Source organism: Streptomyces sp. CB02959 (assembly GCF_002803155.1).
In the GTDB taxonomy this organism is placed as follows: domain Bacteria; phylum Actinomycetota; class Actinomycetes; order Streptomycetales; family Streptomycetaceae; genus Streptomyces.
In genome coordinates this window covers 173,014-228,051 of sequence record NZ_NNBP01000012.1, presented here as the reverse complement: position 1 = coordinate 228,051, position 55,038 = coordinate 173,014, and the positions used below count along the sequence as shown (strand labels likewise).

Below are 55,038 nucleotides of genomic sequence, written 5' to 3'. Positions count from 1 at the left end.
CGGCCGGGGCCGCCGCGGCGTTTCCCTCGGCGCTCTTCATCGCCTGCTCAAAGGCGCGGGTGAACGCGGTGACATACGAATCGAGGTGGCCCGGGTGCAGCAGGTCGCCCAACTGCCGGCCGTCGCGCCGCTTGTAGACGATCTCGGTCACGTGCCGGCGGCCCTTGGCGTCCTGGTGCTCACGGACGTACGGCTCGAACATCCCGGACGAGACGGCCCCGGCGCCGATGATCTCGATGAGCGGGCCGAACGCTGCGCCGTCCGCCTGAATCACGGACTGCACCGCGGCGACGGAGCCGAACCGGGCCTCGATGAGGGCCAGTCCGCGGAACGAGTAGACGAGGGGGACCTCGGTGTCGTCGGCGAGGGTGATGGTGGTGCCGGGGGCGAGCAGGTCAATGCCTGTGGTCATGGTGGTGTGTCCTTGGGTCAGTGCCGGGGTTCGGCCTGCGGGTGTTGCGTGCGGCCGGGCGGGCGGCGCGGGGACGACCCGCCCGGCAGGTCTCACGTGACGGCGATGGCTACGGCGGTTTCGTTGATCACCGCGTCCAGCCACTTGCCGGAGGAGATCAGCGGGTCGGCGTCCGCCTCGAACGACACGGTGCGGAAGTCCTCATCGGCGAACCCAACCTCGGGAAACTTGCTGAGGGTGCAGCAGTAGAGGACCCAGTGCAGGTCACCGCCGATGATGTCCACGCCGTTGGCAGGAGTGACCCCCTCCAACTTGAACGAGGGGAGGGTGCTGGAGCCGGTGAGCGAGTACGTCGAGGTCTGCGCCGGGGTGGTGCCCGTGCCGGTCGTCGTGCCGCCAGTGATGGCCGCCAGAGCCGCGAGCGACAACTTGGCGTGCTCGACCTTGACGGTGATGCCCGAGATAGCCGAGTTGGTCGCAAGCGGCCCGTTGTCGCCGCGGAGCTTCTTCGTCTCGATGTCGCCGCTGATCTCGAACGACTTGATACCCGGCACGTCGATGGGCACGTCGTACGTGGCGGCGCCGCCGGCGGGGTCCGCGGTGAGCCGGCTGATCTTGGCGTCCTGGACGCCGTACACCTTGGTGATCGGGGAGAGAGGCATTGCGGTTCCTTCCTGGTGCCGGGGTCCGGCCCACGTGGGTCTGCTACTCGACGGAGAGGTCTGCGGACGGCGCGGCCATGACCTGCCACGTCTCGTCCCGCGGCGGCGACTCGGGCGGCAGGTCGCCCGGTACGGTCTCCAGCGCGCTGCCGGGGACGAGCGCGGCGAGGGCGTCGTCCACCGTCCCGGCGTCCTGCTCGACGATCACGCCGTCGAGCAGGTAGAAGAGGTAGCCGGGCAGACCAGCGACGGGGAACACGCACACTCCACCGGTCTGCGTCTCCTGATCTGCGGAGATGCGGAGGATGGGCCGGCCGGTGCGGGGCGGGAGCCGGTTGCCGAGGCTGCGCACCACCTCGTCACGGTCGAGCGGGACGTAGATCGGGGGCATGCTCATGCGGGGATCACCTCGGCGGGTGTCAGGGTCCGCTGTACCTCGACGGTGATCGAGTGGCGGACCCGGTTGTCGGCGATGGGGAACCGGTCGATGTCCCGCACGCGCACGGCCGATACCGGGCTCGGCGCGGCGGGCAAGGTGCAGCCGTGCAGCGCGACGGCGAGCACCTCGGCGAGGCCGTATCGCTCGGCGTTGCGGGCGCGGGCCGCGCCGGTCGCGGCGCGGGCGTGCTGGATGAGGTCGACGGTGAGGGTCTCGGTGACGACGATCTCGGCCGCGGTGTCACCGAAGTCACCGCAGGCGCCGGTGTTGGTGGTGATGGCCTGCTGCTGGATGACGATGAACGGCGGGGCCTGCCCGTCGCGGGGGCCGTCGCGGAACGCGGGCACCCCGAACGCCAGGGATTCGAGGCGGGCCTTGATGGCGCCCTCGGTGGTCGCGGCCATCACCGCCCCCTGATCTGTTCGAGGTTGCGGCGGAAGAAGAACTCTGTGGCCTCGACCGCCGGCCGCAGGAACGGCTTTGCGGCGGTGCCGGGGTGGTTGACCTTGGCGACCGGGTGAGCAGCGCCGGGCCAGTAGAGCGCGCGGCCGTTCTTCGGCACGATCACGTGCGGGGCCGTCCCGTACTCCACCGCCGCGGCATAGTTCACGTTCGTGCCGACCTCGTACCCAGCACCGCGGCCACGGGTCGGCCGGGCGACGATGGACGACCGGAGCCGGCCGGTGTCGACCGGCGCCACCCGGCGGGCCTCGTTCTGCACGTCGGTGCCGGTCCGCTCGACCGCGCGCCGCACGTCGGCGGACATCCGGCCGAGGACCCGTCGTAGGCCCCGCTCGTAGGCGCGGGTGTTGATCCGCGCGGTCGCCGAGGTGTCGAAGTAGCGGCGGGCCATTACACGCCCCCGATGAGGGACGGGCCGTGGTTGAGGTGCCCGGCGAGAAGGGCGTCCACCTGCGTCGAGCCGGTCGACGCCGATGCGGCGACGGGTGTCGCCGACGGGCCGTCGGTGTGCTCGATGCGGACGTTGTTGCCCTCGTCGTCGACATCGAGGGTGGGGTCCTGCGCGGCGTCGGCGTCGGACGGCGCGGCCTGCGCCTGGATGTGCGCGGCGAGCAGCGCGCACGCCTGCACCACCACCGGCGGAACCGAGGCCGTGCCGAACTCGCCTTCCACACGCACCTGCTCGTGCTCGCCGAGCAGGCTGCCCCACCCGCCGGCCCACGACTCAGCACCGGCGATGAGGTCGTCCCACCCGCCCCACGTGAGGTGGACGGCGTCGATCTGCCCGAGCACGTCAGACGACGTGACGCGGTAGGCCGACGGCGGGAGGGACGGGGCGTCGTCGGCCCCGTCGGTGAGCGGGGTCACCGACGAGACCGACCGGACGCGACGCGGGAGCAGCACCAGGCCCCCGGGCGTCACGTCCCCCACCACCACCATGGAGAGGGGCTCGAAAGCCTGCCGGGTGTACGCGGTGATCCGCTCGGTGGCAGCCTCGATCCACGCGGTGACCTCTGGGTCGGTCCCGGTGCACCCCGCGGATCGGGCTTGCGCGACAGAGCAGTACACCGGCGGTCAGTCCTCGACGGTCTCGGCGGCGGCGAGTTCGCGCGCCGCGGACTCCGTGACGGTGGCGCCCTTGGCGACGATGAGTCGGGCGTGCCCGCCGGGGTGGGTGCGGACGACGGGGCCGTACGGCGCGGCCTGGTCGTCGAGCGCGCGGAACGCATCGTCGGGCGCGGTCTGGCCTACTTCCCACCCGCTGCCGGCGGCGTACTCCTGGGTGCGGACGGTGGCCTGCGGCCGGTCCTCGGTCTTGCGTGCGGCCACGGTGGGCCTCCTCACGGTGTCGTGACGGGCAGGGACGAGTCAGGAAGTGGCCGCGGCGAACGTCACCTTGGTGAAGGCGCGGGGGGTGTGCACGGCCAGGTTGGCGCGGCGCTCGGCGAGGATCACGAGCGTGTTCGCGAGGAAGAAGTCCGCGTGGCTGTCGGTCATGAGGATGGTGATCCCCTGCCGCTCCCACAGCGTGGCGCCGGTCCGGAACCCGCCGAGGAGCGCGGTGCCCTGCGCCATGGCGACGGTGGTCACGACGGTCAGGCCCCACAGACGCATCGCTGCGCCCGGCTCGGTGACGCTGGTGATGACGCGGAACTGCCCGTTCGCGTCCGTGTCCAACTCGATGTCCTGCCAGTCGAGCGGGTTCATCACCACGGCATCCGGCGGGTACAGCGCCAACTCGGCCTGCGTGCGGGCCTTGCGGACCGTGATCAGCTTCGCGTCGGTGCTGCCCACGCCCGGCTGATAGGCGCCGATCCCCGGCGTGGTGAGAATCCCCTGCATCTGCGTGGTGCCGGTGCCGGTGAGGATCTGCCGGTCGAGCTGGTACTCAAGGCCGTAGGTAAGCCGGCCGTTGATGTACCCCATCATCTGGCCGTCGTCGTCCGCGGCCTGGCGGGTGATGGGGACCCAGTGGGCGACCGTCTTGAGGCTGGTCGTGATGGTGTCCCACGAGAACGGGCCGGACTGCGGCTTCATGGTGCCTTCGGGCACGACCGTGGCCTTGTTCCACGTGCCGGTGCCCGCGACCGGGCCGGAGGTGTCGCGGACGTATTCGAGGGTGTTGCCGCTGCTGGTCTGCCGATCGAGGAGGTTCGCGACCAGCAGCGGGAAGTCCGGGTTGGTCGGAATCTGGCCCGGCTGGCGCTCCGGCCGGGTCGGTACGCCGTTGGTCGTGGTGACCGTTCCGGTGGGGGCGTCGCGGTGCTCAACGGAGAACTTGCCGACGGCGCCGTTGGCGCGGAAGTTGGCGAGGGCCTTGGACCGGATGAACGCCTCGGCCGCGGTGACCGGGTGCGGGGCGCCGTGGTCGTCGGGCTGGTGGCCGGGCTCGGTGCGTCGGGTCTGCGGACGCGGGTCCGGGTCGCTGGCCGGGAGCGCGGCGGCGCGCAGGGCTCGCAGGCGGGCGTCCCGCTGGTTGGCCTGGTCGATCTGCGCGGCGATCTGGTCGGCGCGCTGCATCAGCTCGTCGAGGTCCCCGTCATAGTCGGGGTCCTGGAGCAGGCGGACGATTTCGTCGCGCTGCTCTGTGAGGGTTGGGGCGCCGCCCTTGATGGGGTAGATCGGCCGTCCGTCGCGGCGGCGGCCGATGGGACGCACGCGGTTGCTCATGGCGGTCCTCTCGGTCCGTGGACGGCGCGCAGCCGCCCAGATGTCTGGGGGTCTGCGTCCGTCTGTCACGGCCGGTGGATCGCGCCCGGCATGCCCGTGGCGTTTACGTCCGGTACGGGCGGCCCGGATGCGCCGAGAGTAGAGCAGATGGCCGGCGCCGCGACGATGGGTGCCGCAAGTCGCGTCATGAGGACCGGTTACCTGAGCCGGCGCCGTGGTGGCGCCTGTGCAGCGTCCGTAGCGGCACAGTGTCGACGCCAGCACGAGCGAACTCGCTCGGAGGGTTGCTTGGCTAAAGGTTGTCTCGTAACGGTGGGGCGCAAGTGAGATGATCTCTCATGCCGTCAGTATGCTCGCGACCACTGACAACGCCCGCGGCGGCCCAGTAACGCCCATCTGGACCTGCCCCGGGGGGCGGTGACTACCGGCGGATGCTGGCTGTGCTGAGATTCCCGGAAGGAAACGGCTGACCCTGGGCGCCCGCCGAAGGCCCGGCCGACGCCGGGGCGGCGAAAAGGTTGGTGTGCGGGGCCGGCGGAACCGGGTAACGTCTTTGTCATGTTCTTCCAGGCGCCGATTTACGAGTGAGCGTGATGGGCCCCTGCTGACGTCCTTCGACGTCGCCGCCCGTCCCCCCGCCGATGAATCCGTAGATCACTTCACATCATTACCGGGAGAACCCGTGACCGTGAGCAAGAACATCAACAACCCCGTGGGCATGGGCGGCGGCCAGCGCAAGAAGCTGTCCCGCACCGAACGGCAGAACAACGGTCCGCACCGCAACCTCGATCGCCAGGGTGCAGCCGCCCAGAAGGCGGAGCTGGTGCGCAAGATGCGCGAGAAGGCAGGCGCAGCTGAGGGCGCCGGGCAGGCGGGCGACGACACCGCACAGAGCTGACGCACCGCCGCAGCAGGGCGGTACCGCACGGGGCAGGGCCCGGACCACGACTCGTGGTCCGGGCCCTGCTGCCGTACCTGGCGCGGCCGGTCCCGATCAGCTCTCGGCCGACCACCTGCGTCTCAGCCGACCACCCGGGGCAGCCGCAGATTCAGCAGCCCCGTCACCGCCACCACCCCGAGCTGCGCAAGGAGCGTCACCACCAGCGCGTTCCTCGTGCCCAGGGGCGACACCGCAGCTAGGGCCTGTCCGGCGGATCATTCTTCGGAGTCGAGGGCCCGGAGGTCGTAGAGGTAGGAGCGGTCGTTCTTGAAGCTGCGCCAGACGGTGGCCGGGGGCTCGGGTTCGTCAGCGCGGCTGTTGAGGGGGTAAGCGGTGACGAGGCCATCGGCGATCTCACAGTGCCAGCCGTCGGTCGGCGACCAGACACACCGCACGTTCCCGTCCGTTCGGCGGTAGGTGGGGCGGCCGTTGTGCTCGCCGTCGCGTTCGAAGTGGTAGCGGAGCCCGTCGATGTGGCGCACGAAAGTGAAGGATGCAAGTGCCGTCATGGCTTCGGCACTGTATGGGACGAACGCTGCTGGGGGCTAAGCAGTTCTGGGCGTAACCAGGTGCCGGGCACATCTCACGGGCGGAGCCAGAGCCGGATTGCGGCGACTGTGACGGTGCCGTGGAAGACGTAGGCCCTTTTGTCGTAGCGGGTGGCGACGGCTCGGGAGTTCTTGAGCCGGTTGATCGTCCGCTCGACCTCGTTGCGGCGTTTGTAGGTCTCGCTGTCGAAGCCGGTGGGCCGGCCGCCCTTGCTCCCGCGTCTTGTGCGGTTGGCCCGCTGATCCTTCGGCTCGGGGATGGTGTGCTTGATTTGGCGTCTTCGCAGGTAGCGGCGGTTGCGGCGTGAGCTGTATGCCCTGTCGCCGCCGAGGTGGTCAGGGCGGGTGCGGGGCCGTCCGCCCTGCGGTCGGGGAACGGCGATGCGTTCAAGGACCTCGATCATCTGCGGCGCGTCGCCCCACTGGCCGGGCGTGACCACGAAGGCAATGGGCCGGCACCCACCCTCGCCGGCGAGGTGGATTTTGCAGGTCAGACCGCCCCGGGACCGTCCTAGTCCTTCTAGGCGTTCCTGCGTCATCGAGGGACCCCCACCAACCGCAGTAGTGCCACCCGCCGCTGACGCTGGGCGAGACACTGCGCCTTGGCGGCCTGCCGTTCCTTCTCGGCTGCGGCTTGGCCGTTGGGGGAAGGCGGCGCCGGGGCCGAGATGTCCTCGTACAGTGCCCCGAGTGCGCTCCGTACGGTCTTCAGCTTGGAGCCGGGGACCGCGGCCATACGGGCGGTGATCTGGCTGACCTCGACGAGCCGGGCCGAGCGGATGGTCTCCACTACGGCGGCGCGGTCCTCGTCGCTCATCTCTGCGAGCTTCTCCCACGGCGGGAGGTCGGTCCGGACGAACCCGACGGACAGGTCCGGCGCGCTGCCCGACCGGGCCATGGTGCGCGCGTCCCGGCCGGCCGCGGTGTCGTCGTACCGGCCGGAGATGTAGAGACCGTCGTCCCGCTCCTCGGCGGTGAACGTGCCGACAGGCTGCATCGGGGAGTGCATGAAGAGCATGGCGTAGGAGCCCTTGAGCCCCTTGCGGAACACCCGCTGGCGGAACGTCGTCCCGTACGAGTCAACGACCCCGTACCGGCAGGCCAGCCCCTCGAACGTGCCGTCCCCCTGGTCGACCGCGCGTAGGTCGATGTCGACCGCCGCGCGGAACTCGATCTCCGTCATCGCTGCTGTCCTTCCTGCGCCCCGCGGGCGGCGTGCTCGGCGTACTGCTCGGCGACCGCTTCCATCAACGGCCGGTGGGCGGGCGACAGAGCTGGGGCGTACCGGTACGTCGCCACCCCGTCCGCTTCGCGGTCGAGGGCGTAGACGATCCGGCCCCGGGCCAGCACCAGCGTTCGGGGCAGGCTGCCGTCCGGGGTGCGCATTACCGCCCCGCTCTGCCCGTCGTACGGGCCGCGGCGCACCTCGCGCAGCGGGACTCCCGGCGGCCGGTAGGCGTCGCGGTACTGCTCGTGCTCGGCGGCCTGGAGCACGCACGGCACCTCGCCGCGGAGCAGGGTTGCGGCCATGTCAGTTCTCCTCGAACTCGTAGGTGAGGGCGCACCGGCACTGGATCGACTGGGACGCGGGCGCGGTCGGGTCCGCGGGCCACCGGCTCTTGGTGAGCGTGAACCGCTTATTCAGCGGCACCGACCGGCCGTTCTCCTCGCGGTGCGTCTCACGGGTGCGCTGGTCGTTGGTGGCGAGCCACGTCTTGCGGACGGCTCCGGCGTCGAGCGCGGCCAAGTGGGAGGCGGCGTTGTATCCGCCGACGGTCTCGGTCCGCGCGATCATCGTTGCCCGGAAGTCGCTGAGGTTCGTGAACACCTGCTGGATCCGGGCCCGCAGCTCTGGCACCGACTCGCCCTCGGCGACACCGTGCGCGAGGATCTGCGACCGAAGAACCTGCTCCGTCGTCGCCGTGACCCGGTCGGCGAGTTCGTCGATGCGGTCCCGCAGCGCGCCTGACACGGCCGGCTCGTCGAGGTCGAACGCCGAGGTGATCGACGCCCCGCCCCGGCGCCACGCCCGCTCGACGAACGGGCGCAGTACCTCGCGGGTCCGGCGCCGCCAGTAGGACCCGTCGAACAGGTCCCGCACCCGGACGCGCTGCTCCCACCCCTCCGGGCCGGTCGCTACGTCGAGGTCAGTCATCCGGTCCGCGGTCGTCTCCTCGGGGTCCGGCGGGGCGAGGCGGACGGTGTCCTCGCGGGCGAGCGCGCACGCCTGCTCTCGCACCTCGTCCAGCCACGCAGCAGACCGGACGGGCTTGCCCATGAGCCGGTCGAAATCCCGCAGGACGCGGGTCTGCTGCTCCCGCGCGAGGGACCGCACCGCGGCGCGGCCGGCGGTCTCCAACGCGTCGTACGCATCGGCCACCTCGGCAGGTGACGGCGATGACGGGGCGTCGTCGGCACGCGTCAACTCGGGCCGGATGGGCGCCGGTCGGGCGTCGCCCTGCGCCTGCCCCAGCAGACGGACGAGGGCCTGCTCGACCGCCAGGCCGAGCGCATCCTCGGCGACGGGCAGGCGGGAAAAGTCGACATCCCACGACCGGGCGGCGTCGGGGGCGGGCGCACCTTGGACGGGCGCCCACTGCGCGCGGTACGGGGTGAGGGTGTGGGCACCGATCCCTCCCGGTAGCGGCTCCTTGCCGAGTTCGGCGCGGGCCTCGTCGATCGTGAGGGTGTCCGAGTAAACCGAGGCCCGGGTCCTGTTGGCCACGGAGTCCTGCGCCTCTTGCAGCGCGGTCACGCCGGAGAGGTCCCACTCGGCGTCCTCGGCGTCGGACGGGAGGAGGACACGGTCGATCTCGCTGCCGATGATCTCCAGCTTGGGGACGATGGTGTCTGACCAAAGCGTCATCTTGGCCGCCGACCTGTTCTCGTACGTCGTGCCCGCACTCAGGTAGTCGTGCGGCACGCCGAACGCCAACATCACCTCGGCGGCATTGGCCATTCGCGATTCGAGGTAGTCCATCTCTTCCGCGGTGAAGCCAACGCGGACGTACTCGACGCCCTTGCCCTGCGATCCGGGCGGGGATCCCACCACCAGCGTTCTGCCGGTGTTGGCCGGTCCCTGCATGGATGAGCGCCAGGCGGCGCGGGTGGCGGCGAGGTTCCGCTCGTCCATGTCCCCGACGTACAGGACGCCGGTCGGTGCGGCGCCATTGGCGTAGCTGGAGCGCTGCCACTCCCGTGCGTAGGCGTCCATATCGACCGCGTGCCGGGCGGCCTTCCACGGGGCGAGGCACCCGAGCGGGTCGAACGGGTGCGGGTAGCGGAGCCACAGCATCTCGTCCGGCAGGACGGGCACCTGAACCCCGTCGAGCCGGCGGATCACGAACCCGACCAGATCAGCGGTCGTCGGCCGCTGCGCCAGGGGCTTGGAGACGATCACGTCTACTGGGTCGTACACCGGGTGCATCGCGGTGATCGGGCCGAGCCCGGTCTCGCCGCGGTCGAGCCAGACGAACGCCTGCCCTGCCAACTCGCTCTGTTGCAAGACCAGGGACTTGAACACCCTCGCGCTCATCAGGGGGTTCGGCCGCTTGTTGAAGAGCGCGGCCACAGGGTGCCCCGTAATCTCCGCGCCGTCCGGTCGCCGCACCACGAGCGGCACCGACGAGCCGTTGTCGGCGATGGCCGCCACGCACCGGTAGGCCACCGCGGAGTGCGCGTACCCGCGGGCCTCGGCGTCGAGGTCCAGGGTGAGCGACTGCTGTCCGCCGACGGATGCCACGGTGACGGGGCGGCGGTCCCGCAGGGTGTCGAGGCCGCCGCCGGGCGCGGCGCGCCGGCCGATGGCGGCGTCGAGCACGTCTCGGAATCGTCCCACTGGTGGCCTCCTATACGACCGCGGCGAGGTTGCCCGCCGAGGCGAGCATCAGATCGGTGAGGGCCCACACCATGGCGTCGAGCCGGTCGGGCGAGGACTCGCCCGGCACCCAGGTGGCGAGCTGCTCCTCAAGGCCAGGCAGGCCGTTGACGATGTGCGCGGCCTGCTGCTCGAACAGAGCGGCGACGGGCTCGGCGCGGGTGGCCTTGCCCCGGCTGGCAGTGACCGTACGGTAGTTGACCGTCGGGTCGACCTGCCGAACCACCGTGCCGATCCACTCCCCGCCGTTGTTCACCTCGGCGACGATCGCGTCCGCCCGGTGCGCGTGGTACGCCTGCACCGCTCGGCGGGCCGCCTCGATCGGCGGCATCCGGCCCGAGAGATCGTCGAGCACGTAACCGTGCTGCCGCACAGTGCCGTTGCGGTCCGGTACGTACTGCTGGGACAGGCCAGCCACGATGATGCCCATCTCGTCGGCCTCGTCGGTCGAGGTGGCCGCGGGGTCCACGGCAACGACCAGGCGGGCGGTGTCGGGCATCGCGCCCACACGGGTGGCGTCAAGCAGGCTCCACGACCAGAGCGCGCCCTCGACATCGGTGATGACCTCGCCGTCGAGTTCCTGTCGCTCCAGCCGGGTGCCGGCGTACTGCGCGATCAACTTGGTGCGCATCAGCTCGGGGAGGTGAGTCGCGTCGCGGGTCCGGCCGCGGGTGACGAGTACGTCGTCCCGCCCGATGAGGTCCCGGATTTCGCGGCGTGGCTTGGGCGTTGTCGATGCGATGTAGTGCGGGCGGAGCCCGAGCCGGAGACCCATCGCCGAGTGCGTGAGCGCGTCGCCAAGCCGACGCATCGCTGCCGCTTCCTCCAGCCACACCAAGCAGCGGTTACCGCCCGAGCGGAGACGCTCGATGTCGTCCGGGGAGTGCGCGCCGAACAACTTGGCCTCGGCGCCGCTTGGCCAGCGCACGTGTGTGCCGCCGACCGTGGTCCGCACCACCACCCGCGGGTCATGAGCCCGCAGGCCCGACGGCCCGTTGACCGCCGACTCGACCGCGTCACCCTGCGTCGGCGCGATGATGGAGAGCCGGTGTCCGCCGGGGATGCGGTCGTCGCACGGGGGCCCGTTGACGTGCTCGACGACGTACCGCGCGCACCCGTCGGTCTTGCCGGTGCCTCGGCCGCCGAGCTGCAACCACATCCCGTGCGTCTCGACCTCGGCTGGCGGGACCTGCCACTCGTACGGCGTCCACGCGTTCCACCGGTCGTGCCAGAGCCGGTCTGCGAGGCGGTCGCGCAGCGCGCGGAGCGCGGCCGGGCTCATCCGCTCCAGCCGCGCTCGCTGCTCCGCGGTGAGGGTCACCGGGCGGCCCGCTCGGCGATCTCGTCGGCGAGGGCCTCGACTTCGGCCGTGAGGGCGTCCGTCAGCTTGGCGTCGACCTTTACGGGGGCGTCGAGGCCGAGCAACCGCGCGTGCCGGTCCAACGCCTTGATGATGACCTCGGCGGCGCGGGCATCCCCGGTGATCGCCTTGGGCATGAGGCCGTCAAGCAGCGCCTCAAGGGTGGCGAGTTGCCGGCCGATCTCGATGTCTCGTTCAGCGGCGGCGGCCTCGGCGTACTTGCGCATGCCGCGCTTCCACGCCTCATAGGCCGTCTTGACGTTGATGTTCAGCTCGGCGGCGATGTCGCGGAACGGCATGCGGCGCCGGGTGTGCATGAGGAGGACCTCGTGCTCCCGCAGGGTCGCTATGTCCTCGTTGATCTTCGTTGCCATGCCCGGTCGCCTCCCTGGTCGGGAGGGTACGGAGTTTCCAGATCACGGAGCCGGGGGTGCCCCAAGTCGCCTGCCGGGCCGCTCCCTTGGCCGGGAGCGGCTGGCCGGTCGTCAGCAGGCGTCGAAGCGCCAGTGCCCGCCCTCGCGCGTCCATGGCTGGTCGTGCTGGTCGTACTGCGGTTCGCCGACGCCGTACGAGACCCGGGCCATGTCCCCCGAGAACTTGTCGATGGTGAACGTCTTGACGGTGCGGGCGCCGCTCGCCTTGTGGGCGCGGTCGAGCAGCATTCCAAGGCCAGGCTTGGTGATTTGCTCCCGGCACCGGGTGGAGATCAGGCTGTACGCCGTCGTCACGTCCGGTTTGAAGTAGGCGGCGGTGTAGGTGCGGACGGCCTTTTCGAGGTCGGCACGGGCCTGGTCCGCGGTGGCCGAGGGCGCGTGGTTGGTCGGTGTGGTGAGCACGGGCGGCTTCTTCGCCGTCTTGCCGTCGCCGGTGCTGCTGCACGCGGTGAGTGCGACGGGCAGCAGTGCGGCGAGTACCGCGGTGGTGGCGCGTGTGCGCATGGTCCCCCCTTGGACGCGTGCTGGTGGCCGCATCGTGGCACGCGCCAAGGCGAGGTGTGGGAGGAATGTGAAAGACCGTCATTCCCTACTGAGATACCCCAGGAGTCAGAGGTGTTGCAGGCGGCAAGACATCCGGAGGTAGCGCACTCGTATATGGTGGCGGCAGCCTCTTCTACCGCTGTACGGCGGTCTGTTGATTCCACGCCGCGAGGGCATGGCGTCAACACGACTGCCGTATAGCCGGCATGGAGGGGTTATGGATGATCAAGATCCTTGCGTGTGTCCTCGTCACGAACGACGACGACACCGGCGACAGGCCGCGATGGACTGGAGCTGGCTTGCGATCCGGCTCATCATGGAGGTCATCAAGATCTTCCGATGATGGCGTCGTCCAGAGCAAGGGCACGAAGGAAGAGGCCCGGCTAAGGATTAATTAGCCGGGCCCCAACTGCCCAACCTGGCCCGCCCTCTGGCCTGCACGCCAAGGGCGGGCCACTGCTTTAGGTGGGCAGAGTCCGCATTCGCCCAGCGGGGGCTGGTGTACACATTTGCTTGCTGGGGACTCTAGCAGCGAATCACAACTTCCAAATGCTCTGATGCTTGGAATGCATAGCGAAAGCCCAGGTCAGGGCACCTAGGCGCTCACCTTTTTGCGACACGAAAAAATCTACCTTTGGAGTCCGGCGCGAACCGGCTGCGCACATGCTGCGCTCGGTGTCGGCAGCGCGGGCGGGTACGTGGCGAGCACGGGCTCGCGCTGCTCGACCTCAGCCCTGATCTGGCCGCGGATGGTGGAGTCGCCCACCCGGCCGTGCCCGGCGGCGATGAGCGCATCCCGCATCGCGGCAGTGCCGGGCCGCGTGCCGCCGTCGTAGAGCGGGCGGATCGCTGCGCACCGACGGTCGCGGTAGGCGATCGCTGCCGTCTTTGCCGGCTCGGCGGGCGGGAGTTGCGGGGCAGGGGCCTGCTCCGGCGTCGGGGGCATTGCAGGCATGGCCGGGGTGGGGGCCTCGGCGCGCTCGACGACGGGGGCGTCCGCCGGGTCGGCGACGCTGCTCGACGGGGTGACGACGGGTGTCGCGGCGAGGTGCAGCAGGTGACCGAGGACGAGCGGCGGCACGCACGAGACGCTGATCACGAGCCACGCCGGAGCGTACGGGGTCGCCGACCAATGCCCGGTCACGAAGAGATGCGACACGGGTTGTGCAGCCATGGCTGCGCCGAGGGCCAGCCACGCGCCGACGATGGCCGAGAGGCGGCCTGGCGCGCCGGACGGGCGGCGTGATGCGACCACCGCGGCGATGCCGGCATAGGCGGCGAGGACGGATGCCATGCCCCAGGCGAGGTGGGTGTCCCACCCGGCGAGCACGCCGAGGTGGTGCTCGCCGGGGGCGCACATGACCATGACGATGACGGCGACGATGGGCCGGCCGGCGTCGGTGAACAGGGCGGCCCACCACGGGATAGCGGCGGGGGCGGGCCGCGCGGGGGCGTGGGCGGTGGTGCGGCGGGACAGGCGCCCGCCGAGGGCGATACGGCTACGCTGTGCGTTGGCCATGGAGACTCACCTCTCCTGGTCGGGCCCCCGGAGTGCAGCCACACGCCGGGGGCCGTTGTTGTCGGCGTCGTCGGCGCGCAGACGCGCGTCAGACGGTTGAGAGGGGTACTCCTCTCGCGCGTGAAGGGTACCCCTCTCGCCCCGCCGGGGCGGGCCGTACTCTCCGGTTTGGAGGTGGCCGAGGTGGCTGGTGAAGCGGACGCGGTGCGCGCGGCGGTGCGCGCCCTGGAGGGGATCGCCGACCCGATCGAGCGGGCGCGGGAGACTTCGGTCTTGCTCCGGGAGTGGCCGGCGCTGCACCGGGTCGTGCGCGAGGTCCGTCAACAGGCGGTGCTCGGCGCGCACGGTGAGGGGCGGACGTACGACGAGATCGGGGCCGAGATCGGTACGAGCGGCTACCGGGCGTCGCAGATCTCGCGCGGGAAGTAGACCGGCTGACGGCCGTTGACATGCGTCGTCGCCTTAGTGGGCGCACGGTGGGGGTATGGCCGAGCGTCCCCCCGTGGTGGTGCATCCGCCGTTGCCGTCCGGCGGCTGGCGGGTGACGATTCGGGGCGCGATCGTAGGGGTGGCGTACGGGCCGGCCGACCTGTTGGAGTTCCTGCGCCGGGCCGGGGTCGACCTGGACACGGTGGCCCTGGATGACCTCGCCTTGATTGAGTGGCGCGGGCCGGGCCCGGATGTGTGGACGCGATGACGCCCCGCCGGTCCGGGGACGGGCGGGGCGCTGCGGTGGGGTGGGGCTACTGGCCGCGCCAGTAGGCGAGGGCATCATTGACGATGTGGCCGTTTGCTCCGATCTCAGTCTGTTCAAACTGGCCATGCGAACAAAGGCATCTGATCCATCCTTGACACCATGCCTACCCCCTTAGAGCGTCAGCGGCCACAAGGGCGCCATACGCCGCACCTGTGGTCCGTGTGGATCGTCGCTCCCACCGCCCTGGCCGTTGTGGGAATGCTTGCTTACGGCCTGTACCAAGGCGCGGACACGCTCCTCACTGCGCAGAACCGGACGGGGAAGCCAGTCGACGTCAACGACGTCATCAAGACCACCGTTACCGTCCTCACTCTCGTGGGCGCCGTCCTCACCGGAATCTACGCCTACCGCAAGCAACTCCTCGCGGAGGGTGACGCACACCGGGCGGATGCAAGCCAGCTTGCCGACCGGTATTCGGCTGCGGCAGAGCAGCTAGGTCACGAGCAGGCCGCCGTTCGGCTTGCCGGCGTGTACGCGATGGCGCGGCTCGCAGATGACTGGCCCGAACAGCGGCAGGTGTGCATCGACGTGCTGTGTGCATACCTGCGCATGCCTTACGAGCCCGAACACACTGCAACTGGCTTCAAGACAGGCGAGCGGGAGGTTCGGCTTACCATCATCCGAACGATCAGCGACCACCTCCAAGACCCAACGGCACCAACGACGTGGTGCGGGCGCAATCTGAACTTCACCGGCGCCATCTTCGACGGCGGACACTTCAGCCGTGCACATTTCACTGAAGGCTTAGTCGACTTCGGTGGCGCGCAGTTCACCGGTGACACCGTCAACTTCTTGGATGCCAAGTTCATCGGCGGCACGGTCAGTTTCGTAGGCGCGCAGTTCACTGGCGACACCGTCGGCTTCCTCAATGCGCAGTTCATCGGCGGCTCGGTCACCTTCGGCGGCGCACAGTTTGTCGGCGACTGGGCCATGTTCAATCACGCGCAAGTCAACGACGGCGTCCTCCACTTCGGCGCCGCAAAGTTCATCGGCGGGATCGTCAGCTTCTCAGAGGCACAGTTCACCGGCGGCACAGTCAGCTTCGTCGGCGCGCAGGTCACCAACGCTACGGTCAGCTTCGGTGGCGTGCAGGTTGGGAGTAATGCCAACGTCCTTTGGGGCCCATTCCCTGTCATTTCACCGGGCACGTCTTGACTCACTCGGGCATGTGGGTCTCCGGTGCTCGGGCCCGGCCGCACGCTGCCGGCCGGGCCGGGCGGGTCAGCGGGAGTCGGCTGCCAGCGCCGGTTCGGTGCCGGCCCGCCGGTCGATGGCCTCGCACCAGGCGGCGGCGACCGCGGCGACCTGGATCAGCTCGGCGCGCAGCTTGGCCGGGTCCCGCTCGGCGTTCGCCTCGGCCAGCACGTCAGACCAAGTGCCGTACCCGGGGTCGAAAGCGTCCTGGCACCAGCGGCGCGCAGACTGAGCGGCGTCCTGCTGCTCCTTGTTGCCGGTGCCGTCAGGGTGGTTCTGCTCGCCCCAACGGGTGTCCTGCCGGGTGCGCTCGGCCGAGATAGCACCGAGGCACTCGGGCCGAGCTGCCGTCCCATGTAGCTGGCGACGGCCACGGTGAGAGCAGCGGTCAGGTCGGCCGTTCCCTCGGCCGTGCCGAGGCGGACGGAAGTTGCCTGGATGGTGCGGCCGATGAGGGCGGCGAGGAGCTGGAGTTCGGTGGGGTCCAGGGTGGTCATCGGCGGTTGGTCTCCTGATGTCGTCGGGTGGGGTGGGTGGTCTAGGAAGCGGCCTGTAGGCGGCGTGCCCGACGCGGCCTGAGCGGCACAACGGCCCCGCCCCGAGCGGCGGTCCGTGCCTTCCGCTGCTCCGCGGACTGCCGGGCCTGCGCCGCGAGGCACCCCGCACACGCCGGCTCCCCCAACAGGCGATGAATCCCGTAGCCGCGGACCGTCCCGCCCTTCTCGTGCTCGGCGGCCAGCCGGCCGCGCCGGGCCGCCTCGGTGCGCGCAGCCTGCGCCCCGAGGCACGTCTCGCACGTCTCCCCGTACGCCCGGTGTGCGGCGAGCGCCGGCCCGGTGCCGCAGGCGAGGCGGAGCCGGCCCTCATCGTCCACCCACCGGCCGGCGTCGTGCCGGAGCCGGCTGCGCTCCCTGACGGTGAGGCCGCCCCAGACGCCGAACCGCTCGTCGTTGGTGAGGGCGTAGTCGAGGCAGGCGGGGCGCAGCGGGCAGCCGAGGCAGACGGCCTTGGCGTCGTCCTGGCCGGCGGTGTCGGTGGCGTAGAAGTCGGCCCCGGCGAGGGCGCAGGCGGCCGTGGCGTCGCCGAGGAAGCCGGGGCGCAGTGGGGTGTTCATGGTCAGTCCTCCTCGGGGGCGGGGTGGTTGGCGGTGGGGGTGTTGGGGTGGCTGCCGGTGGTGGGGTTGCAGCCGGGTTGGTGGTCAGGCGGCGGGGGTTTCGGGTACTGCCTGGAGGTGGCGGTGGGGGTTGCCGGTGCCGCGTCCGTCGAGGCGGTCGAGTTCGGCTTCGAGGGCGGCGACGTGTTCGGCTGCTTCGAGGGGGGTTGTGGGGCGGCTGAGGGCGGTTGTGCGGACCTGTTGGGCGTGTCGGGGTCCGCCCCACTGTCCGGTGGGCAGTTCCTCGGCGAGGAGGTGCTCTATGGGTGTCATGAGGCGTTCCTCTCGGCTGCTCTGCGTTCGCACAGGGTGTGCGCGGTTCGGGTGGGGCGACCGAGGGTGTGGATGAGGGGGTGTCCGCAAAGGGAGCAGCGTGCGAAGTCGCGGCCGTAGTCGGCGTGCTGCTCGGTGGGGTGTGGTTCTTGGGGGAGTTCGGCTTGTGGTTCGGGAGCGTCCACTACCTGTGGTTGCTCACCTACCCCCGCCATGTCTTGGTGTAGTTCCTTGGCTATCCCTGGGTTGTTCGGGGGCGTGTCCCCCGAACCAAACGGGGGCGTGTCCCCCGAACTCAAAGGGGGGCGTGTCCCCCGTTCTTCTTCGGGATCGGGGGCAGTGAGTCCGGGGGCGTGTCCCCCGTTCTCTGGTTCGGGGGACACGCCCCCGTTCTTTGTCTCGCCCTCGACCCATGGCGGGGCCTTTCGCGGCTTGCGTTTCGTCGTCTCCAGTGAGGCGAGCGCGGCCGTCCAGTCCGGCCACGGGGACAGGATGAGGACGTACAGGGTCGCCCTGCCTCTGCGGGACTCTCCTTGGATGCTGACCACCCCGGCGGCGATTGCGGCCGTGAGGTAGCGGCGTACGTCTTTCTCGTCGGCCTTCACCGCGGCGGCGATGTCCTTGATGCGGATCGCCTTGCCGTCGCGGAAGCGGAGCCGGCCGGCGGTGTCCGCGGCGGCGCCGAGGGCGTAGAGCACGGTCACGAACGAGGCGGGGATGCCCTTGGGCATGACGGGTGCCCAGCGCCAGAACAGGGCGTTACGGAAAGCGTGCGGGACACTCCCGCCGGTCTGCCCTGCCTGCTCGTCTGTGCTCAACGTGATCTCCGTGTCGTGCGTAGTGCCCGGTGTGGCGGGGACGAGGGCCGGGGCGCGGTGGCCCCGGCCGGCGGCGGGTGGCTACCTGACGTACTCGTCGCGGCGCCGCTGCTCGCGGGTGCGCTCGTGAGCGCGGTATTCGTCCTCGCTGGGGTAGTTGGCGAACGCGTCGCCGATCACGGCTTCGGGGTCGCGGGGGCCGGGGCCTACCTCGTCGAGGGTTCCGTCCATTCGGCGGGCCCTCCACATGGCGCGCTTAGCTTCGAGGAGCGTCGCGGCCTCGCCGTCCGCGCGGGCGACCTCGCAGCCGGTGACGCGGACCTTTACCTGCGGCTCTTTCTCCTCGCCCTCGGCGTGGCCGGTGTATGACTTCGAGGTGAGTTCGACGATGGCGACCACGGTGGTGCCCGGCTTCTCGAACAGGCCCCGGCGCTGCTCGACGGTGAGACTGGCCTCGATGGCCGCGGTGGCGGCGTCGAGCTTGACCTCGGGGGCCTGCGCGGGGTTGAGCTTGGGCATCAGAGGGTGTCCTTTCGGTATGCGTCGGCCGCGTCGGCGGCCTGTTGGGCGAGGGCTTCCTCGGCGCAGGTCTTGTGTGCAGGCTTGCGCCGCGAGTCGCGGAGGCAGGTGTCGAATCCGCAGTAACGGCAGGGCTTGGGCTGGCTCGACCAGTGCGAGGAGTCCCGCCAGTCGAGGAGGACCGGGCCCGAAGTGGCCTTGGCCTTGGTGCCACGGCGGGCACGCGGGGTCATCGGGCCCACCGCGGCAACCCGGCAGGCCACTTGGCCTTGGCGAGGCGTGCCCGCTGCGCCTCGGGGAGGTCGAACAGCGGGGTGCCCACCCGGTCGTGGCCGGCGGCGCGGAGCCACCACGCGTCGCACTGATCGCCGCCCGGGTCGTCAGCGAACTGCACCCCGGCCGCGAGGTACGCGGCGTTGGCCATGCGCGCCTTGTCGGCCCGGCCGTGGTCGGCGGCGTAGCTCTTGAGCGTGGCCGGCACCACGAACGCGACCGGGACCTCGGCGTCGGCGAGTTCGCACCGGGCGATGCCCTGCACCATGCCGGTGGCGCCGGCCGCCATGGCGTTCCGCGGCAGGTCTTCCACCACAGCGAGGTGTACCGGGCCGTGGGTGGACAGCATCCGGCGGAGGTGGTCCCGGATGATGACGAGGCGGTGATCGCCGTCCTGTGAGCGGGTCTTGATGCGGTAGGTGGTGCCGTCGGGGAGGGCCACGCCGGTGCTGGTGAGGGAGAGGTCGAGTCCGAGAATGCGGGGCCGGGGCCCGGCCGCCGTGGTGGCGGCCGGGGCGGCGTCGAACAGGGGCGTGGTGGTCACTGGTCCCCCTTGGTGATGTGGCCGCAGCCGGCGCCGGTGCAGCGCCACCGGCCGTCCGGGGTGGGTTCGTGGCGGGTGGTCATGTGGCCGCACGCGGTGGTGTGGCAGGGCAGCCACCGGGAGCCGTCCGGATGGTGTGGAACGGGGCGGTGGTGGCGGCGTGGATCCGGCGGGTGCCGAGGTAGCGCGGCAGGATCAAGAGGCCGATGAACCCGAATCCGAGCAGGCCGCCGAGGACGATGGCGATCACTGGCCGCCTCCCGTCTGGTGCGGGATGACCGGCCATGCCGGCTCGACGTAGGCGTCCGGGTTGGCCTTCCGGAAGTACTCCTGGAGTCCGGCGGCCTGGTCCGCGGCCCATGCGGTCTGTGCCGTGTGCAGCTCGTCGAGGCTCATGGCGGCCAGCGCCGGGTACCGGGTGCCCTGCCGCCATGCGACTCGGCAGGCGGCGAGGGCGTCGGCGTCCGCGGAGTGCGCGCCGTCGAGCGGCACCGCGTAGTACTGGCACAGGGCGGTGAGGGTGCGCTTGCCGCGGCGGTAGCGGTCGACCTGCTTGTCAATGACGAACGGGTCGACGACACGGAACTGTCCGGGCCGGCCGGTAAGCGGCGTCATGCCGTATCGGCGGGCCTCGCGGTCGAGGACGGTGAAGTCGTAGCGGGCGTTCATCGCCACCAGCGGGGTACCGGCGGCCATCGCCACGGCGAGCGTGTCGAGGATCTGCTCGACCGCGGCCCGCAGGTCGACGCCCTCGGCGCGGGCGCGGGCGGTGGTGACGCCGTGGATGGCGGCGGCCTCGTCGGGGATCTCGTGGCCGTCCACGTCGGTGAGCCACGTCGTCGAGGCGGTGTCCTGCCCGCCGCCGCACTGCACCACGCAGGCGGTGACAATGCGGGCGGTGAGCGGGTCCGGGCCGGTGGTTTCGAGGTCGAACCCGGCGAGGCGGCCAAGGTGCCAACTCATGCGCCACCGCCGGTACGCTCGTTGTAGATCCGCAGGCCGAGAGACCCGAGGGATTCCGACTCGCCGTTCTCGTTCGTGACCTTGGCGCCCAACATCCGGGCGTTCTCGACCTCGTAGCCGATCTGCTGGATGCGGCCAGGGCTGGTCTTCGGGTTGAGTACTTCATCCCGGTACGACTCGGCGGTCCGGGCGGGCGCGTCCATGCCCCGCTCGATGTGGGAGGCGTCGGGGTCCTTGTCGTGCGTGGGTGTCAGGCCGCTCGTGAGGAGCAGCACCCGCAGCGCGACGGATTGGGCCTTGGCGGTGCCCTTGTCCGCGGAGTCGAGTGCCTCGCCCTGCGTCTGGAGGGTGAGGGTGTCGCCCTTGGGCCCGACGATGAGCCAGGTGACGCAGGCGGTGCACTCCCGCATCTTGCTGCCCTTGCTGGTGGTGGTGTCGCGGTAGGACGCCTCGACGTTCACCGGCAAGACGTTGATGCCGTGCTTCAGCGTCACGGGCCCGAAGGTGTTGACCACGGTGTCGACGCCACGGAAGTTGAAGCGGGTGCCGCCGCCGTTGTACAGCTCGCCCTTGGCGATGGCGCGGACCTCCCGGCGGACGCGGAGCCACGCGAGGTGGACGGGCACCATCTCGGGGTCGCCGTCGCCCGGCTCGTAGTCGGCCATGGGGTCAGGGGCCGGGGCGTACTCCGTCGTCTGGTCCGGCTCGGCGGCGGGCCCGGTGTCGTTGGTGGTGTCGGCGCGGCCGGCGGCCGCCGCGGCGCGTTCCTGCAAGGTGGTCATGCGTTGTGCTCCTCACGGATCACGCGGGGGATGTTGAGGCGGTGCGAGACGCGGTCCTCGACGCAATCCGCGTACGCCTCGGGCCAGCGCTCGGCTAGGCGGCGGGTGTCGCAGTGCTCGCGGCTGGTCTCGTCGAGGGACACGAATGTGCGGTCCAACACGGTCGCGGCGGTCGCGTCGCCGAGCCCGGCGAGGATCCGGGCCTTGGCCCGCTTCTTCCGGCTCTTGGCTTCGGCCTCGTTGTTGTGCGCGTCGAGGTAGTCGGCCACCGCGTCTTGCGTGTCGACATCGCGGGTGATGTCGAGCGCGCCGGAGCGGTCCGGGTGCAGCCGGTCGTAGAGGTCGAGCAGTACGTCCGGGTCCGCGTCGTCGGCGAGGACCGGCGGCCGGCGGGTGGAGATCTGCTGCCACGCACGGGCCCCGGCGGTGCGCAAGTCGCCGAGCAGATCGGCGTGATCAGCGACACGGACGACGTACTGCCGGTAGTCGTTGCCGCCGATGAGCACGGCGGCGTGCACGTGGTCGAACCCGCAGGTGTCGGCCTGCCACAGGGTTTGGACGAGCACGTCGTCCGCAACGCCCTGCCGGAACTGCGACGCCTTCATCTTGTCGCGGCACTTGATCTCTACGGCGCAGCGCTCCCGGCCGTCGGCCAAGGGGCACTCCAGCACGCGGCGATCGAGCGTGCACATCTGCCAGGGGCGCTCAGTGTTGGCGACCAGCCCGACACGGCGGATCACGCTGCGGTTCCGCCGGGCCCACTCGCGGGCCACAGTCTCTTCGAATGCCCTGCCCCAGAGGGCAGGTTCGGAGTCGTCGCCGTCCACCGGCAGGCCGCCGGTCTTGTCGTGGTAGACGGAAAGGGCGTTGCCGTACCGGCTGATACCGAGAATGGCGGCGATGTCGGAGGAGCCGAGGCCGCCGCGGCGGGCGGTGAGCCAGTCGGCGCGGTCGGCGGTGGCGGGGAGGATGAGGCGGCCGGTCGGCGTGATTCGCCGACCGGCGGCCGGGGCCGTAGCCCCGGCCTGCACGGTTTCAGGCATTCGCATCGCCGCCCTCGGCGACGATCACGGCGCGGGTGGACTCGCCCCGGGGGGTGTCCTTCCCGGCAACGTCGGCCATCCGACGCAGCAAGTCTGCTGCGTCCCCGCGGCCGGGGTCGCACTCGTAGTCCTGCGGAAGGGCGTTGATGGCGTCGGCGGCCTTCCGCAGCACCTCGGCGCGGTGCTCATCCATGACGTCCCGGCAGTGGCCCGTGCCGAGGAAGGCACGGACAGCGCCGCGGTCCACCTTCGACGCGAGGACCCGGGCGTCCCACACGGTCTGCTCGCGGGCCTTCTTCACCAGCCACGCGACCGTTTCGGTCTTGGCCTCGGCAAGCACCTCAGCGCGGTAAGCGTCGAGCTTCACGCGCAGTTCCGTGAGCGTTCCGAGCGGGTCCGTCTCGGCCCGGCCGTACTCGTCAATCAGATCGTCGCGGGCGCTCATGCGGCACCCGCCTCACGCTGCGACGGCACGGCCTTCGGAGCGGCCACCGCCCGGATCCGGTCGGCCAGCGCGAGGCACTGCCCGCCGTACACCGGGATCCGCGTGGACACCGCGTCGAGCAACTCCTCGACGAGCAGGGACTCGGGCCGGTGGCCGTCGTACGGCCGGTCCTCGTCCTGCTCGGCGAGGATCTCGGCGAGCGCGTCGGCGTGCTCGGTGACGAGGTCGAGGACGAGGGCCTCGACGAACGTCGAGATGTCGAGGGTCACGCCGGCCGGGATCGGCTCGACGGAGATACGGAACGGCCCAGATACGGCCGGGAGTTCAGCGGACATCGGTCCCTCCAAGGGCCAGTTCGAGGAGCCACAGCGCAAGGAACGCGAGGGCGACGAGGACGAGGACGATCACGGGATGTCACCCCCGGCGGCCCGCATGCGGGCGCGGTAGTCGCGGCGGCGGGCCTCGGCCTGCTCGGCGGTGAGCTGGGGCTCGTCGTCGTGAACGAGCCGCCAGCGGCCGGCCGCGCGGTCCCACTCGATGTGTTCGTCGGCGGCCGGGTTGCTGATGTGCCCATCCGGTTCGACGTGCACCGGGATGCCGGCAGCCACAAGGGCGTTGAGGGCGTCAGTGACTCGCTGCCACAACGACGCCGAGCCGGCCGCGCCGAGGGCGCACAAGGTCAGGCAGGGCCACTGCTCGTCGTCTTGCGTGCAGTGCTCGCTGTCCGGGTACTTGGCGTGCAGCACCCGCACAGCGGCGGTCTGCTGCTCCAGCTCGGCGACCCGGGCCCGCAGGCGCTCGGCCTCGGCCGCGGTCTCCGGCGACTGGAGCATCCCCGCGGCGTCCAACGCCATCGCGATACCCGCAGGCGTCCGGTGCGTCTGCATCGCACGGAAGATCAGGTCCGCCGCAGCCTTGATCAGGAGCGTGTTCACGCTGCTCCCTCGGCATCCGCCGGACCGTCACCCAGAGTCCAGGCGTGGACCGGTACGCCGTTCACGATCGTGTCCACGAAGGTGTACGGGGCCGGGTCGTCGTCACTGTGCGGGCGAGTCGTCGTCTCCGTGGTCAACTCACGAGCCAAGGCTTTGACGCCGTCCTCGCTGCGGTGGAAGTACAGCCGCACCGTGGGCTTCTCCGGTGCCCACGGGGAGCAGGTGACGGTCACCGTGTCCGGCGCCTGCGGGCAGATGCTGACGATGTGCTCGGCCGCCGACAGTGCGGCCATGTGCCCGCGGCGCTGGGCGTCAGCCACAGCGGCGGGGCGGATAAGGTTGATGCCCACGGGGAGCCTCATTTCTCTGGGAATGGAGTGGTGAGGTGAGCCGAAGGGGTCGCGCCGGGGTCCAGCCGGTAGCGGCCCCGACTCACGTCCGTCAGGAAGTGCGGCGGAGTGACCTGCGCGCCGGAAGCGGGCGCAGGGTCGCCAGGGGGTTCGAGGCGGCCGGTGCCGCCGAGGTGTCCGCGAGAGGCCCGGTGACTGGAGCCACGTGGAATGCGCGGACGATTTCCGCGAGGTGCTCCTCGGTGAACAGGACCTCACGGCCGATCTTGGTGTGAGGCAACGCCTTGATGTGACGCTGCAACCAGGTCTTTTGGACCCTGAGCGCGTCGGCGGCCTCGTCGTAGGTGAAGAGGCTCGGCGCGCTCATGCCAGCGCCCTAAGGCCAACTGGCGGGATTTCACCCTCGGGAACCGGCACGGACCGCCCGACTGGTGCGAAAAGGACGAGTACGTCCACTCCGATCACGTGGCACAGTGCGTGCGCGGTGTCGGCGGTGACGCACTCCCGGGCCCCGCTGTGGAGATCGCCGATCGTGCCCGTGGCACATCCCACCGCGTCCGCGAGATCGCGTATGGAGATTCGTTGGCCCGTACCCGTGCGTCGCATGAGGCGTCGCAGCAGGTCGGCGTCCAGGAGTCGGTAGCGGGAGTCACGCGGGACCAATGTCCACCTCCTTTGGCGGTTTGTCCATCCAGATGGACAGGCTGAGCATCCCATGCGGGTGGACGTCTTGTCCATCCAGATGGTCAGGCTTTCTATTTGGTCATTTCCGGGGTACGCCCTATGCGGGGTCGCCCTTTAGCGTGGACACTTTGTCCAGCGAGTGAGTCACCCTGTGCCTGTGACCAGGGAAAACGGAACCTGCGGCTCATCCGCATCATGGACACCGGACGCCCGGCTCGCCCCCAGGAGTGGCAGGATGACGACCATGGTCGAAGAGGATGATCGGCAGGCAGCGCGAACGCAGCTGTCCGATCTCGTGCGGGAGCGACGCGCAGAGCTGCGCATGAGCCTTCGTGCGGTAGAGGAGCATCCGCAGAATCGGGATGCCGACGAAAGGCCAATCATCAAGCGTGGCTGGCTCGACCGCCTGGAGAAGCGCCAGCCGGTGATTCCGCCACAGGTGCCAGAGCTGACGGCCCTTGCGTCGGCCCTCTCGCTTCCCCTGGGGCGACTCCAAGACGCTGCTGGTGCACAGTTCCTCGGCATCGACACCGTCTGGTCGACGTCCGGCGAGGCTCGCGCCCTGGTGCAGCACGCTGAGAATCTGACGCCCGCGCAGCGTGAGCAACTCGCCCGCCTGCTGGCCACATTCGAGCGCGGGGGCGCCTGAGTCAGGCCCACCTGTGGCCGTCGGTGTTACGGATAGTCATGTTCGCGCATAGGTGTGGTTGAAGGCTGTCCGAAATGACACCATGGTGATCCGCCTGAGGGGCGTAAGTCCACGGTAGCCTGCACGCCCGAACGTGCGTTCGGATGTATGTGCCTTGCGTCGAGTGGGGGTCCTATGACTCAGAGCAGAATGACAGCAGCACGTGTCGAATTCAGCGACGACCTGCCCGACGGAACCACCCTCCTCTTGGTTGAGCGAAGAGGCGAGGTCATATGGCTCGTGCGGCGTGGCCACATGACCCCCGAACTCCTCGACGCAATAAATGACCACCTCTGCCACTTCGTCCGGCATGGCCAGTGGATACAAAACTGGGGCGAACCCGGCGCCGGGGCCCTCCCCTACGCGCCCGCCTGCTAGACCACGCTGCGCAGCCTGCCCTGTGCTGGAATCGCCGGCCCGGACAGGGCGGCTTCAACCGCGGCCACGATCTCCCCGTCCAGAGATCGCACCAGATGCCCGTACCGGTCGACCGTCGTCTGGATCGACTCGTGCCCCAACCGGTTCTGGATCGCAGGGAGAGGGATGTTCGCGCCGATCAGCCACGAGACGTGCGTGTGCCGCAGATCATGAATCCGCGGACGCTTCGGTAGTCCCTTCTCAACGGCGCTCTTCACCGCCGGCATCCACTTCCGGTTGTAGAAATTCGCGTGCCGCCACGCCCCGCCCATGGCCGCCCGGAACACGAACCCCGCCGGCGGCTGGCCGACCACCAGGCGCCGCGCCATCTCCACCTGCGCGGGGGACAGGGCCAGCACGCGCCGCGCTTTCCGGGTCTTCGGCGGCCCGAGGTAGAACGCCGCCTCAGAACCCTTCTTCGCCTTCTTCCAGGCCCGTTGCACGGACACCGTGGGCCGGTCGGCGGTTAGGGCCAAGTCGCGCACCTGGAGGGCCGTAGCCTCGCCCCACCGCATCCCCGTGCTGACGAGCCAGTCGGCGAGGTCCCGGGCCGCGGGATCCTTGATCTCCGCAGCTATTCGCGCGTACTCGTCGTGCTCCAGGAAGCACATCTCCTCCTCGGTGTGGTCGTCCACCCGAGGCAGGCTGGTGCCCTTGCAGCAGTTCGTAGTCCGTAGCTGCGGCTCGGCCTCGACCGCGGCCTGAACGATGCACCACAAGAGGCCGTGGCGGTTCGCGATCGACTTCGGGTCGGCGGGCCGCCGCGCCCACTTCTCGGCGTCCCCCTCGTCCGGCGCCCCCTTCTCCTCGGCCCGTACCCAGTCCTGAATGTCATCGGCCGTGAGGTTGCAGATGGTCGCCGGAGTCACGACGCCGGCCCGGGTGGTGTGCTGGAGAAGGGACAGGTGGATCCGGATGTCTCGGTGGTAGTCCTCGCGGGTGCGCTCGTCGATGCCCGTCAGCCGGTCGACGTAGCGGGTCGCCCAGTCGACGAAAGGGATGTCGTCGGGGTCGGTGTCCGGCTCGACGAATCCGCGGCCCTTGATCCAGCCCGGGGGCCACTCCTGGCCGTGCGCGTCCACGAGCTTCCGGAACTGATCTGCCTGCTCCGGCTCGGCGAACGACTCCGTCTCGTTGGTCCCGCCGCGTCCCCCTTGGACCCAACGGACCTGGAAGATCGAGGAACCGTCCTTGCGGGTCCGCTCTCTGATGGTCGCCATGGGCCGAGAGTAGGGGCGTTTCTGGGGGTGCGTTAGGCCCGCGTTTGGCCGGGAAATGAAAGAGATCGGCCCCTGACCTGTTTTCCCAGGTCAGGGGCCGATCCTTTTGGGTGAGTAACGGGACTCGAACCCGCGACATCCTGGACCACAACCAGGTGCTCTACCAGCTGAGCTATACCCACCAAGACCGGTGCTGTGTGGTTCCTTTTCCCCACCGGCTGAGAAAAAGTGTACAGGCTCCGGAGGGGTGCTCGCTCCCAGGTTTCGCGTCCCTGGGAGCGAGCTGCGTCACTGTGCCGCCGGCGCCGGTTCGGCGGGCAGCTTGTGCTTGGCCGCGATGGCCCTCGCGGTCTCCGTGTCCGGCCCCGGCTGCGGCACGAACACGGCCTCCCGGTAGTAGCGCAGCTCCGCGATGGATTCGCGGATGTCCGCCAGTGCCCGGTGGTTGCCGTTCTTGTCCGGACTGTTGAAGTACGCCCGCGGGAACCAGCGCCGGGCCAGTTCCTTCACGGACGACACATCGACGATCCGGTAGTGCAGGTAGCTCTCCAGCGTCGGCATGTCGCGCAGCAGGAAGCCGCGGTCGGTGCCGACGGAGTTTCCGCACAGCGGCGCCTTGCCCGGCTCCGGCACATGCTGCTTGATGTAGTCAAGCACCTGTGCCTCGGCCGCCTCCAGCGTCGTACCGGTGTCCAGCTCGGCCAGCAGCCCGGAGGTGGTGTGCATCTGCCGCACCACCTCCGGCATGGTGGTCAGCGCCTCGGCCGGGGGACGGATCACCACATCCACCCCGTCACCCAGCACGTTCAGCTCCGAGTCGGTGACCAGGGCGGCCACCTCGATAAGCGCGTCACTCGCCAGCGAGAGTCCGGTCATCTCGCAGTCGATCCACACCATGCGATCGTTCATACGTCTCACCCTACGGGGCGCTCCCGCTGACCGGGCAGTACGGGGCGACCGGCCCCCCGGCCGACCGGGGTCTCCGGCAGCCGCGCGGCGTAACCCTCCGACGGCGGCTTGGCCACGTCCGCCGCCTCGGCGGCCAGACCGTGCCCGCCCAGCGCGGCGGCGGAGAACCGCTCGCTGCCCAGCGCCGCCCGTTCACGCTCCGGACGCTCGGCCCGTTCCGGACGCAGCGCTGGTTCGGGCGCACCGTTCTGCGGCCGGCGGGCGCGGTAGGCCGCCCGATAGGCCGCGGGCGAGGCGCCCAGCTGCCGCCGGAAGTGGCCGCGCAGCGCGACCGGCGAGCGGAACCCGCAGCGCCCGGCGACCTCGTCCACCGAATAGTCGGAGGTCTCCAGCAGCCGCTGGGCCTGGAGGACCCGCTGGGTGATCAGCCACTGGAGCGGAGCGCTGCCCGTGAGGGAGCGGAACCGCCGGTCGAACGTGCGCCGGCTCATGTACGCGCGGGCCGCCAGCGTCTCCACGTCGAACTGCTCGTGGAGGTGCTCCAGCGCCCAGGCGACGACCTCGGCGAGCGGGTCGGCGCCGATCTCCTCCGGTAACGACCTGTCCAGGTAGCGCTGGTGCCCGAGGTCGGACGCGGTCCGCCGGGGCGGGACGACCAGGCGGCGGGCGAGCGCGTTGGCCGCGTCGGCGCCGTGGTCGGTGCGCACGATGTGGAGGCACAGGTCGATTCCGGCGGCGGTGCCGGCGGAGGTGAGGACGTCGCCGTCGTCGACGAAGAGCTCACGCGGGTCCACGTGGACGGACGGGTAGCGCTTGGCGAGCGTCGGCGCGTACATCCAGTGGGTGGTGGCCGGTCGGCCGTCGAGCAGTCCGGCCGCGGCGAGGACGAACGCCCCCGTGCACAGCCCGACGATCCTGGCCCCTTCCTCGTGCGCGCGACGCAGTGCGTCGAGCGCCGCGGGTGGCGGGGCCTGGGTGATGGAACGCCAGGCCGGTACGACGACCGTCCCGGCACGGGAGATCGCCTCCAGCCCGTAGGGGGCCGACAGTTCGAGCCCCCCGGTCGTGCGCAAAGGCGCGTCTTCGCCCGCGCACACAAGTAGCCGGTACCTCGGAACGCCTGCGTCTTGGCGGTCGATGCCGAAGACCGAGAGCGGAATGGAGCTCTCGAAAATGGGGCCGCCGCTGAAGAGGAGCACCGCGACTATTTCGCGGCGTCGTCGGGCGGCGAGCTTGCGGGCGGCATCTGGTGGTACGGCAGCGGAGTCCTGGCTCATGGCACTTAAGCCCCCCTCGGTCGTCTCGCCCTCTCGGTCTTGCACAGTTCCCCCGCCGTAGCTACCAAGATCGAATCTACTGTGTCCCGTGAGGATGGAGTGCCAAGTTCACCACCCGCTGGTATGTCGATATGGCAACTTGGCGCGAAGCATTCGATCACGAAGCGTTCCACTCGTCGGGCCTGCATGGGAAGTACGCGTCTCGGCTCTGCCCGTTCGCAGTAGGGCACAACCATGCCCGGCGGTCCTTTCCTCCCTGCTCACACCGGGGTTGAGGGGGGTCCGGGGCAAGGGGTGAGTACGGGCCGGAAGTTGGCTGAAAACGGTCGTGCGCAGACTTGCGGAGCCCTCAATCGGCCGGCGTACGCCCCCCGCTCAAGGGTCCGCCCCTTTGCGCTCCCGTCCCGGTATGCCCCGTTCTGCACCTCTGGTTGGGGGTGCCTCCAGCACGGGGGCGCGTGGTTGTCCACCCGGTTCGGCGCGACGGGCCCCGGCCGCGCCCGCGGGACCGGCGGCGGTGCCCGTTCGTGCCCGCCCGGAAGGCTCCGCCAGTGATCAAGGAGACGGGTGCCGGGGACGGCCGGGTGCGCCCGGGGGGACGGCGCCGCTCACCGGGTCGGGTGATCTACGGTGCGGTGCCGGCGTAGTGATGATCACCGCGGCCGGGTGGCGAGGGCGGCGCCGCCGACGCTCGGGGGGCGCCGCCGGGGGTACGTACGGGGGCAGGGCGGGGCATTGCCATCCGCGCCACGCTCCGGCATGCTCCGGGGAACGCTTGCGGCCCCGGACCGCCCCGTGAGGGCGCCCGGTGACCCGTGGGCGTTCTGGGCAGTGAAGGAGTAGCGCCGTACTCTTGGGGTATCGGCTTGGAAAGATGATTCCCAGTCGTGTTGTTCCTCTTTGAACTAAGGCTCCTGCTCCTTGATCGAGCCGCCCAGGTCAACTGCCGGATCAAGTCAATCGCCGCTCCCCGTTCGCCCCTCCGCAAGAGGACGTTCTCGCCGAGACACCCATGGCCGGTCACGAAACCCCTGAACCCGCGGACCGCAAGCAGGTCGCCGATCCGATGGCGGACCTCGAAGCGGTGGAACAGAAGCACCACTCCTGCGATCCCGCCTTCCGGCACGGCGTCGTGGTCGGCTTCGACGGCTCCACGTCGAGCGAGCGCGCGTTGGCGTATGCAATCGGTCTGGCGCGGCGCCACGGCTCCGGCCTGATCATCGTCCACGTGGCCAACCGGCTGCCGACGACGGTGTGGGCGGGCTGCGAACCTCCGGTCTTCGTGGACGTCCCCGATCACCGCACCGAGGTGCTCGGACTGGAGCTCGCGTGCGCCGACCACCTCACCGAGGTCCCCTGGATCCTCGTCGAGCGCGGCGGCGACATCTGCCACGAGCTGGAGGAGGTCGGCCGGGAGTACGAGGCCGACGCGATCGTGGTCGGCTCGACGCACGGACTCGTCGGCCGGATCTTCGGCTCGGTGGCCGGCCGGCTGGCCCGCCGCGCACAGCGCCCGGTCATGGTCATTCCCTGACGCCGGCGGAGATTCTGTCCCGGCCGGGACGAGGCTGAACTCCCTTGCGCACACCCCCCGTTGATCGACTCTCCTCGGCATGTCCACAGTTGAGGGGGCGTCATGGGGATTGTGGGCAACGGCAGTCCGGTGGCCGTCCGGAGGTTGGTTGTGCGCTTGTGACGGGTAGAAAACGGTCACGACGACGTGCTGCCGGCCGGGACGTGACGGATTCCGGGGCGGCGGCATCCCGCCGGCGTAATGGGCGACGCCGGCAAAGGGGAGGCGCCGGCTCCGCGTGCGTATGGTGGCACGCACGCGGAGCCAGCGCCTTTTTTCACGGACCTACTCGACCGTGACGGACTTGGCGAGGTTGCGGGGCTTGTCGATGTCCCGGCCCAGGGCCAACGCCGTGTGGTAGGCGAGGAGTTGGAGCGGGATGCCCATCAGGATCGGGTCCAGCTCGGGCTCGTTCTTCGGCACCACGATGGTGTGGTCGGCCTTCTCCTGCTTGTCGTGGGCGACGGCGAGGATCCGGCCGCTGCGGGCCTTGATCTCCTCCAGCGCGGCACGGTTCTTCTCCAGCAGGTCGTCGTCCGGCACGATCGCGACCGTCGGCATCGCCGGCTCGATCAGGGCCAGCGGGCCGTGCTTGAGCTCCGAGGCCGGGTACGCCTCGGCGTGGATGTACGAGACCTCCTTGAGCTTCAGCGACGCCTCGCGGGCCACCGGGTAGCCGCGCACCCGGCCGATGAACATCATCGACTTCGCGTCGGCGTACTGGGCCGAGAGCTCCTTGATCTCGTCCTCGCCCTTGAGGATCTCGTCAATCTGGCCGGGCAGCTTGCGCAGGCCCTCGATGATCCGCTTGCCGTCCGCGACCGACAGGTCCCGGATCCGGCCCAGGTGCAGGGCGAGCAGCGCGAAGGAGACCACCATGTTGGTGAAGCACTTGGTGGAGACCACGCAGACCTCGGGGCCGGCGTGCACGTAGATGCCGCCGTCGGTCTCCCGGGCGATGGCCGAGCCGACCACGTTGACCAGGCCGAGCACCCGGGCGCCCTTGCGCTTGAGCTCCTGGACGGCGGCCAGCACGTCGTAGGTCTCACCGGACTGGGAGACGGCGACGTAGAGGGTGTCGGGGTCCACGACCGGGTTGCGGTAGCGGAACTCGGAGGCCGGCTCGGCGTCCGAGGGGATGCGGGCCAGCTCCTCGATCATCTGGGCGCCGATCTGGCCGGCGTGGTACGAGGTGCCGCAGCCGAGGATCTTCACCCGGCGCACCGCGCGGGCCTCGCGGGCGTCGAGGTTGAGGCCGCCGAGGTGGACGGTGGAGAAGCGGTCGTCGATCCGGCCGCGCAGCGCCCGGTCCACCGCCTCCGCCTGCTCGGAGATCTCCTTGTGCATGTACGTGTCGTGGCCGCCCAGGTCGTACGACTCGGCCGCGTACTCGACGGTCTCCGGTGTCGCCGTCGTACGGGAGCCCTCGGTGGTGTACGTGCGGTAGTCGTCGGCCTTGAGGGTGGCCATCTCGCCGTCGTCGAGGGTGACGACCTGGCGGGTGTGCGAGACCAGCGCGGCGACGTCGGAGGAGACGAACATCTCGTGCTCGCCGATGCCCAGGACGACCGGGGAGCCGTTGCGGGCGACCACGATGCGGTCGGCGAAGTCGGCGTGCAGGACGGCGATGCCGTAGGTGCCCTCGACGTGGCGGAGCGCCTCGCGGACCTTCTCCTCCAGCGTCGGGGCGGTGGAGCGGCCGATGAGGTGGGCCAGCACCTCGGTGTCGGTCTCGGAGGCGAACGCGATGCCGTCGGCGGTCAGCCGGGCGCGCAGCTCGGCGGCGTTGTCGATGATGCCGTTGTGGACGACCGCGACCTTGCCCTCGGTGTCGAGGTGCGGGTGGGCGTTCTCGTCGGTGGGGGCGCCGTGGGTGGCCCAGCGGGTGTGCGCGATGCCGGTGGAGCCGGCGAAGCGCTTCGGCAGGCGGGACTCCAGTTCCCGGACCCGGCCCTTGGCCTTGGCGGTCTTCAGACCGCCGGGGGCCTTGCCGGTGCCCTTGGCGTGGATGGCGATGCCGGCCGAGTCGTAGCCGCGGTACTCCAGGCGCTGCAGGCCCTCAAGGAGCAGCGGCGCGACGTCGCGCTTGCCGATGTATCCGACGATCCCGCACATACGGTGACCCTTCTCGTTGGCGTTCATGGGTGCTCGGCCGTCGCCGGCCGGTCCGGGCTGTTCTCGGCTCCGAAGGCCGTCAGCCGTAGACCAGGCGCCGCAGCTGGCGCAGCGAGAGCGACGGTGGGGACACGGCGCGGTGCGGCAGCTCGTGTGCGATCCGCTCGAAGATCGCCTCGTTCCGCAGCCCCTGGGACTGCAGCTCGCGGTGTCTGCGGCGGACGAACCCCTCCGTGCTCTCGTCGAAGTACGCCAGCACGTCCAGCACCACCCGGGCCGCTTCGCCGCGCTGGAGCGGCGTGCTGCGGACCAGGTGGTCGATGAGGTCCTCGTGGGACGGACGGCGTTCGAGCACCCGTCGATATTGCGGGGCCGCGCGGAGAATCGCAAGAAATCTGCCCGATATCGGGCAGTGGACACCGAACGCGCCCGGAAACTGGTCTACACCTTGACCGGCAACCGGGCGCGCGGTACGCATGGTCACCGTCCGGTCGCTCCATGCCATGCAGAACGTGCGCCCCCGGGTGCGTCGCCCGCAGAACGCCCCGCAGAACGTGCCGCTGACGAAGCTCGCCGAAGGGACCGTCCATGAGACGACGCCGACTCCTGTTCTCGCTGCTGCTGGTCGCCGCGGCCGGCACGGTGACCGCCGCCGTGCCGCCGCAGGGCGCCGCGGCCCCCGCCGCCACCCCGCTGGACCGGGTGATCCCGGCGCCCGCCTCGGTCCGCCCGGCCGGCGACGCGTACACGATCGGCGAGCGCACCCGGATCCGGGTGCCCGGCGACTCCGGCGAGGCCCGGCAGATCGCCGGCTACCTGGCCGGGCTGCTGCGGCCGGCCACCGGCTTCGCGCTGCCGGTCACCACCCGCGGCGGCTCGGACGGCATCGTCTTCCGGCTCGGCGGCCGGGACACCCGCGGCCTCGGCGCGGAGGGCTACAAGCTGACCTCCGGCGGCCGCGCGGTCACCATCAGCGCCGCCCGCCCGGCCGGCCTCTTCCACGGCGTCCAGACCCTCCGCCAGCTGCTGCCGGCCGCCGTCGAGAAGAAGAGCCGGCAGCCCGGCCCGTGGCGGATCGCCGGCGGGACCATCTCCGACACCCCGCGCTACGCCTACCGGGGCGCGATGCTGGACGTCTCCCGGCACTTCTTCACCGTCGAGCAGGTCAAGCGGTACATCGACCAGCTCGCCCAGTACAAGATCAACAAGCTGCATCTGCACCTCTCCGACGACCAGGGCTGGCGGATCGCGATCGCCTCCTGGCCGCGACTGGCGACCTACGGCGGCAGCACCCAGGTCGGCGGCGGCCGCGGCGGCTACTACACCAAGGACGACTACCGCGAGATCGTCCGCTACGCCGCCGGGCGCTATCTGACCGTCATCCCCGAGATCGACATGCCCGGCCACACCAACGCCGCGCTCGCCTCGTACGCCGACCTCAACTGCAACGGCGAGGCGCCGCCGCTCTACACCGGCACCAAGGTCGGCTTCAGCTCGCTGTGCGTGCCCAAGAAGGCCACCTACGACTTCGTCGACGACGTCATCCGGGAGATCGCCGCGCTCACCCCCGGCCGCTACCTCCACATCGGCGGCGACGAGGCGCACTCCACCAGCCATGCGGACTACGTCGCCTTCATGGACAGGGTGCAGCCGGTGGTCGCCAAATACGGCAAGACCGTGGTCGGCTGGCACCAGCTGACCGGGGCGCACCCGGCCAAGGGGGCCATCGCCCAGTACTGGGGCTACGACAAGACGGGCGCGGAGGAGCGCGCGCAGGTCGCCGACGCCGCGAAGCACGGGACCGGGCTGGTGCTGTCGCCCGCCGACCGCGCCTACCTCGACATGAAGTACGACAAGGACACCCCGCTGGGCCTGAACTGGGCCGGCTATGTCGACGTCCGGCGCGCCTACGACTGGGACCCGGGGACGTACCTGGAGGGTGCGCCCGGCGCGGCGGTCCTGGGCGTCGAGGCGCCCCTGTGGTCGGAGACCCTGACGACCTCGGCGAACATCGAGTACATGGCCTTCCCGCGGCTGCCCGGGATCGCCGAACTGGGCTGGTCGCCGGCCCGGACGCACGGCTGGGACGGGTACCGGGCGCGGCTGGCCGCGCAGGGGCCGCGGTGGGACGCCCAGGGCATCGGCTACCACCGGGCGCCGGAGGTGGCGTGGCCGGCGCGGTGACGTCGGAGGGGTGACGTGGGCGGGGCCGTGACGTCCGCGGGGCGGTGACGTCGGAGCGGTGACGTGGGCGGGGCGGCGCCGGGAATAGCCTCCCGGCGCCGCCCCGTTGTGGCCCCACAGGGGGCGCCGCCGACCCCTACGGGATCTGTTCGCCCGTCCCGGAGGGGTGCGCCCCGTCGAGGGGGTGCGCCCCTAGAAGCCCAGCTCCCGGGCGATCAGCATCCGTTGGACCTCGCTGGTGCCCTCGCCGATCTCCAGGATCTTGGCGTCCCGCCACATCCGGGCGACCGGGTACTCGTTCATGAAGCCATAGCCGCCGTGGATCTGGGTGGCTTCGCGGGCGTTGTCCACCGCGATCTCGGAGGAGTACAGCTTGGCGAGCGCCGCCTGCTTCTTGAACGGTTCGCCGTGCACCAGCCGGGAGGCGGCGTCGCGCCAGGCCAGCCGGGAGGTGTGGGCGCGCATCTCCATGTCGGCCAGCTTGAACTGGATGGCCTGGTTGCTGCCGATCGGGCGGCCGAAGGCGTGCCGCTCCTTGGCGTACCGCACCGACTCGTCCACGCAGCCCTGGGCGAGGCCGGTGGCCAGTGCGGCGATGGCGATCCGGCCCTCGTCGAGGATCCGCAGGAACTGCGCGTAGCCCCGGCCCTCCTCGCCGAGGAGGTTGCCGGCCGGGACGCGGACGTCCGAGAAGGACAGCTCGCGGGTGTCCGAGGCGTTCCAGCCGACCTTGGAGTACGGGGCGGCGACCGTGAAGCCGGGGGTGCCGGACGGCACGATGATCGCGGAGATCTGCGGGGAGCCGTCGGCCTTGCGGCCGGTGACCGCGGTGACCGTCACCAGGCCGGTGATGTCCGTACCGGAGTTGGTGATGAAGCACTTGCTGCCGTTGATCACCCAGTCCCCGCCGTCGCGGACCGCGGTGGTCCGGGTGGCGCCGGCGTCCGAGCCGCCGTCCGGTTCGGTCAGGCCGAAGGCGCCGAGCAGCTCGCCGCTGCACAGCTTCGGCAGCCACTCCCGCTTCTGCTCCTCGGTGCCGAAGCGGTAGAGCGGCATCGCGCCGAGTGAGACGCCGGCCTCCAGGGTGATCGCCACCGAGGAGTCGACCCGGGCCAGCTCCTCCAGGGCGATGCCGAGCGCCAGGTAGTCGCCGCCCATCCCGCCGTACTCCTCGGGGAACGGCAGGCCGAACAGGCCCATCTGGCCCATCTGGCGGACGATGTCGTACGGGAAGGCGTGCTGCTCGTAGTACGCGCCGATCTCCGGTGCGACGACGTCGTGTGCGAACGCCTCGACCGTGCGCCGGAGTTCTTCCAGCTCGTCGGGCAGGCGGTGGTCCAGGGACATGGGTCACTCCTTGTGGGAGAGGGCACGGACGGTGCGCGAGGGGCTGGGGCGGCCGAGGACTCCGGCCAGCCAGGCGCTGGCCTCGGTCAGCCGCGCCAGGTCGACTCCGGTCTCGATGCCGAGGCCGTGCAGCATCCACACGAGGTCTTCGGTGGCGAGGTTGCCGGTGGCGCTCTTGGCGTACGGGCAGCCGCCCAGGCCGCCGGCGGAGGCGTCGACGGTGGTGACGCCGTGCTGCAGCGCGGCGAAGGTGTTGGCGAGGGCCTGCCCGTAGGTGTCGTGGAAGTGGACGCCCAGCAGGGAGGTGGGCACGCCGGCCTCGTTGAGCGCGGCGAGCAGGTGCTGGACGTGGCCGGGGGTGGCCACGCCGATGGTGTCGCCCAGGCTGAGTTCGTCGCAGCCCAGGTCGAGCAGGGCCCGGCAGACCCGGACGACCTGGGCGATCGGCACCGGGCCCTCCCAGGGGTCGCCGAAGCACATCGACAGGTAGCCGCGGACGTGGATCTTCTCGTCCCGGGCCCGCCGGACGACCGGCTCGAACATCGCCAGCGCCTCGTCGACCGTGCGGTTGAGGTTGGCCTTGGCGAACGACTCGGTGGCGCTGCCGAACACCGCGATCCGGCGGGCGCCCAGGGCCAGGGCGCGGGTCAGGCCCCGCTCGTTGGGCACCAGTACCGGCAGCTGCCGCGGGTCCAGGTCGCCCAGCATCGGGAACAGCGCTTCGGCGTCGGCGAGTTGGGGCACCCACTTGGGGTGCACGAAGCTGGTCGCCTCGACCACCGGCAGGCCGGCGGCGGCCAGCCGGTGGATGAACTCCGCCTTGACCTCGGTGGGGACGACCGCCTGCTCGTTCTGGAGGCCGTCGCGCGGGCCGACCTCGTGGATCCGCACGCGGGTGGGAAGCCCCTCGGCGGCCACCTCCATGGGGAGCCCGGTCGCGGGTGTGCCGTGCGTGGTCATGCCGTGGCCTCCTCGTCCGTGCCGGGGGCCGCCGTCCCGGCGTCCCCTGAGGTGCTGCCGGCGGCGTCCTCGTGGGGCGCGACGACGGCCAGCACCTGGTCCATGGCGACCGTGCTGCCGGGGGTGACGTCCAGTTCGGTGACCGTCCCGGCGTGCGGCGCGGAGATCACGTGCTCCATCTTCATCGCCTCCACCACCAGCAGGCCCTGCCCGGCGGCGACCTCGTCGCCGACGGCCACCTTGACGACGGTGACGGTGCCCGGCATCGGGGCGGCGAGGGTGTCCACCCCGTGCCCGCGGGCCGCCGCGCGCAGCGCCTCGGCCACCGGGTCGTGGTCGGCGACGTGCCAGGCGTCGCCGTCCCGGCCCAGCCAGTCGCCGCCGCGGTGGAAGGTGTGCCGGACGCCGTCGACGGTGAGCCGCACCGCGTCGGCGGTCACCTCGAAGCGCTCCGGGGCGGCGCCGGGCCGGACGTCGTACGCCACCGGGTCCTGCCCGGGGATCCGCAGCCAGTGGCGTACCGGGGCGGGTGTGCCGCCGAGCCGGAAGCCGGTCGGCGCGGCGAACGGGTCGCGCCAGCCGGCCGCGTCCGCCGCCGGCTCCAGGGCCGCCTGCCGGACCGCGGCGGCCGCCGCGTACACCTCGTCCGGCACCGCGTCGCCCACCAGGTCGGCCGCCACCCGCTCGACCAGCCCGGTGTCCAACTCGCCGGAGACCACGTCCGGGTGGGCCAGCAGGCGGCGCAGGAACCCGGCGTTGGTCGGCACGCCGAGGGTGACCGTGGCGGCCAGTGCGGCCCGCAGCTTCCGCAGGGCGCTCGCCCGGTCCGGGCCGTACGCGATGACCTTGGCGAGCATCGGGTCGTAGCGGCTGCCGACCTCGACGCCCTCGGCGAGGCCGGAGTCGGTGCGCACGCCGTCACCGTCGACCTCGCGCAGGGTGAGCACGGTGCCGCCGGTCGGCAGGAAGTCGCGGGACGGGTCCTCGGCGCAGATCCGGGCCTCTATGGCGTGCCCGGAGAAGGAGAGGTGCTCCTGGGCGTAGGGGAGGTGCTCCCCGGCGGCGATCCGCAGCTGCCATTCGACGAGGTCCAGCCCGCCCCCGGCGCCCGTCGGGTCGAAGGACACCGCCATCTCGGTGACCGGGTGCTCCACCTGGAGGCGGGTGTTCATCTCCATGAAGCAGTAGCCGGACGGGTCCTTGCCGGGGACGATGAACTCGACGGTGCCGGCGCCGCGGTAGCCGCACGAGCGGGCTGCCTGGACGGCCGCCGCGCCCATCGCGGCCCGGGTGGCCTCGTCGAGCAGGACCGAGGGGGCCTCCTCGATGATCTTCTGGTGGCGGCGCTGGAGGGAGCACTCGCGCTCGCCGAGGTGGAGGACGTTGCCGTGGCCGTCCGCCAGGACCTGGATCTCGATGTGCCGGGGCCGGTCGATCCAGCGCTCCACCAGCAGGGTGTCGTCCCCGAAGGACGAGCGGGCCTCGCGGCGGGCGGCGGCGATCTCGTCGGCGAGCCGGGCGGCCTCCCGGACCAGGCGCATGCCCTTGCCGCCGCCCCCGGCCGACGGCTTGAGGAGTACGGGCATGCCGATCTCCCGTGCCGCGGCGGCCAGTTGCGCGTCCGTGAGGCCGCTGCCGGACGAGCCGGGGACGACCGGGACGCCGGCCGCGCGGACCGTCTCCTTGGCCCGGATCTTGTCGCCCATCAGGTCGATGGCGTCCGCGGGCGGCCCGATGAACACCAGGCCGGCGTCGGTGCAGGCGCGGGCGAAGCCGGCGTTCTCGGCGAGGAAGCCGTAGCCGGGGTGGACGGCCTGGGCGCCGGTGCGGGCCGCGGCGGCCAGCAGGCGTTCCACGGACAGGTAGCTCTCGGCGGCCGGGGCCGGGCCGATCCGGACCGCGGTGTCGGCCTCGCGGACGTGCCGGGCGTCGGCGTCCGCGTCGCTGTACACCGCGACCGAGCGGATGCCGAGCGCGCGCAGCGTCCGGATGACGCGGACCGCGATCTCCCCGCGGTTGGCGACCAGGACGGTGTCGAACAGGCCGGTGTCGAAGGTGGTCATAGGTCCTCTCACATCCGGAAGACGCCGAAGCCCGGCGCTGCGCTGTCCCGTTGGGGAAGGGGGGCGTTGGCACAGGCCGTCAGGGCCAGGCCCAGCACCTGGCGGGTCTCCAGCGGGTCGATGACGCCGTCGTCCCACAGCCGGGCGGTCGCGTAGTAGGCGTTGCCCTGGGTCTCGTACTGCGCGCGGATCGGGTCCTTGAAGGCGGCCTCGTCCGCCGCGCTCCACTCCTCGCCGCGGGCTTCCAGCTGGTCGCGCTTGACGGTGGCGAGGACCGACGCGGCCTGCTCGCCGCCCATCACCGAGATCTTGGCGTTGGGCCACATCCACAGGAAGCGGGGGGAGTAGGCCCGGCCGCACATCGAGTAGTTGCCCGCTCCGTAGGAGCCGCCGATGACGACGGTCAGCTTGGGGACGCGGGTGCAGGCGACCGCGGTCACCATCTTCGCGCCGTGCTTGGCGATGCCGCCCGCCTCGTAGTCGCGGCCGACCATGAAGCCGGAGATGTTCTGGAGGAAGAGCAGCGGGATGCCGCGCTGGTCGCACAGCTCGATGAAGTGGGCGCCCTTCTGGGCGGATTCGGAGAACAGGATGCCGTTGTTGGCGACGATGCCCACCGGGTGCCCGTGCACCTGGGCGAAGCCGGTGACCAGGGTCGTGCCGTACTCGGCCTTGAACTCGGCGAAGCGGGACCCGTCGACGATCCGGGCGATCACCTCGCGGACGTCGTAGGGCGTGCGGGAGTCCACCGGCACCGCGCCGTAGAGCCCGGCGGGGTCGGCCTTGGGCTCCTCGACGGGCCGGACGGACCAGGGGAGCGGCGGGCGGTCGCCGAGGGTTGCGACGATGGTGCGGACGATCCGCAGGGCGTGCGCGTCGTCCTCGGCGAGGTGGTCGGTGACCCCGGAGGTGCGGGAGTGCACCTCGCCGCCGCCCAGTTCCTCGGCGCTGACCACCTCGCCGGTGGCGGCCTTCACCAGCGGGGGGCCGCCGAGGAAGATCGTGCCCTGGTTCCGCACGATCACCGCCTCGTCGCTCATCGCCGGGACGTAGGCGCCGCCGGCCGTGCAGGAGCCGAGGACCGCGGCGATCTGCGGGATGCGGGCGGCGGACATCCGCGCCTGGTTGTAGAAGATCCGCCCGAAGTGCTCGCGGTCGGGGAAGACGTCGTCCTGCATCGGCAGGAACGCGCCGCCGGAGTCGACCAGGTACAGGCACGGGAGGCGGTTCTCCAGTGCCACCTCCTGCGCGCGCAGGTGCTTCTTGACCGTCATCGGGTAGTACGTGCCGCCCTTGACGGTGGCGTCGTTGGCGACGATCACGGCCTCCCGGCCGCTGACCCGGCCGATGCCGGCGATCACCCCGGCGGCCGGCGCGGCCCCGTCGTACATCCCGTCCGCGGCCAGCGGTGCCAGCTCCAGGAACGGGGAGCCGGGGTCCAGCAGTGCGTCCACCCGGTCGCGGGGCAGCAGCTTGCCGCGGGCGGTGTGCCGCGCCCGCGCCTTCTCGCCGCCGCCCAGCCGGGCCGCGGCCAGCTTCGCGCGCAGTTGCCCGGTCAGTTCGCGGTGCGCGGCCTCGTTGGCCCGCCAGGCGTCGGACGCCGGGTCGTCGGTGCTGGCCAGCACCGGTGCCTGCTCGATGGCCTCCATCGCTATGGGCCCCCTCGCTCGGTCGGCTGCCCGCCGGGCGCCGCGGGGTGTGTCCCGGGGCCAGACGGGTTAATGGGCGTTAACCCCGTTTCCCACAGGTTAACGACCACTAACCCGCCTGTCTACAATCGACGGCATGAGTAATGCGCAGGCCCCCGCCCCGACCAGCCGCCGCGAGCAGATCCTCAAGGAGGCCGCCCGGCTCTTCGCGGAGCGCGGTTTCCACGGCGTCGGCGTGGACGAGATAGGGGCGGCCGTGGGCATCTCCGGGCCCGGGCTCTACCGGCACTTCGCCGGCAAGGACGCGATGCTCGCCGAGCTCCTCGTCGGGATCAGCGAGCGGCTGCTGGCCGGCGGCCGGATGCGGGTCGAGGAGGGCGGCGAGACCCCGGCGGCGGTGCTCGACGCGCTGATCGACGGGCATATCGACTTCGCGCTCGACGACCGGCCCCTGATCACCCTGCACGACCGTGAACTGGACCGCCTCCGGGAGGCCGACCGCAAGCGGGTCCGGCAGCTCCAGCGGCAGTACGTCGAGCTGTGGGTGGAGGTCGTCCGGCAGGTCCACGCCGAGTCGTCGGAGTCCGAGGTGCGGGCGGCCGTGCACGCGGTCTTCGGGCTGCTGAACTCCACCCCGCACCTGGGTCGGCCGGGCTCGCTCCCGGGGCGTACGGAGATGGCGCTGCTGCTGCACCGGCTGGCGCTGGGGGCGTTCGGGGCGGTGGACGCCGGGGTGCCGGAGGCGGTCGCGGACGGCGCGCGGGGTGTGGCGATGTCGCGCCGGGCGGACTGAGGGGCCGCTCCTTCCCCGCTCTGGACAGCTTTGGTGACCGGCGGGTAGCTTTCGCTGAGCAAACGCTTAGTGTGGTGGTGAAGGAGGCCAAGGGCATGCGTCGGACGGTGTTCAACGAGGATCACGAGGCGTTCCGCGAGACCATACGCGCCTTTATCGAGGCCGAGGTCGTGCCCGTGTACGACGAGTGGTGCGCCGCCGGCCAGGCGCCCCGCGACTTCTACTACAGGCTCGCCGAGCTGGGCGTCTTCGGTATCCGCGTCCCCGAGGAGTACGGCGGCGCCGGCATCGACTCGCACAAGTTCGAGGCCGTGATGTACGAGGAGACCGCCCGCGCCGGCGTCTCCTTCGGCGGCTCCGGGGTCCACGTGCTGCTCGGCCTGCCGTACATCGAGATGCTCGCCACCGAGGCGCAGAAGCAGCGCTACCTGCCCAAGTTCGTCTCCGGCGAGGAGATGTGGGCGCTGGCGATGACCGAGCCGGGCACCGGCTCCGACGTCGCCGGCATGAAGACCACCGCCAAGCTCTCCGCCGACGGCACCCACTACGTCCTCAACGGCTCCAAGACCTTCATCACCGGCGGCGTGCACGCCGACCGCGTCATCGTCTGCGCCCGCACCTCCGCGCCGCGCGAGGACGACCGCCGCTTCGGCATCTCCCTCTTCGCCGTCGACACCACGTCCGAGGGCTACTCCATCGGCCGCAAGCTCGACAAGCTCGGCCTGAAGGTCTCCGACACCGCCGAGCTGGCGTTCGTCGACGTCAAGGTGCCCGTCGAGGACCTGCTCGGCGAGGAGAACAAGGGCTTCTCCTACCTCGGCCGGAACCTGCCCTCCGAGCGCTGGGGCATCGCCTTCGGCGCCTACGCGCAGGCCAAGGCCGCCGTCCGGTTCGCCCAGCAGTACGTGCAGGAGCGCACCGTCTTCGGCAAGACCGTCGCCTCCTTCCAGAACACCAAGTTCGAACTGGCCGCCTGCCAGGCCGAGGTGGACGCCGCCGAGGCCGTCGCCGACCGCGCGCTGGAGGCCCTGGACGCCGGCGAGCTGACCCCGGCCGAGGCCGCCTCCACGAAGCTCTTCTGCACCGAGGTCGCCCACCGCGTCATCGACCGCTGCCTCCAACTGCACGGCGGCTACGGCTTCATGAACGAGTACCCGATCGCCCGCCTCTACGCCGACAACCGCGTCAACCGCATCTACGGCGGCACCAGCGAGGTCATGAAGTCCATCATCGCCAAGTCCATGGGTCTCTGAGGGCGCGAGGGTCCACGCACGTGAACGATGCACCGCAGTCGGACGCCCTGCACGCGCTGCTCGATCTGCTCGACCTGGAGCCGATCGAGCAGGACATCTTCCGCGGCCGGAGCCGGGCCTCGGTCGTCCCCCGGGTGTTCGGCGGCCAGGTCGCCGCGCAGGCCCTGGTCGCGGCCGGGCGCACGGTCCCCGCCGACCGGCCGCCGCACTCGCTGCACGCCTACTTCCTGCGCCCCGGCGACCCCGGCGCGCCCATCGTCTACACCGTCGACCGGATCCGCGACGGACGGTCCTTCACCACCCGGCGGGTGGTCGCCGTCCAGCACGGCAAGCCGATCTTCCACCTCACCGCGTCCTTCCACGCGTACGAGGAGGCGGCCCTGGAACACCAGGAGCCGATGCCGGCGGCGCCGGATCCGCTGACCCTGCCGACGCAGGCCGAAATGCTGCCGCGGTACGCCGACCGGTTCCGCGAACCGGACATGGTCCAGCGGCTGCTGGAGGCCCGGGACGCCGTCGACCTGCGCTACGTGGAGGAGCCGCCGTTCGGCAGCGCGGGCACCGCCCGGGCGCCCCGGTCGCAGGTGTGGTTCCGCACCGACGGCAAGTTGGACGGTCCAAAGGACCTGCCGCTGCTGCACATCTGCCTGGTGACGTACGTCTCGGACATGACCCTGCTGGACTCGGTGCTGCTGGCCCACGGGCGCGGCGGCTGGGCGGTGGGCGACGTCGTGGGGGCGAGCCTCGACCACGCGATGTGGTTCCACCGGCCGCTGCGGGCCGACGAGTGGCTGCTCTACGACCAGGAGTCGCCGACCGCGGGAGGCGGCCGGGGGCTGGGGACGGGCCGGATCTTCACGGCCGACGGGCGGTTGGCGGTCTCCGTGGTGCAGGAGGGCGTCGTGCGGGTGCCGCGGGAGGACTGAGGCCGGCGCGACCGTCGGCGGTGACGGCCGCCGGCCCCGGTCCCCCGGAGGCCCGCTGCGTCCGCGCGCTGGTGGTCAGCGCAGGTCAGCGCAGGTCAGCCGCCGCCAGCAGGTAGGTGGTGAGCGGGTCGTAGTGGCGGGGGCTCAGGACGTGGTCGTCCAGGGGGACGGTGACCTGGACGGTGCCCTCGGACTCGGCGAGGAAGAGCGCGGGGTCGTTGCAGTCCGCGAAGCCGATGGTGGGGATGCCGCGCCGGCCCGCGCAGCCGGCCCAGCCGTGGTCGGCCATGACCAGGTCCGGCTGGGGGCGGCCGGCGCGCTCCAGGCCGTCCAGGACGGCGGCCATCGGCTCCGGCGAGTGGGTGTGCCACAGCGTCGCGCCGCGCTCCAGCATCGCCACGTCGCCGAACTGGAAGACCATGCCGTCGTCGGCGTGCAGCCCGTCGGGGATGACCACGATCTCGCAGCCCCGGTCGCGCAGGGCCTGGGCGGTGGCGCGGTGCACGTCGAGCAGGCCGCCCGGGTGGCCGGTGGCGAACAGGACGCGCTGGCCGTCGGCGGCCGCCTTGCGCAGCACCGCGGCCGCGCGGTCCAGGGCGTCCACGGTCAGCTCGGGGTCGATGGTGTCCTGGCCCTGCCGGTGGTGCGGGTCGTCGCTGACGCCGCAGCGCTCCGCCATCACGGCCAGCACGTCCTGCTCGTCCGTCCAGCGGTCGCCCAGCTCCAGGCCGAACCAGTAGTGGCGGTCGCCGTTCGCGAGCCGGCGGTAGTGCAGGAGGTTGTTCTCGCGGGGGGTGGCGACCTGCCCGGCGATCCGGGTCCGTACGAGGTGGTCGATGAGTTCGGCACGCGAGGGGGCGGTAGCGGCTATCGGCATAGCGACATTGTGCCCTTACGGATCTCCGCGGGCCGGGCGTTCCACAGCGCGGACACCGGGCGGACACGGGCCGGACACGACCGGAGCGGCGCGGCGGACGGCGGCGGGCGCTGGACGAAATGTCGAACGCCGGTGGCCCGGAGATCGGAAATGTCCATGTCCCGGGTGCCGGGGCGGTCCTAATCTGCCCCCATGACCACCGCATCGCACGAGCCCGTGGGCCCCGTCGACTCCTCCCGTATTCCGCGCTACGCCGGGCCCGCGACCTTCGCGCGGCTGCCCCGCCTCGACGAGGTCGGCGGCCGGACCGATGTCGCCGTCGTCGGTGTCCCCTTCGACACCGGCGTCTCCTACCGCCCGGGCGCCCGCTTCGGCGGCAACGCGATCCGTGAGGCATCGCGGCTGCTGCGGCCGTACAACCCGGCGCAGGACGCCTCGCCGTTCGCGCTGGCGCAGGTCGCGGACGCCGGGGACATCGCGGCCAACCCGTTCAACATCAACGAGGCCGTGGAGACCATCGAGGCCGCCGCGGACGACATCCTCGGCTCCGGCGCCCGCATGATGACGCTCGGCGGCGACCACACCATCGCGCTGCCGCTGCTGCGCTCGGTCGCCAAGAAGCACGGCCCGGTGGCGCTGCTGCACTTCGACGCGCACCTGGACACCTGGGACACCTACTTCGGTGCCGAGTACACCCACGGGACCCCGTTCCGGCGGGCCGTCGAGGAGGGCATCCTCGACACCTCCGCGCTCTCCCACGTCGGCACCCGCGGTCCGCTCTACGGCAAGAAGGACCTCACCGACGACGAGAAGTTGGGCTTCGGCATCGTCACCTCGGCGGACGTCTACCGCCGCGGCGCCGACGAGATCGCCGACCAGCTGCGCCAGCGCATCGGTGACCGGCCGCTCTACATCTCCATCGACATCGACTGCCTCGACCCGGCCCACGCCCCGGGCACCGGCACGCCGGAGGCGGGCGGCATGACCTCCCGCGAGCTCCTGGAGATCCTGCGCGGGCTGGCGTCCTGCAACCTGGTGTCCGCCGATGTCGTCGAGGTCGCGCCGGCCTACGACCACGCGGAGATCACGGCCGTGGCCGCCTCGCACACCGCGTACGAGCTGACCACGATCATGTCGCGGCAGATCGCGGACGCACGCGGCTGATCGACCGCGGATCCACCGGAACCGCCGGCGAGCCCTGGGCCCGCCGGCGGTTCTCGTGCGTGCGGCGCGGGCCGCGGGCGGGGCGGTCAGGCCGGCCTGAGGCCGGGGAGGGTCCAGCCGCTGACGATCAGGTCGGACTCCATGGAGCCGGAGAGCACCGCCTGCCACGCGTGGCTGTCCTCGACGAGGGGGTCGACGCGGGCCGCCCACTCCCGGAGGGCGGACCTGGCGTCACGGTGCTCGGCGGTGGTGGCGAAGGCGCTGGTCTCGAAGGTCCGGTAGAGCCAGAGGAGCGCGAGGTACTGGGGGAGGCTGCCGGCGACGGCGAGTTCGAAGGACGCGCCGGACCGGCCGTCCTGGACGATCCGGCCGGTGGCGGCGTCGAGATACGCGCCGGAGCCGATCCAGGTGCCCAGGGGGTGGAAGGGGCCGGGGCCGGGGGAGGGAACGGCGGGCTCGGCCTGCCAGTCGGCGGTGGGCAGGCCGATCTCGTCGAGGGGCGGGACGGTCGCCAGGTAGAGGTGGCCGTTGATGACGGGGACGCCGGTCCCGGTCAGGCAGCGGCGGGTGGCCTCGTCCAGGCCGGGCGGCAGGGCGTCGGCGGGCAGGGTGCGGCAGGAGTCCGCACCGAAGGCCCGGGTGAGGGCCGCGCGGGAGGGGCCCGGCGGCGTGCCGAGTTCCGCCGGGAACTCCCAGGTGGCCGCCGTGGTGTGCGGGGCGATCAGCGGGGGCGCCCAGCGGGGCAGGGGGAGGTCCTCGTCGCCGCGGGGCGCCGGGTGGTGGACGTCGACGGCGAACAGCCCGCCGCGGCCCGCCAGGAGCCAGCGGTCGCCGTCCGCGGTGCAGCTGGCGGTGGCGCTGCGGGGGACGCGGAGGGGGGTGCGGTCGTCGAGGTCGAGGGCCGCTTCCCGGCCGCCCTCGAACCGGGTGCGTCCCTCGACGCTTTCGAGGTCGCCCTCCAGGTCGTAGAAGAGGTCGACGGTGGTGGGGGGCGCGAGCTCCGTGCCGTCCGCGATGCTCCACACGCGCTCGACGGCCTGGTCGTCGCCTTCGGGCAGGACGTAGGCGCCGTCCTGGTAGACCGGGAGCAGGCGTTGGCCGGCTACGGCGCCGATGCCGTCGAGGGCTCCGGGGAACAGGTGGTCCACCTTGCCGGTTTCGCCGGGGACGGGGCCGAAGACGCCGTAGGGGCGGTAGTGCGACCAGGCGGTGCGCCAGGGCAGCGGGACGCCGGCGTCGGCGAGGGCCGCCGCCCATGCCGTCTCGCCGCGGTTGGTGGCCGCCCAGTGGAGCCAGGAGAGCCATTCGCCCTGGTCCTCCGGGGCGATCCCCTCGGTTTCGAGGTAGTGGATGTCGGCGGCGACGCCCCCTTGGGGGACGCCCTCCGGGAAGTGGTGGGCGAGCGCCTGGAGCACGGAGTAGCGCGTGCAGTGGGCGAGGGCCGGTGCGTCGGCGAGCAGCGCGGGGAGTTCGGTGCCGGAGAGGGCGGCGTGCAGGGCGAGGGCCTGGGCGGCGTAGGCGTGGACCGGGTCGGAGGGCGGACGGGTGCTGATCCCGGTGCGCAACTCCCCGGCGAGGGCGCCCTGTTGGGCCGCCGTGCACGGGCGGGCGGTGCGGGCGAGGTGCTTGAGGCCGTCGGTGCGGAAGCCCACCGCACCCTCGCCGGACGCCTCCGCGGGGTGCCGGAGCAGGACCTCCGGAAGGCGCTCGGCGAGGTCGGACAGCTCCGCGGCGGTCGCCGGGACACCGAGCGCCCGGGCGAGGAACTCCCAGACCGCAAGGGGCACCGCGGGGGTCTCCGCCGCCGCCAGGGCCTGCAGCGCCGGATGCCCGGCGAGCAACCGGGCCACCGGTGCCGCGTGCGCCGGGTGCCCCTCCAGACGTACGTCCTTGGGGCGGGTCACGGCCACCCGTTCGTGCGCGCCGTCCACCTCCACCACGACCGACATCCGCCCGCCGCTCCGCAGGGCGATCTCGGCGGCGAGGTCCCCGCCCACCCGCGTGGGTTCGCGGGAACCGAACAGCGGCCCGGCCCACTGCGCGTTCTCCAGGACCACCAGGGAGTCGCCGGAGTGCTGCGCGAGGGCGTCGCGCAGCGGCTCGCGGTCGCGCGAGGGGTCCGTGCGGAGCCCGAGTCCGGCGAGTACGGCGGCCGCGACCCGGTCGGCGGTCAGGCCGCGGCAATCGACCGCGACGGCCGCCGGGAAGTGCTGCCGGAGGTCGGCCAGCAACCGCGACTTGCCGGCCCCGGCCTGTCCGGACACCTGGAGGACGACGCCCGACGGGCCGGCCTGCTCCAGCAGGCCGAGGGCGGTCCGAAGGGCCTCGCGGTGTTGCACGTTCCGAACTCCGATCCAGGGGCAGGGGTGGTGTGCGTATCTGGGCGGTGCGCGCAGCAGTTCAGCGGCGGTGCGTGTATCAGTACGAGGCTACCTTCATCCACACGCGGAGCATCTCGCCCCGGGCCCGGTCCATATCCTCCTTCCGCCGCAGAATCGACTCCTTCTGCGCTTCCTTGATCGCCGCATCGGCCTTCTCCTCGCCGACGCTCTCCCGAATGCGTGTCACCTCCTGCGGGGAAAGGCCGTTGTCGCGGTAGCCGACCCCGTAGTAGATCGTTGTCGCATTCGTCCGGTGCGGGAGATTTCCGCGCTCTTCCGGCGGGATGTCGTGGTACTTGGTGCGTTCCTGGTCCAAGGGGCGTTCGAATTCATGCGACAGGTAGTAGGAGCAGTTGGCCGAAGCCGGATCCGTCCCGGAGCCGCAGGGCTCGAACTCCGTGTACATCGTGGGCGTCTTGTACCCCTCGGGATTCTCCGCGTACATCTTCCGGTACGCCTCGCCGAGCACCGGCTCCGAATGCTCCTGGGGTTTTCCGAAACTGTTGGCGGGCACCGAGGAGTCGATGACGTAATGCGTCTCGGTGGTGCCGTCCGGCTTCGTCTTCTGCACTTCCAGGACCGCGTAGTTCTTTCCGGAGAAATCCGGACGCAGCCTGGAGGCGCCCGCCTGGACCTCCGGATCGGTGCTCTTCGACGGATTGCCCACCACATTCCGCCACAGCGCGTTGAATTTCCGCTGCTCCTTGGCGAGTTCCTTCGTGTTCGGCTCTTCCCCGCGTTCGATGACGTTCTGCCGTATGGCATAGGCGCGGGCCTGCGGCGCGGGGTCCACCGGGTCGCCGCTCTTGGGGTCGTGGCGGGAGTGGAGGTAGGAGCCGCCGGAGTTCTCCACGGCGTGCGCGTCGTGGAACTGGTGGCTCATGCGGGCGATGGCACCCACCGTGGCGAGCTGCTCCGACTGCTTCATCGCACCGAACCCCGGCAGCAGGTGTTCGAGCCGGTCCTTGGTGAGGGGGCCCTTCGCCGATTCGTCGATGGCGTGCAGCAGCGGCGGTTTGGGATCGCCTTCCTTCGCCGGCTCGGCCCAGCGGTTCAGATGGTCGACGACCGGTTCGAGATTCACCTGCCGGACGTCGTTGGTGCGGCGCAGCGTCGACTGGGAATCGTCCGACAGCATCGTGTAGTGCTCGTGGGCGCCGTCGCCGGGCTGCCGGTGCTCGTACGGCGTGCTTCCCTCGGCCCGATTGCCGCTGTAGGTCTCGCTCGCCACATGGCTGCTCCGCTGCCGCATCGCCTGGCGCTTCGCGGCCTTCTCCTCCGGGGAGTCGTCGAGCTTGTGCTTCCCCTTCTTCGGCTTCTCGTCCCCGGTCTTGCCGTCGCCCTTGCCGTCCTTGTCGCCCGGGTGCTGCGTGTTCTTGTCGTGCCCCGAGGGCTGGTGGCCCGAGGGGTCGGGCGGCGGGAGGGCGCCGGGGTTGCGGGGGACCGGCGGCTGGTGCGGGTGCTCCGTACCGGAGTGCGCCGATGACTGGTGCTCGGGGCCCTGCCCTTGGGGGTGGTGGTCCTGGGGGTGGCGGTCCTGGGGACGGTGGTCCGCCGTGGGGTCCGGAGCATGCTCCGGCTTCGTCTCGGGTGCGCCATGGTGCGGGTGCTCGGCGTTCGGAGCATGCCCGTCGGCCGGGTCGTGGTGGGTACCCGGTGCGCCCGCGGGGTGGTGCCCGCCGCCGTACTGCTGGTTGGGGGCGTGCTGGGGGTAGGGCGGGTGCTGTTGTGGGTGCTGCTGCGGGTGTTGTTGCTGGGGATGCGGCTGTTGGTGGGGCTGTTGCTGTTGCTGTGGGTGCGGCTGCTGCTGGGGGTGCTGTACGTGTGGCTGCTGGGGGTGTTGCTGTTGCGGCGCGTGCTGCTGCGGCACATGGGGTTGCGGCTGCTGGTGCGGTGCCGGCGCGTGCTGCTGCGGGTACGGCTGGTGTTGCTGGTTGGGGTGCTGCTGATACGGGTGCTGAGGCTGGCCCTGGTGCGGCTGTTGGTATGGCTGTTGGTACGGGTTGTGGGGCTGCTGGCCCTGGTGTGGCTGCTGGTACGGGTTGTGTGGCTGTTGGCCGTGGTGCGGCTGTTGGTAGGGGTTCTGCTGCTGGTGCTGCTGCTGGTACGGGTTGTGGGGCTGCTGGTAGGGGTTGTGCGGCTGAGGCTGGGCGTGTTGCGGCTGCTGCTGGTGCTGCGGGTTCTGGGCGTACGGGTTGTGCGGCTGCGGCTGCGGCTGCGGCTGGTGGTGCTGCGGGTACGGCTGCTGATGCGGTTGCTGCTGTACGTGCGGTTGCTGCTGTGGCTGCTGCTGGCCGTAGTGGGGCTGTGGTTGCTGCTGGGGGTGGGGCTGCTGCGGCTGTTGCTGGTTGTGCTGTGGTTGCTGGTTGTTCTGGGGGTGATGTTGCTGGGGTTGGTTCTGGTTCTGGCTCTGGTTCGGGTTCTGGTGTTGCTGTTGGGGCTGGCCCTGGTGGTGGTTCTGGGCGGCGGTGGGGTCGAAGGGCTTGCGGTCGCCGTCGAGGGTGAGGTGCCAGACGCCCTCGGCGTGGGTGTGGATGGGCTGGTGGCTGATCTGGCCGGTCTGGCTGTCCACCCAGACGACCTTGCCGTTGTGGTTGACCGCGTTGAAGACGTGGGCGCCGCCGCCGGTGCCGTCCGGGTTCTTCGGCCACGTCACCAGGACGGCCGAGGCCGAGCCGTGGCCCGCCTGCTGGAGCTCGTGGGCGATGTTGGTGTAGCTGTCGTGGGCGTTCTGGCCGGAGTTGCGGAAGTTGGTGCCCGCCCAGTTCTGGATGTTGTGGGTGCCGTCCCGTTCACCGCTGGCGCGGTCGAGGTTGCCGTGCGCGTCCGTGTCGTACGTACGCGGCGCGGAGACCTGCGGGTTCCCGTACCAGGACTCCATGAAGGAACGGGTGCAGTCGGCGCAGTTGTTGGACCGGCCGGGCACGGTCGGGCCGCCGTCGTTCTGGTACCTGGCCCACGGCTGGAACGGGTCGGCGTGGACCTGCGGGGAGCCGTCCGGGTTCCGCGGGAAGTGGTGCTCCAGCGCCTGCTGGTCGTGCGGGAACGGTGAATACAGGCCGCCCGGGTGGTGGTTGAGACCGGCCCGGACGTCGTGGAGGCTCGGCTGCTGATGGTGCGGCACCTGCTGCTGGTGCTGCTGCGGGTGCTGAGGCTGCTGGTGGTGGTCCTGCGGCTGCTGCTGGTTGTGGTGCTGTTGCTGTTGGTTCTGGTGGGGGTGCTGCTGGGGCGCCTGGTGCTGGGGCTGGTGTTGCTGGTTGGGGTGCTGCTGTTGGGGGTTGTGCGGCTGCTGGTTCTGCTGCTGCGGGTGGTGGCTCTGGAGCGTGGGTTGCTGAGGGTGGTGCGCCTGGTTCTGCTGTGGGTGCGGCTGCTGCGGGTGGTGGGGCTGAGGCTGGTGCTGCGGCGCAGGCTGCTGCTGGGGGTGGTGCGGCTGCTGGTGGTTCTGCTGCGGGTGCTGGGGGTTGGGGTTCTGCGGGTGCCCGGCGCTCGGTGAGTGCTCGGGGTTCTGCGAGTGCTCGGGAGACGGGGAGTCCGGACGGTTGGTCTCCGGATGGTTGGTCTCCGGGCGGTTGCTCTCCGGGTGCTGCGAGGGGTGGTTGTCCTCCGGGCGCGGGATGTCCGCGTGGGTGTTCTCCGGACGCGGGCGGTCGGCGTCCGGGTGGTGCGGAGCGTCGGGCCGCGGCGTTTCCGGGCGCTGGGCGTCGGGGTGGTGCTCCTGGGGACGGGGCGGGGCCGGAGCCTCGTCGGGGTGGTGGCCGTCGGCAGGGCGGTCCGGGTGCGGCTGGTCGGTGCGTGTCGGCCGCTGGTCCCCGTGCGGGGCATCCGGTCGCTGGTTCTCCCCCTGGGGGGCTTCCGGTCGCCGGTCCTGCGGAGGGTGGGCGTCCGCGGGCCGTGGGGCGTCCGGGTGGTGCGCGTCGGGGTGTTGGACGTTCGGGTGGCCGGCGTCCGGGCGGGGGCCGTCCAGGCGCGGGTTGTACGGCGGGCGTTCCGGGGCGCGGCGTTGGGTGGGGTCGTGGACGGCCTGGGTGCCGTCCGGGCGGCGGTTGGGGCCGGGGGCGGTGGCGTTGGAGCGGGGACCGTCCAGGCGCGGGTTGTACGCCGGGCGTTCCGGATTCCGCTGCTGGGTGACGTCACGGACCGCCTGGGAACCGTCCGGCCGGCGGTTGCTCTGGGCACCGCCGCCGCTGTCGGCGGTCGGGCGGGTGGGCGAGGCACTGGGGGCGCTCGAACCGGCCGCGGGCGCGCCGCCGCCGTGCGCGGGCATGGCGGTGGGCATCCCCGTCGAGGGGCCGGAGCCCTGCGGGCCCGACTGCGAAGGTCCGCCTGCCGTCGGCGAGTTGGGGCTGTTGGTGCCGGAGTCGGTGGCGCTGTGCTGGGTGGGCGGCGGCGCGGTCATGGTGTCGGCGGACTGGGTGCGCACGGTGGTGTCGTGGTCGCCGCCGACGGGGGACGTGGGGTCGCCCGGCGCCGGATCGCGGTGCTGGACGGACGGTTGGCCGCCCGAGTGCTGAACCGGTGCGCCCTGGGCGGGCACGCTCACGTGCGGTACGGACGGGCGGCCGCCCGTACCCCCGCCGCCCGACGACCCGGAGGAGTCTGAGGAACCGGACGAGGCTCCGCCGCCGGTGCCGCTACCGGCGCCGCCGTCGTGGGACGGGGCGGGGGAGGGGGACGGCTGCGGGCCGCCCGCTCCCTGGTCGCCGTGTGAACTCCCCTCGTGGACGGGGGAGTTGGCCGGGCTCGGGGCGGTGTGCTCCGGCGCCGGCTGGGTGCTGACGGAGTCGGCATGGCTCGGGGTCGTGCTGTGCTCGGGCGCCGGCTGGGTGCTGACGGGGTCCGGGGTGTGGTCCGGGGTGGGGTGGGTACCGACGGAATCCGGGCGGCCGGCGTCCGGGGTGGGGTGGGTGCTCACCCCGTCCTGGTGCGGCGCGTCGGGGGTGTGGTCGGCGGTCGGCTGGGTGCTGATCGACTCCGGGCGCGCGGAGTCGGGGGTGTGGTCGGCCGTGGGGTGGGTGCTCACCCCGTCGGGGTGTTCCGAGCTCGGGGCGTGGCCGGAGTCGGGGGAGTGGGACTCCCCGTACGGGTCGTGGCCGCCCTGGTAGCCCTCGTCGAAGGGGGAACGGTGTGCCGGGTCCGGGAGGGGTGGGGCGGCGGGCCTGGGGTGATCGCCCCCGGAGCCGGAACCGGAAGGGGAGTCGGAACGGGAGCCGGAATCGGAACGGGACTCGGAGCCGGTGCCCGAGTCGGCGTGTTCGGGGGTGGTGGACGGGCTGTCACCGGCGCGCGGGGCGTGGGACGGCCCACCGGAGCCCGCTCCGGAGCCGCCGCCTGCGCCGCCGTGCTCGCCGGAACCGCCGCCCGAGCCGGAGTACTCCCCCGATCCGCTGCCCGATCCACTGCCCGATCCGCTTCCGGAACCACCGTGTTCGCCGGAACCGGAACCAGAACCGGATCCAGACCCGGACCCACCGTGTTCGCCAGCCCCAGACCCAGGCCCAGCCCCAGACCCAGCCCCGGACCCACCGTGTTCGCCGCCCCCCGTGCCCGAGCCGCCCTCTCCGGAGCCGTGTTCCCCGCTGCCGTGTTCTCCGCTACTGCCGTGTTCCCCGCTACTACCGTGCTCCCCGCCGCTGCCGCCGTGTTCACCCCCGCCGTGCTCGCCCCCGTGGCCGGCCGCGTGGTCCAGCCCGGTGCGGGCGTGGTGGCCCGCCTTGCCGCCCAGCGCGTCGCGGAAGTTGGTGCCGAGGTTCTCGCCGGTGTTCTTGAGGGAGTCGGTGGCCGACTCGGCGCCGGTCTTGAGGCTGCGGTTGACGTCGAAGCCGTTCTGCGCGCCGAACGACATGTTGACGCCCTGGGCGATGGCGTCGGAGATCATCGCCTGCAGCGCGTCCATGGCCGGCTGCTTGACGGTGTTCACGATCGCCTCGATCAGGGCGTCCTTCGCCTCCTTGAGGATGCGGCGGACGATGAGGCGGGTGGCCTGGGTCGCCCCCGCGGCCCCGATTTCGGACAGTCCGAGGGTGAAGGGGGCGGCCGCCTGCGCCGCGATGATCTCTGCCGCGAGGATCGCCAACTGGGCGATCACCGCGACTTTCATCCCGATGATCACCCCCGATCCGGCGTCCATCGCGAAGGCGATCAGCTCGGCGGCCTCGCGGGCGTCGTCGAGGTAGCCGTTGCCGCCGTCGGAGAACTTGTCCCAGGTCTTGCTGAAGCCGTCGATGCTGTCGCCGGTGTTCGCGGACAGGACGTTGCCGGCCGCGGTGACGCCTTCGGACTGGAGTTGCTCCACCGTGCGGGCGAACTCCCGCCACTGGTCGCCGGACTCGATCATCTTGTCCTCGTCGCCCGTCGGCCAGTCGTAGCCGAGCATCTGAAGGACCCACTCCAGCCAGTCCGGCAGCATGATTGACATTGGGAATCCCCCGTAGGACGGCGAAGCGGCGATCGCGAAGAAGTGGAAGACGGGTACCCGGGACGCCGGCGGGTGCGCGGGGCGGCCGGGCGTTGCGGTACGGAGTGGTGAGGTGCGGAGTGCGGGAGTCCGGGGCGCGGGGGACGGTCAGGTGGTCCCCGGGCCGCGGGAAGGGCGCTCAGGCCGAGGCGTTGGGGGCCTTGAAGTTGCTGATCATCTGGGTCTCGG

General features: G+C 71.4%; 56 protein-coding genes, 1 tRNA gene and 1 pseudogene (2 of these 58 cut by a window edge). 11 read left to right on the top strand and 47 right to left on the bottom strand.

Annotated features, from left to right (window positions below; genetic code table 11):
- From CG747_RS21035 to CG747_RS21000, 8 genes are all read right to left on the bottom strand, one after another.
- Window positions 1-412: the 5' portion of a hypothetical protein gene (locus CG747_RS21035; protein ID WP_100603321.1), read on the bottom strand. Its footprint begins 98 nt before the window's first position; the window shows 412 of its 510 coding nt (coding positions 1-412); the start codon lies at window positions 410-412; its stop codon lies off the left edge, out of view.
- A 92-nt stretch (window positions 413-504) separates the two neighbouring features.
- Window positions 505-1,074, bottom strand: coding sequence for a phage tail protein (locus CG747_RS21030; protein ID WP_100603320.1), 570 nt, complete (start codon window positions 1,072-1,074; stop codon window positions 505-507).
- Between the two features lie 43 nt (window positions 1,075-1,117).
- Window positions 1,118-1,471 carry a hypothetical protein gene (locus CG747_RS21025; protein ID WP_146022118.1) on the bottom strand — a complete coding sequence of 118 codons (354 nt, stop codon included), beginning with the start codon at window positions 1,469-1,471 and terminating at the stop codon, window positions 1,118-1,120.
- Window positions 1,468-1,917 carry a hypothetical protein gene (locus CG747_RS21020; protein WP_100603318.1) on the bottom strand — a complete coding sequence of 150 codons (450 nt, stop codon included), beginning with the start codon at window positions 1,915-1,917 and terminating at the stop codon, window positions 1,468-1,470. The genes CG747_RS21025 and CG747_RS21020 overlap by 4 nt, the downstream gene beginning before the upstream one ends.
- Complete coding sequence (locus CG747_RS21015; protein ID WP_100603317.1) at window positions 1,917-2,366, bottom strand: HK97 gp10 family phage protein; 450 nt, start codon at window positions 2,364-2,366, stop codon at window positions 1,917-1,919. Before CG747_RS21015 ends, CG747_RS21020 begins: the two co-directional genes overlap by 1 nt.
- Window positions 2,366-3,043, bottom strand: a complete 678-nt coding sequence (locus CG747_RS21010; protein WP_100603316.1) for a hypothetical protein — start codon at window positions 3,041-3,043, stop codon at window positions 2,366-2,368. The genes CG747_RS21015 and CG747_RS21010 overlap by 1 nt, the downstream gene beginning before the upstream one ends.
- 6 nt (window positions 3,044-3,049) lie before the next feature.
- Window positions 3,050-3,304 (bottom strand): hypothetical protein, encoded by a 255-nt coding sequence (locus CG747_RS21005; protein WP_100603315.1) that lies wholly within the window; start codon window positions 3,302-3,304, stop codon window positions 3,050-3,052.
- A gap of 39 nt (window positions 3,305-3,343) precedes the next feature.
- Window positions 3,344-4,645: a phage major capsid protein gene (locus tag CG747_RS21000; protein WP_219621500.1), complete on the bottom strand. Its 1,302-nt coding sequence runs from the start codon at window positions 4,643-4,645 to the stop codon at window positions 3,344-3,346.
- A 682-nt stretch (window positions 4,646-5,327) separates the two neighbouring features.
- Here CG747_RS21000 and CG747_RS20995 point away from each other — a divergent pair.
- Entirely contained in the window at window positions 5,328-5,543 is a 216-nt protein-coding gene (locus tag CG747_RS20995; RefSeq protein WP_180985624.1) for a DUF6243 family protein, read from the top strand.
- 257 nt (window positions 5,544-5,800) lie between these two features.
- Here the strand turns inward: CG747_RS20995 and CG747_RS20985 are convergent, their stop codons facing one another.
- The 9 genes and pseudogenes from CG747_RS20985 to CG747_RS20945 form a co-directional block, all read right to left on the bottom strand.
- Window positions 5,801-6,094 (bottom strand): hypothetical protein, encoded by a 294-nt coding sequence (locus CG747_RS20985; protein ID WP_100603314.1) that lies wholly within the window; start codon window positions 6,092-6,094, stop codon window positions 5,801-5,803.
- Window positions 6,095-6,168: 74 nt separating this feature from the next.
- Window positions 6,169-6,654, bottom strand: a pseudogene (locus CG747_RS20980) (IS5 family transposase); the annotation flags it as partial.
- A gap of 14 nt (window positions 6,655-6,668) precedes the next feature.
- The gene (locus CG747_RS20975; protein WP_100603313.1) at window positions 6,669-7,316 is read right to left on the bottom strand and encodes an HK97 family phage prohead protease; all 648 of its coding nucleotides are present in this window, start codon (window positions 7,314-7,316) and stop codon (window positions 6,669-6,671) included.
- Window positions 7,313-7,663 carry a hypothetical protein gene (locus CG747_RS20970; RefSeq protein WP_100603312.1) on the bottom strand — a complete coding sequence of 117 codons (351 nt, stop codon included), beginning with the start codon at window positions 7,661-7,663 and terminating at the stop codon, window positions 7,313-7,315. The genes CG747_RS20975 and CG747_RS20970 overlap by 4 nt, the downstream gene beginning before the upstream one ends.
- Window position 7,664: 1 nt before the next feature.
- Entirely contained in the window at window positions 7,665-9,971 is a 2,307-nt protein-coding gene (locus CG747_RS20965; RefSeq protein ID WP_100603311.1) for a phage portal protein, read from the bottom strand.
- Window positions 9,972-9,981: 10 nt separating this feature from the next.
- Window positions 9,982-11,331 carry a terminase large subunit domain-containing protein gene (locus CG747_RS20960; protein WP_100603310.1) on the bottom strand — a complete coding sequence of 450 codons (1,350 nt, stop codon included), beginning with the start codon at window positions 11,329-11,331 and terminating at the stop codon, window positions 9,982-9,984.
- Window positions 11,328-11,744, bottom strand: coding sequence for a hypothetical protein (locus CG747_RS20955; protein ID WP_100603309.1), 417 nt, complete (start codon window positions 11,742-11,744; stop codon window positions 11,328-11,330). Before CG747_RS20955 ends, CG747_RS20960 begins: the two co-directional genes overlap by 4 nt.
- Window positions 11,745-11,855: 111 nt before the next feature.
- Window positions 11,856-12,308: a hypothetical protein gene (locus CG747_RS20950; RefSeq protein ID WP_100603308.1), complete on the bottom strand. Its 453-nt coding sequence runs from the start codon at window positions 12,306-12,308 to the stop codon at window positions 11,856-11,858.
- 667 nt (window positions 12,309-12,975) lie between these two features.
- Window positions 12,976-13,866 carry a hypothetical protein gene (locus tag CG747_RS20945; protein ID WP_180985623.1) on the bottom strand — a complete coding sequence of 297 codons (891 nt, stop codon included), beginning with the start codon at window positions 13,864-13,866 and terminating at the stop codon, window positions 12,976-12,978.
- Between the two features lie 183 nt (window positions 13,867-14,049).
- Between CG747_RS20945 and CG747_RS20940 the strand changes: the two genes are divergently transcribed.
- The 3 genes from CG747_RS20940 to CG747_RS20930 all read left to right on the top strand — a co-directional run bounded on the left by CG747_RS20940 (window position 14,050) and on the right by CG747_RS20930 (window position 15,778).
- Window positions 14,050-14,295, top strand: coding sequence for a hypothetical protein (locus CG747_RS20940; RefSeq protein ID WP_146022117.1), 246 nt, complete (start codon window positions 14,050-14,052; stop codon window positions 14,293-14,295).
- 55 nt (window positions 14,296-14,350) lie between these two features.
- Window positions 14,351-14,563 (top strand): hypothetical protein, encoded by a 213-nt coding sequence (locus tag CG747_RS20935; protein ID WP_100603306.1) that lies wholly within the window; start codon window positions 14,351-14,353, stop codon window positions 14,561-14,563.
- 159 nt (window positions 14,564-14,722) lie between these two features.
- A complete protein-coding gene (locus CG747_RS20930; RefSeq protein WP_146022116.1) occupies window positions 14,723-15,778 on the top strand; it encodes a pentapeptide repeat-containing protein in 1,056 nt (351 codons plus the stop codon).
- A 66-nt stretch (window positions 15,779-15,844) separates the two neighbouring features.
- Here CG747_RS20930 and CG747_RS48835 read toward each other — a convergent pair whose 3' ends face one another.
- From CG747_RS48835 to CG747_RS20855, 16 genes are all read right to left on the bottom strand, one after another.
- Window positions 15,845-15,988, bottom strand: a complete 144-nt coding sequence (locus tag CG747_RS48835) for a hypothetical protein (protein ID WP_219621498.1) — start codon at window positions 15,986-15,988, stop codon at window positions 15,845-15,847.
- A gap of 367 nt (window positions 15,989-16,355) precedes the next feature.
- Window positions 16,356-16,931: a WhiB family transcriptional regulator gene (locus tag CG747_RS51015; RefSeq protein WP_100603304.1), complete on the bottom strand. Its 576-nt coding sequence runs from the start codon at window positions 16,929-16,931 to the stop codon at window positions 16,356-16,358.
- A gap of 84 nt (window positions 16,932-17,015) precedes the next feature.
- The gene (locus CG747_RS47360; RefSeq protein ID WP_146022115.1) at window positions 17,016-17,243 is read right to left on the bottom strand and encodes a hypothetical protein; all 228 of its coding nucleotides are present in this window, start codon (window positions 17,241-17,243) and stop codon (window positions 17,016-17,018) included.
- Window positions 17,240-18,061, bottom strand: coding sequence for a hypothetical protein (locus CG747_RS47355; protein WP_146022114.1), 822 nt, complete (start codon window positions 18,059-18,061; stop codon window positions 17,240-17,242). The genes CG747_RS47360 and CG747_RS47355 overlap by 4 nt, the downstream gene beginning before the upstream one ends.
- An 81-nt stretch (window positions 18,062-18,142) precedes the next feature.
- Window positions 18,143-18,580: a hypothetical protein gene (locus CG747_RS20905; RefSeq protein WP_100603301.1), complete on the bottom strand. Its 438-nt coding sequence runs from the start codon at window positions 18,578-18,580 to the stop codon at window positions 18,143-18,145.
- On the bottom strand, window positions 18,580-18,813 hold the full coding sequence (locus tag CG747_RS20900) for a hypothetical protein (RefSeq protein WP_100603300.1): 234 nt from the start codon (window positions 18,811-18,813) through the stop codon (window positions 18,580-18,582). The genes CG747_RS20905 and CG747_RS20900 overlap by 1 nt, the downstream gene beginning before the upstream one ends.
- Window positions 18,810-19,397: a crossover junction endodeoxyribonuclease RuvC gene (locus CG747_RS20895; protein ID WP_100603299.1), complete on the bottom strand. Its 588-nt coding sequence runs from the start codon at window positions 19,395-19,397 to the stop codon at window positions 18,810-18,812. Before CG747_RS20895 ends, CG747_RS20900 begins: the two co-directional genes overlap by 4 nt.
- Before the next feature lie 79 nt (window positions 19,398-19,476).
- The gene (locus CG747_RS48110) at window positions 19,477-19,647 is read right to left on the bottom strand and encodes a hypothetical protein (RefSeq protein WP_180985622.1); all 171 of its coding nucleotides are present in this window, start codon (window positions 19,645-19,647) and stop codon (window positions 19,477-19,479) included.
- Window positions 19,644-20,360 carry a 3'-5' exonuclease gene (locus tag CG747_RS20890; protein ID WP_100603298.1) on the bottom strand — a complete coding sequence of 239 codons (717 nt, stop codon included), beginning with the start codon at window positions 20,358-20,360 and terminating at the stop codon, window positions 19,644-19,646. The genes CG747_RS48110 and CG747_RS20890 overlap by 4 nt, the downstream gene beginning before the upstream one ends.
- Window positions 20,357-21,142: an ERF family protein gene (locus tag CG747_RS20885; RefSeq protein WP_257980573.1), complete on the bottom strand. Its 786-nt coding sequence runs from the start codon at window positions 21,140-21,142 to the stop codon at window positions 20,357-20,359. Before CG747_RS20885 ends, CG747_RS20890 begins: the two co-directional genes overlap by 4 nt.
- Window positions 21,139-22,185: a YqaJ viral recombinase family protein gene (locus CG747_RS20880; protein ID WP_100603297.1), complete on the bottom strand. Its 1,047-nt coding sequence runs from the start codon at window positions 22,183-22,185 to the stop codon at window positions 21,139-21,141. The genes CG747_RS20885 and CG747_RS20880 overlap by 4 nt, the downstream gene beginning before the upstream one ends.
- The gene (locus CG747_RS20875; protein ID WP_100603296.1) at window positions 22,178-22,630 is read right to left on the bottom strand and encodes a hypothetical protein; all 453 of its coding nucleotides are present in this window, start codon (window positions 22,628-22,630) and stop codon (window positions 22,178-22,180) included. The genes CG747_RS20880 and CG747_RS20875 overlap by 8 nt, the downstream gene beginning before the upstream one ends.
- Complete coding sequence (locus tag CG747_RS20870) at window positions 22,627-22,965, bottom strand: hypothetical protein (protein ID WP_100603295.1); 339 nt, start codon at window positions 22,963-22,965, stop codon at window positions 22,627-22,629. Before CG747_RS20870 ends, CG747_RS20875 begins: the two co-directional genes overlap by 4 nt.
- 69 nt (window positions 22,966-23,034) lie before the next feature.
- On the bottom strand, window positions 23,035-23,565 hold the full coding sequence (locus CG747_RS20865; protein ID WP_100603294.1) for a hypothetical protein: 531 nt from the start codon (window positions 23,563-23,565) through the stop codon (window positions 23,035-23,037).
- Window positions 23,562-23,915, bottom strand: a complete 354-nt coding sequence (locus CG747_RS20860) for a hypothetical protein (RefSeq protein ID WP_100603293.1) — start codon at window positions 23,913-23,915, stop codon at window positions 23,562-23,564. The genes CG747_RS20865 and CG747_RS20860 overlap by 4 nt, the downstream gene beginning before the upstream one ends.
- Before the next feature lie 91 nt (window positions 23,916-24,006).
- The gene (locus CG747_RS20855) at window positions 24,007-24,282 is read right to left on the bottom strand and encodes a helix-turn-helix domain-containing protein (protein WP_100603292.1); all 276 of its coding nucleotides are present in this window, start codon (window positions 24,280-24,282) and stop codon (window positions 24,007-24,009) included.
- 552 nt (window positions 24,283-24,834) lie between these two features.
- Between CG747_RS20855 and CG747_RS20850 the strand changes: the two genes are divergently transcribed.
- The gene (locus CG747_RS20850; protein WP_100603291.1) at window positions 24,835-25,248 is read left to right on the top strand and encodes a transcriptional regulator; all 414 of its coding nucleotides are present in this window, start codon (window positions 24,835-24,837) and stop codon (window positions 25,246-25,248) included.
- Window positions 25,249-25,661: 413 nt separating this feature from the next.
- On the opposite strand, the gene CG747_RS20845 is transcribed toward CG747_RS20850, so the two are convergent.
- The 4 genes from CG747_RS20845 to CG747_RS20830 all read right to left on the bottom strand — a co-directional run bounded on the left by CG747_RS20845 (window position 25,662) and on the right by CG747_RS20830 (window position 29,110).
- Window positions 25,662-26,924: a site-specific integrase gene (locus CG747_RS20845; protein WP_100603290.1), complete on the bottom strand. Its 1,263-nt coding sequence runs from the start codon at window positions 26,922-26,924 to the stop codon at window positions 25,662-25,664.
- 109 nt (window positions 26,925-27,033) lie between these two features.
- Window positions 27,034-27,106 (bottom strand) — tRNA-His (locus CG747_RS20840).
- A 106-nt stretch (window positions 27,107-27,212) separates the two neighbouring features.
- On the bottom strand, window positions 27,213-27,833 hold the full coding sequence (orn, locus tag CG747_RS20835; RefSeq protein WP_100603289.1) for an oligoribonuclease: 621 nt from the start codon (window positions 27,831-27,833) through the stop codon (window positions 27,213-27,215).
- Between the two features lie 5 nt (window positions 27,834-27,838).
- Window positions 27,839-29,110: a GlxA family transcriptional regulator gene (locus CG747_RS20830; protein ID WP_100603288.1), complete on the bottom strand. Its 1,272-nt coding sequence runs from the start codon at window positions 29,108-29,110 to the stop codon at window positions 27,839-27,841.
- Window positions 29,111-30,122: 1,012 nt separating this feature from the next.
- Here CG747_RS20830 and CG747_RS20825 point away from each other — a divergent pair.
- A complete protein-coding gene (locus CG747_RS20825; RefSeq protein ID WP_100603287.1) occupies window positions 30,123-30,644 on the top strand; it encodes a universal stress protein in 522 nt (173 codons plus the stop codon).
- Window positions 30,645-30,968: 324 nt separating this feature from the next.
- Here the strand turns inward: CG747_RS20825 and glmS are convergent, their stop codons facing one another.
- Complete coding sequence (gene glmS, locus CG747_RS20820; protein ID WP_100603286.1) at window positions 30,969-32,798, bottom strand: glutamine--fructose-6-phosphate transaminase (isomerizing); 1,830 nt, start codon at window positions 32,796-32,798, stop codon at window positions 30,969-30,971.
- Window positions 32,799-32,877: 79 nt separating this feature from the next.
- The gene (locus CG747_RS20815; protein WP_100603285.1) at window positions 32,878-33,153 is read right to left on the bottom strand and encodes a hypothetical protein; all 276 of its coding nucleotides are present in this window, start codon (window positions 33,151-33,153) and stop codon (window positions 32,878-32,880) included.
- A 233-nt stretch (window positions 33,154-33,386) separates the two neighbouring features.
- On the opposite strand from CG747_RS20815, the gene CG747_RS20810 reads away from it, so the two are divergent.
- Entirely contained in the window at window positions 33,387-34,982 is a 1,596-nt protein-coding gene (locus CG747_RS20810) for a beta-N-acetylhexosaminidase (RefSeq protein WP_100603284.1), read from the top strand.
- Between the two features lie 192 nt (window positions 34,983-35,174).
- Here the strand turns inward: CG747_RS20810 and CG747_RS20805 are convergent, their stop codons facing one another.
- The 4 genes from CG747_RS20805 to CG747_RS20790 are packed head-to-tail and all read right to left on the bottom strand — an operon-like array spanning window position 35,175 to window position 40,992.
- Window positions 35,175-36,329, bottom strand: a complete 1,155-nt coding sequence (locus CG747_RS20805) for an acyl-CoA dehydrogenase family protein (protein ID WP_100603283.1) — start codon at window positions 36,327-36,329, stop codon at window positions 35,175-35,177.
- Window positions 36,330-36,332: 3 nt separating this feature from the next.
- Window positions 36,333-37,289 carry a hydroxymethylglutaryl-CoA lyase gene (locus CG747_RS20800; RefSeq protein ID WP_100603282.1) on the bottom strand — a complete coding sequence of 319 codons (957 nt, stop codon included), beginning with the start codon at window positions 37,287-37,289 and terminating at the stop codon, window positions 36,333-36,335.
- Window positions 37,286-39,352: a biotin carboxylase N-terminal domain-containing protein gene (locus tag CG747_RS20795; protein WP_100603281.1), complete on the bottom strand. Its 2,067-nt coding sequence runs from the start codon at window positions 39,350-39,352 to the stop codon at window positions 37,286-37,288. Before CG747_RS20795 ends, CG747_RS20800 begins: the two co-directional genes overlap by 4 nt.
- Window positions 39,353-39,360: 8 nt before the next feature.
- Window positions 39,361-40,992 carry a carboxyl transferase domain-containing protein gene (locus tag CG747_RS20790; protein WP_100603367.1) on the bottom strand — a complete coding sequence of 544 codons (1,632 nt, stop codon included), beginning with the start codon at window positions 40,990-40,992 and terminating at the stop codon, window positions 39,361-39,363.
- 145 nt (window positions 40,993-41,137) lie between these two features.
- Here CG747_RS20790 and CG747_RS20785 point away from each other — a divergent pair, with 145 nt between their 5' ends.
- The 3 genes from CG747_RS20785 (at window position 41,138) to CG747_RS20775 (ending at window position 43,973) form a co-directional block, all read left to right on the top strand.
- Window positions 41,138-41,794 (top strand): TetR/AcrR family transcriptional regulator, encoded by a 657-nt coding sequence (locus CG747_RS20785; protein WP_100603280.1) that lies wholly within the window; start codon window positions 41,138-41,140, stop codon window positions 41,792-41,794.
- Window positions 41,795-41,889: 95 nt separating this feature from the next.
- Complete coding sequence (locus tag CG747_RS20780; RefSeq protein WP_100603366.1) at window positions 41,890-43,047, top strand: acyl-CoA dehydrogenase family protein; 1,158 nt, start codon at window positions 41,890-41,892, stop codon at window positions 43,045-43,047.
- Between the two features lie 20 nt (window positions 43,048-43,067).
- Window positions 43,068-43,973, top strand: a complete 906-nt coding sequence (locus CG747_RS20775) for an acyl-CoA thioesterase II (protein WP_100603279.1) — start codon at window positions 43,068-43,070, stop codon at window positions 43,971-43,973.
- An 85-nt stretch (window positions 43,974-44,058) separates the two neighbouring features.
- Here CG747_RS20775 and CG747_RS20770 read toward each other — a convergent pair whose 3' ends face one another.
- Window positions 44,059-44,850: a phosphatase gene (locus CG747_RS20770; RefSeq protein WP_100603278.1), complete on the bottom strand. Its 792-nt coding sequence runs from the start codon at window positions 44,848-44,850 to the stop codon at window positions 44,059-44,061.
- Window positions 44,851-45,042: 192 nt separating this feature from the next.
- On the opposite strand from CG747_RS20770, the gene speB reads away from it, so the two are divergent.
- Window positions 45,043-46,014 carry an agmatinase gene (gene speB, locus CG747_RS20765; protein WP_100603277.1) on the top strand — a complete coding sequence of 324 codons (972 nt, stop codon included), beginning with the start codon at window positions 45,043-45,045 and terminating at the stop codon, window positions 46,012-46,014.
- A gap of 86 nt (window positions 46,015-46,100) precedes the next feature.
- On the opposite strand, the gene CG747_RS20760 is transcribed toward speB, so the two are convergent.
- The 3 genes from CG747_RS20760 to CG747_RS20750 form a co-directional block, all read right to left on the bottom strand.
- A complete protein-coding gene (locus tag CG747_RS20760) occupies window positions 46,101-48,353 on the bottom strand; it encodes an ATP-binding protein (RefSeq protein ID WP_100603276.1) in 2,253 nt (750 codons plus the stop codon).
- 79 nt (window positions 48,354-48,432) lie between these two features.
- The gene (locus CG747_RS50725) at window positions 48,433-54,810 is read right to left on the bottom strand and encodes a toxin glutamine deamidase domain-containing protein (protein ID WP_100603275.1); all 6,378 of its coding nucleotides are present in this window, start codon (window positions 54,808-54,810) and stop codon (window positions 48,433-48,435) included.
- Between the two features lie 178 nt (window positions 54,811-54,988).
- Window positions 54,989-55,038, bottom strand: partial view of a hypothetical protein gene (locus tag CG747_RS20750; RefSeq protein ID WP_100603274.1) — the end only. It continues 340 nt past the right edge of the window; only the last 50 of its 390 coding nucleotides appear in the window; its start codon lies off the right edge, out of view; its stop codon occupies window positions 54,989-54,991.

Bases quoted from the DNA above. Each gene is read 5' to 3' on its own strand.
- CG747_RS21000 (WP_219621500.1), bottom strand. From the start codon at position 4,645: ATGAGCAACCGCGTGCGTCCCATCGGCCGCCGCCGCGACGGACGGCCG.
- CG747_RS20885 (WP_257980573.1), bottom strand. From the start codon at position 21,142: ATGACCACCTTGCAGGAACGCGCCGCGGCGGCCGCCGGCCGCGCCGAC.
- CG747_RS20855 (WP_100603292.1), bottom strand. From the start codon at position 24,282: ATGAGCGCGCCGAGCCTCTTCACCTACGACGAGGCCGCCGACGCGCTC.
- CG747_RS20870 (WP_100603295.1), bottom strand. From the start codon at position 22,965: ATGTCCGCTGAACTCCCGGCCGTATCTGGGCCGTTCCGTATCTCCGTC.
- CG747_RS20825 (WP_100603287.1), top strand. From the start codon at position 30,123: ATGGCCGGTCACGAAACCCCTGAACCCGCGGACCGCAAGCAGGTCGCC.
- CG747_RS20975 (WP_100603313.1), bottom strand. From the start codon at position 7,316: ATGACGGAGATCGAGTTCCGCGCGGCGGTCGACATCGACCTACGCGCG.
- orn (WP_100603289.1), bottom strand. From the start codon at position 27,833: ATGAACGATCGCATGGTGTGGATCGACTGCGAGATGACCGGACTCTCG.
- CG747_RS21020 (WP_100603318.1), bottom strand. From the start codon at position 1,917: ATGGCCGCGACCACCGAGGGCGCCATCAAGGCCCGCCTCGAATCCCTG.
- CG747_RS20845 (WP_100603290.1), bottom strand. From the start codon at position 26,924: ATGGCGACCATCAGAGAGCGGACCCGCAAGGACGGTTCCTCGATCTTC.
- CG747_RS20955 (WP_100603309.1), bottom strand. From the start codon at position 11,744: ATGGCAACGAAGATCAACGAGGACATAGCGACCCTGCGGGAGCACGAG.
- CG747_RS21025 (WP_146022118.1), bottom strand. From the start codon at position 1,471: ATGAGCATGCCCCCGATCTACGTCCCGCTCGACCGTGACGAGGTGGTG.
- CG747_RS20830 (WP_100603288.1), bottom strand. From the start codon at position 29,110: ATGAGCCAGGACTCCGCTGCCGTACCACCAGATGCCGCCCGCAAGCTC.
- CG747_RS20985 (WP_100603314.1), bottom strand. From the start codon at position 6,094: ATGACGGCACTTGCATCCTTCACTTTCGTGCGCCACATCGACGGGCTC.
- CG747_RS20810 (WP_100603284.1), top strand. From the start codon at position 33,387: ATGAGACGACGCCGACTCCTGTTCTCGCTGCTGCTGGTCGCCGCGGCC.
- CG747_RS20800 (WP_100603282.1), bottom strand. From the start codon at position 37,289: ATGACCACGCACGGCACACCCGCGACCGGGCTCCCCATGGAGGTGGCC.
- CG747_RS20950 (WP_100603308.1), bottom strand. From the start codon at position 12,308: ATGCGCACACGCGCCACCACCGCGGTACTCGCCGCACTGCTGCCCGTC.
- CG747_RS20880 (WP_100603297.1), bottom strand. From the start codon at position 22,185: ATGCCTGAAACCGTGCAGGCCGGGGCTACGGCCCCGGCCGCCGGTCGG.
- CG747_RS21030 (WP_100603320.1), bottom strand. From the start codon at position 1,074: ATGCCTCTCTCCCCGATCACCAAGGTGTACGGCGTCCAGGACGCCAAG.
- CG747_RS20900 (WP_100603300.1), bottom strand. From the start codon at position 18,813: ATGACCCCGCGTGCCCGCCGTGGCACCAAGGCCAAGGCCACTTCGGGC.
- glmS (WP_100603286.1), bottom strand. From the start codon at position 32,798: ATGTGCGGGATCGTCGGATACATCGGCAAGCGCGACGTCGCGCCGCTG.
- CG747_RS20930 (WP_146022116.1), top strand. From the start codon at position 14,723: ATGCCTACCCCCTTAGAGCGTCAGCGGCCACAAGGGCGCCATACGCCG.
- speB (WP_100603277.1), top strand. From the start codon at position 45,043: ATGACCACCGCATCGCACGAGCCCGTGGGCCCCGTCGACTCCTCCCGT.
- CG747_RS20795 (WP_100603281.1), bottom strand. From the start codon at position 39,352: ATGACCACCTTCGACACCGGCCTGTTCGACACCGTCCTGGTCGCCAAC.
- CG747_RS51015 (WP_100603304.1), bottom strand. From the start codon at position 16,931: ATGAACACCCCACTGCGCCCCGGCTTCCTCGGCGACGCCACGGCCGCC.
- CG747_RS47360 (WP_146022115.1), bottom strand. From the start codon at position 17,243: ATGACACCCATAGAGCACCTCCTCGCCGAGGAACTGCCCACCGGACAG.
- CG747_RS20890 (WP_100603298.1), bottom strand. From the start codon at position 20,360: ATGAGTTGGCACCTTGGCCGCCTCGCCGGGTTCGACCTCGAAACCACC.
- CG747_RS20905 (WP_100603301.1), bottom strand. From the start codon at position 18,580: ATGCCCAAGCTCAACCCCGCGCAGGCCCCCGAGGTCAAGCTCGACGCC.
- CG747_RS50725 (WP_100603275.1), bottom strand. From the start codon at position 54,810: ATGTCAATCATGCTGCCGGACTGGCTGGAGTGGGTCCTTCAGATGCTC.
- CG747_RS20770 (WP_100603278.1), bottom strand. From the start codon at position 44,850: ATGCCGATAGCCGCTACCGCCCCCTCGCGTGCCGAACTCATCGACCAC.
- CG747_RS20935 (WP_100603306.1), top strand. From the start codon at position 14,351: ATGGCCGAGCGTCCCCCCGTGGTGGTGCATCCGCCGTTGCCGTCCGGC.
- CG747_RS20805 (WP_100603283.1), bottom strand. From the start codon at position 36,329: ATGTCCCTGGACCACCGCCTGCCCGACGAGCTGGAAGAACTCCGGCGC.
- CG747_RS20875 (WP_100603296.1), bottom strand. From the start codon at position 22,630: ATGAGCGCCCGCGACGATCTGATTGACGAGTACGGCCGGGCCGAGACG.
- CG747_RS20970 (WP_100603312.1), bottom strand. From the start codon at position 7,663: ATGGCCGCAACCCTGCTCCGCGGCGAGGTGCCGTGCGTGCTCCAGGCC.
- CG747_RS21015 (WP_100603317.1), bottom strand. From the start codon at position 2,366: ATGGCCCGCCGCTACTTCGACACCTCGGCGACCGCGCGGATCAACACC.
- CG747_RS20785 (WP_100603280.1), top strand. From the start codon at position 41,138: ATGAGTAATGCGCAGGCCCCCGCCCCGACCAGCCGCCGCGAGCAGATC.
- CG747_RS20780 (WP_100603366.1), top strand. From the start codon at position 41,890: ATGCGTCGGACGGTGTTCAACGAGGATCACGAGGCGTTCCGCGAGACC.
- CG747_RS20850 (WP_100603291.1), top strand. From the start codon at position 24,835: ATGACGACCATGGTCGAAGAGGATGATCGGCAGGCAGCGCGAACGCAG.
- CG747_RS20945 (WP_180985623.1), bottom strand. From the start codon at position 13,866: ATGGCCAACGCACAGCGTAGCCGTATCGCCCTCGGCGGGCGCCTGTCC.